This window comes from Mesorhizobium salmacidum (SeqCode), assembly GCF_037179605.1.
Taxonomy (GTDB): domain Bacteria; phylum Pseudomonadota; class Alphaproteobacteria; order Rhizobiales; family Rhizobiaceae; genus Mesorhizobium; species Mesorhizobium salmacidum.
This window is the reverse complement of record NZ_JAPYKS010000017.1, coordinates 1-53,534: the sequence shown is the minus strand read 5'-3', so window position 1 is coordinate 53,534 and position 53,534 is coordinate 1. Positions and strand designations below refer to the sequence as shown.

General features: G+C 63.2%; 63 protein-coding genes, 2 tRNA genes and 1 pseudogene (1 of these 66 running past the window's edge). 42 read left to right on the top strand and 24 right to left on the bottom strand.

The genetic code is table 11. From position 1 onward, the window contains the following. The 5 genes from O7A60_RS22020 to O7A60_RS22000 all read left to right on the top strand — a co-directional run. Positions 1-680 carry the 3' end of an ATP-dependent helicase gene (locus O7A60_RS22020; protein WP_337107986.1) on the top strand. It extends 1,414 nt beyond the left edge of the window, so only the last 680 of its 2,094 coding nucleotides appear in the window; the start codon falls outside the window, past its left edge; its stop codon occupies positions 678-680. A gap of 9 nt (positions 681-689) precedes the next feature. Next, on the top strand, positions 690-1,469 hold the full coding sequence (dapB, locus tag O7A60_RS22015) for a 4-hydroxy-tetrahydrodipicolinate reductase (RefSeq protein WP_337107985.1): 780 nt from the start codon (positions 690-692) through the stop codon (positions 1,467-1,469). A 175-nt stretch (positions 1,470-1,644) separates the two neighbouring features. Further along, on the top strand, positions 1,645-2,658 hold the full coding sequence (locus tag O7A60_RS22010) for an ABC transporter substrate-binding protein (protein WP_140714077.1): 1,014 nt from the start codon (positions 1,645-1,647) through the stop codon (positions 2,656-2,658). A 160-nt stretch (positions 2,659-2,818) separates the two neighbouring features. Next, positions 2,819-3,673: an ABC transporter ATP-binding protein gene (locus O7A60_RS22005; protein ID WP_337107984.1), complete on the top strand. Its 855-nt coding sequence runs from the start codon at positions 2,819-2,821 to the stop codon at positions 3,671-3,673. Between the two features lie 14 nt (positions 3,674-3,687). Continuing rightward, positions 3,688-4,566, top strand: coding sequence for an ABC transporter permease (locus tag O7A60_RS22000; RefSeq protein WP_015318444.1), 879 nt, complete (start codon positions 3,688-3,690; stop codon positions 4,564-4,566). A 45-nt stretch (positions 4,567-4,611) separates the two neighbouring features. On the opposite strand, the gene O7A60_RS21995 is transcribed toward O7A60_RS22000, so the two are convergent. Next, positions 4,612-5,964: a sensor histidine kinase gene (locus O7A60_RS21995; protein WP_337107983.1), complete on the bottom strand. Its 1,353-nt coding sequence runs from the start codon at positions 5,962-5,964 to the stop codon at positions 4,612-4,614. A 12-nt stretch (positions 5,965-5,976) separates the two neighbouring features. Then, positions 5,977-6,654, bottom strand: coding sequence for a response regulator (locus O7A60_RS21990; protein ID WP_140749266.1), 678 nt, complete (start codon positions 6,652-6,654; stop codon positions 5,977-5,979). Between the two features lie 487 nt (positions 6,655-7,141). On the opposite strand from O7A60_RS21990, the gene O7A60_RS21985 reads away from it, so the two are divergent. From O7A60_RS21985 to O7A60_RS21975, 3 genes are all read left to right on the top strand, one after another. Next, positions 7,142-7,342 carry a DUF680 domain-containing protein gene (locus tag O7A60_RS21985; RefSeq protein WP_015318441.1) on the top strand — a complete coding sequence of 67 codons (201 nt, stop codon included), beginning with the start codon at positions 7,142-7,144 and terminating at the stop codon, positions 7,340-7,342. Positions 7,343-7,387: 45 nt separating this feature from the next. After that, positions 7,388-7,615 (top strand): DUF680 domain-containing protein, encoded by a 228-nt coding sequence (locus O7A60_RS21980; RefSeq protein ID WP_140507466.1) that lies wholly within the window; start codon positions 7,388-7,390, stop codon positions 7,613-7,615. A 216-nt stretch (positions 7,616-7,831) separates the two neighbouring features. Beyond that, positions 7,832-8,074: a DUF680 domain-containing protein gene (locus tag O7A60_RS21975; RefSeq protein ID WP_337107982.1), complete on the top strand. Its 243-nt coding sequence runs from the start codon at positions 7,832-7,834 to the stop codon at positions 8,072-8,074. A 37-nt stretch (positions 8,075-8,111) separates the two neighbouring features. On the opposite strand, the gene O7A60_RS21970 is transcribed toward O7A60_RS21975, so the two are convergent. The 3 genes from O7A60_RS21970 to purM are packed head-to-tail and all read right to left on the bottom strand — an operon-like array spanning position 8,112 to position 10,456. After that, positions 8,112-8,621 carry a SixA phosphatase family protein gene (locus O7A60_RS21970; RefSeq protein ID WP_337107981.1) on the bottom strand — a complete coding sequence of 170 codons (510 nt, stop codon included), beginning with the start codon at positions 8,619-8,621 and terminating at the stop codon, positions 8,112-8,114. A gap of 15 nt (positions 8,622-8,636) precedes the next feature. Further along, positions 8,637-9,350, bottom strand: a complete 714-nt coding sequence (gene purN / locus O7A60_RS21965; protein WP_140772491.1) for a phosphoribosylglycinamide formyltransferase — start codon at positions 9,348-9,350, stop codon at positions 8,637-8,639. Further along, complete coding sequence (purM, locus tag O7A60_RS21960; protein WP_027144488.1) at positions 9,347-10,456, bottom strand: phosphoribosylformylglycinamidine cyclo-ligase; 1,110 nt, start codon at positions 10,454-10,456, stop codon at positions 9,347-9,349. Before purM ends, purN begins: the two co-directional genes overlap by 4 nt. 209 nt (positions 10,457-10,665) lie before the next feature. Between purM and O7A60_RS21955 the strand changes: the two genes are divergently transcribed. The 5 genes from O7A60_RS21955 to O7A60_RS21935 all read left to right on the top strand — a co-directional run bounded on the left by O7A60_RS21955 (position 10,666) and on the right by O7A60_RS21935 (position 14,146). Then, positions 10,666-11,220, top strand: a complete 555-nt coding sequence (locus O7A60_RS21955; RefSeq protein ID WP_337107980.1) for a CDP-alcohol phosphatidyltransferase family protein — start codon at positions 10,666-10,668, stop codon at positions 11,218-11,220. After that, entirely contained in the window at positions 11,195-12,475 is a 1,281-nt protein-coding gene (locus O7A60_RS21950; protein ID WP_337107979.1) for an AI-2E family transporter, read from the top strand. The genes O7A60_RS21955 and O7A60_RS21950 overlap by 26 nt, the downstream gene beginning before the upstream one ends. A gap of 1 nt (position 12,476) precedes the next feature. Continuing rightward, positions 12,477-13,181, top strand: a complete 705-nt coding sequence (gene hdaA / locus O7A60_RS21945; protein ID WP_337108067.1) for a DnaA regulatory inactivator HdaA — start codon at positions 12,477-12,479, stop codon at positions 13,179-13,181. 327 nt (positions 13,182-13,508) lie between these two features. Beyond that, positions 13,509-13,766 (top strand): type II toxin-antitoxin system Phd/YefM family antitoxin, encoded by a 258-nt coding sequence (locus tag O7A60_RS21940; RefSeq protein WP_337107978.1) that lies wholly within the window; start codon positions 13,509-13,511, stop codon positions 13,764-13,766. Continuing rightward, positions 13,763-14,146, top strand: a complete 384-nt coding sequence (locus O7A60_RS21935; RefSeq protein WP_140507454.1) for a type II toxin-antitoxin system VapC family toxin — start codon at positions 13,763-13,765, stop codon at positions 14,144-14,146. Before O7A60_RS21940 ends, O7A60_RS21935 begins: the two co-directional genes overlap by 4 nt. A 30-nt stretch (positions 14,147-14,176) precedes the next feature. Here the strand turns inward: O7A60_RS21935 and O7A60_RS21930 are convergent, their stop codons facing one another. Both O7A60_RS21930 and O7A60_RS21925 read right to left on the bottom strand, forming a co-directional pair. After that, entirely contained in the window at positions 14,177-14,458 is a 282-nt protein-coding gene (locus tag O7A60_RS21930) for a hypothetical protein (RefSeq protein WP_337107977.1), read from the bottom strand. A gap of 121 nt (positions 14,459-14,579) precedes the next feature. Next, positions 14,580-14,656 (bottom strand) — tRNA-Pro (locus O7A60_RS21925). 124 nt (positions 14,657-14,780) lie between these two features. Here O7A60_RS21925 and O7A60_RS21920 point away from each other — a divergent pair. The 7 genes from O7A60_RS21920 to O7A60_RS21890 all read left to right on the top strand — a co-directional run bounded on the left by O7A60_RS21920 (position 14,781) and on the right by O7A60_RS21890 (position 20,764). Further along, positions 14,781-15,086 (top strand): ETC complex I subunit, encoded by a 306-nt coding sequence (locus O7A60_RS21920; RefSeq protein WP_337107976.1) that lies wholly within the window; start codon positions 14,781-14,783, stop codon positions 15,084-15,086. Between the two features lie 47 nt (positions 15,087-15,133). Further along, positions 15,134-15,210: transfer RNA gene (locus O7A60_RS21915), tRNA-Arg, on the top strand. Between the two features lie 324 nt (positions 15,211-15,534). Further along, entirely contained in the window at positions 15,535-16,407 is an 873-nt protein-coding gene (locus tag O7A60_RS21910; protein WP_337107975.1) for a ferritin-like domain-containing protein, read from the top strand. A 593-nt stretch (positions 16,408-17,000) separates the two neighbouring features. Then, on the top strand, positions 17,001-17,222 hold the full coding sequence (locus O7A60_RS21905; RefSeq protein WP_027144483.1) for a hypothetical protein: 222 nt from the start codon (positions 17,001-17,003) through the stop codon (positions 17,220-17,222). A gap of 200 nt (positions 17,223-17,422) precedes the next feature. Then, a complete protein-coding gene (locus O7A60_RS21900; RefSeq protein WP_027144482.1) occupies positions 17,423-18,211 on the top strand; it encodes a GGDEF domain-containing protein in 789 nt (262 codons plus the stop codon). 212 nt (positions 18,212-18,423) lie between these two features. After that, positions 18,424-19,386 (top strand): glycosyltransferase family 4 protein, encoded by a 963-nt coding sequence (locus tag O7A60_RS21895; RefSeq protein WP_337107974.1) that lies wholly within the window; start codon positions 18,424-18,426, stop codon positions 19,384-19,386. A 151-nt stretch (positions 19,387-19,537) separates the two neighbouring features. After that, complete coding sequence (locus O7A60_RS21890) at positions 19,538-20,764, top strand: anion transporter (protein ID WP_337108066.1); 1,227 nt, start codon at positions 19,538-19,540, stop codon at positions 20,762-20,764. 23 nt (positions 20,765-20,787) lie between these two features. On the opposite strand, the gene O7A60_RS21885 is transcribed toward O7A60_RS21890, so the two are convergent. The 5 genes from O7A60_RS21885 to O7A60_RS21865 form a co-directional block, all read right to left on the bottom strand. Further along, positions 20,788-21,111, bottom strand: coding sequence for a cupredoxin domain-containing protein (locus O7A60_RS21885; RefSeq protein ID WP_337107973.1), 324 nt, complete (start codon positions 21,109-21,111; stop codon positions 20,788-20,790). Next, complete coding sequence (locus O7A60_RS21880; protein WP_337107972.1) at positions 21,108-21,632, bottom strand: DUF4142 domain-containing protein; 525 nt, start codon at positions 21,630-21,632, stop codon at positions 21,108-21,110. Before O7A60_RS21880 ends, O7A60_RS21885 begins: the two co-directional genes overlap by 4 nt. Before the next feature lie 105 nt (positions 21,633-21,737). After that, entirely contained in the window at positions 21,738-22,424 is a 687-nt protein-coding gene (locus O7A60_RS21875; protein WP_337107971.1) for an RNA polymerase sigma factor, read from the bottom strand. Positions 22,425-22,550: 126 nt separating this feature from the next. After that, positions 22,551-23,630 (bottom strand): HPP family protein, encoded by a 1,080-nt coding sequence (locus O7A60_RS21870; RefSeq protein WP_337107970.1) that lies wholly within the window; start codon positions 23,628-23,630, stop codon positions 22,551-22,553. A gap of 207 nt (positions 23,631-23,837) precedes the next feature. Further along, on the bottom strand, positions 23,838-25,025 hold the full coding sequence (locus O7A60_RS21865) for a cystathionine beta-lyase (protein WP_337107969.1): 1,188 nt from the start codon (positions 25,023-25,025) through the stop codon (positions 23,838-23,840). Between the two features lie 348 nt (positions 25,026-25,373). On the opposite strand from O7A60_RS21865, the gene O7A60_RS21860 reads away from it, so the two are divergent. The 7 genes from O7A60_RS21860 to O7A60_RS21830 all read left to right on the top strand — a co-directional run bounded on the left by O7A60_RS21860 (position 25,374) and on the right by O7A60_RS21830 (position 32,369). After that, positions 25,374-26,009, top strand: coding sequence for a DUF1326 domain-containing protein (locus O7A60_RS21860; protein WP_337107968.1), 636 nt, complete (start codon positions 25,374-25,376; stop codon positions 26,007-26,009). 9 nt (positions 26,010-26,018) lie between these two features. Beyond that, complete coding sequence (locus O7A60_RS21855) at positions 26,019-26,879, top strand: DUF2182 domain-containing protein (protein ID WP_337107967.1); 861 nt, start codon at positions 26,019-26,021, stop codon at positions 26,877-26,879. A 436-nt stretch (positions 26,880-27,315) separates the two neighbouring features. Beyond that, the gene (locus O7A60_RS21850; RefSeq protein WP_027144474.1) at positions 27,316-28,344 is read left to right on the top strand and encodes an amino acid ABC transporter substrate-binding protein; all 1,029 of its coding nucleotides are present in this window, start codon (positions 27,316-27,318) and stop codon (positions 28,342-28,344) included. Positions 28,345-28,406: 62 nt separating this feature from the next. Next, a complete protein-coding gene (locus tag O7A60_RS21845; RefSeq protein ID WP_140507432.1) occupies positions 28,407-29,594 on the top strand; it encodes an amino acid ABC transporter permease in 1,188 nt (395 codons plus the stop codon). A 4-nt stretch (positions 29,595-29,598) separates the two neighbouring features. Further along, complete coding sequence (locus O7A60_RS21840) at positions 29,599-30,756, top strand: amino acid ABC transporter permease (RefSeq protein WP_337107966.1); 1,158 nt, start codon at positions 29,599-29,601, stop codon at positions 30,754-30,756. 79 nt (positions 30,757-30,835) lie between these two features. After that, on the top strand, positions 30,836-31,585 hold the full coding sequence (locus O7A60_RS21835; protein ID WP_031213892.1) for an amino acid ABC transporter ATP-binding protein: 750 nt from the start codon (positions 30,836-30,838) through the stop codon (positions 31,583-31,585). A gap of 118 nt (positions 31,586-31,703) precedes the next feature. Continuing rightward, entirely contained in the window at positions 31,704-32,369 is a 666-nt protein-coding gene (locus tag O7A60_RS21830; RefSeq protein ID WP_337107965.1) for a TIGR02117 family protein, read from the top strand. 18 nt (positions 32,370-32,387) lie between these two features. Here O7A60_RS21830 and O7A60_RS21825 read toward each other — a convergent pair whose 3' ends face one another. Both O7A60_RS21825 and O7A60_RS21820 read right to left on the bottom strand, forming a co-directional pair. After that, positions 32,388-33,629: an FAD-dependent monooxygenase gene (locus O7A60_RS21825; protein ID WP_337107964.1), complete on the bottom strand. Its 1,242-nt coding sequence runs from the start codon at positions 33,627-33,629 to the stop codon at positions 32,388-32,390. 10 nt (positions 33,630-33,639) lie between these two features. Beyond that, complete coding sequence (locus tag O7A60_RS21820; RefSeq protein ID WP_015318409.1) at positions 33,640-33,885, bottom strand: zinc-finger domain-containing protein; 246 nt, start codon at positions 33,883-33,885, stop codon at positions 33,640-33,642. Between the two features lie 168 nt (positions 33,886-34,053). Between O7A60_RS21820 and O7A60_RS21815 the strand changes: the two genes are divergently transcribed. Beyond that, entirely contained in the window at positions 34,054-36,246 is a 2,193-nt protein-coding gene (locus O7A60_RS21815; protein ID WP_337107963.1) for an RNA degradosome polyphosphate kinase, read from the top strand. After that, the gene (ppx, locus tag O7A60_RS21810; RefSeq protein WP_337107962.1) at positions 36,246-37,781 is read left to right on the top strand and encodes an exopolyphosphatase; all 1,536 of its coding nucleotides are present in this window, start codon (positions 36,246-36,248) and stop codon (positions 37,779-37,781) included. The genes O7A60_RS21815 and ppx overlap by 1 nt, the downstream gene beginning before the upstream one ends. Here the strand turns inward: ppx and O7A60_RS21805 are convergent, their stop codons facing one another. The 4 genes from O7A60_RS21805 to O7A60_RS21790 all read right to left on the bottom strand — a co-directional run bounded on the left by O7A60_RS21805 (position 37,782) and on the right by O7A60_RS21790 (position 41,009). Then, a complete protein-coding gene (locus tag O7A60_RS21805; RefSeq protein WP_337107961.1) occupies positions 37,782-38,204 on the bottom strand; it encodes a DoxX family protein in 423 nt (140 codons plus the stop codon). Between the two features lie 122 nt (positions 38,205-38,326). Further along, a complete protein-coding gene (locus tag O7A60_RS21800) occupies positions 38,327-38,743 on the bottom strand; it encodes a DoxX family protein (protein WP_140507418.1) in 417 nt (138 codons plus the stop codon). Positions 38,744-38,980: 237 nt separating this feature from the next. Further along, positions 38,981-40,378, bottom strand: a complete 1,398-nt coding sequence (fumC, locus tag O7A60_RS21795) for a class II fumarate hydratase (RefSeq protein ID WP_337107960.1) — start codon at positions 40,376-40,378, stop codon at positions 38,981-38,983. Positions 40,379-40,529: 151 nt separating this feature from the next. Then, positions 40,530-41,009, bottom strand: coding sequence for a cupin domain-containing protein (locus O7A60_RS21790; protein WP_337107959.1), 480 nt, complete (start codon positions 41,007-41,009; stop codon positions 40,530-40,532). A 91-nt stretch (positions 41,010-41,100) separates the two neighbouring features. On the opposite strand from O7A60_RS21790, the gene O7A60_RS21785 reads away from it, so the two are divergent. Next, positions 41,101-42,090 (top strand): LysR family transcriptional regulator, encoded by a 990-nt coding sequence (locus tag O7A60_RS21785; protein WP_337107958.1) that lies wholly within the window; start codon positions 41,101-41,103, stop codon positions 42,088-42,090. 38 nt (positions 42,091-42,128) lie between these two features. On the opposite strand, the gene betI is transcribed toward O7A60_RS21785, so the two are convergent. After that, complete coding sequence (gene betI / locus O7A60_RS21780) at positions 42,129-42,767, bottom strand: choline-binding transcriptional repressor BetI (RefSeq protein ID WP_337107957.1); 639 nt, start codon at positions 42,765-42,767, stop codon at positions 42,129-42,131. A gap of 81 nt (positions 42,768-42,848) precedes the next feature. Between betI and choX the strand changes: the two genes are divergently transcribed. Together choX and O7A60_RS21770 are read left to right on the top strand one after the other, a co-directional pair. Beyond that, entirely contained in the window at positions 42,849-43,787 is a 939-nt protein-coding gene (gene choX, locus O7A60_RS21775; RefSeq protein ID WP_337107956.1) for a choline ABC transporter substrate-binding protein, read from the top strand. Beyond that, positions 43,784-44,617, top strand: coding sequence for an alpha/beta fold hydrolase (locus tag O7A60_RS21770; protein WP_337107955.1), 834 nt, complete (start codon positions 43,784-43,786; stop codon positions 44,615-44,617). The genes choX and O7A60_RS21770 overlap by 4 nt, the downstream gene beginning before the upstream one ends. Here O7A60_RS21770 and O7A60_RS21765 read toward each other — a convergent pair whose 3' ends face one another. Further along, positions 44,618-45,373 carry an NIPSNAP family protein gene (locus tag O7A60_RS21765; RefSeq protein ID WP_337107954.1) on the bottom strand — a complete coding sequence of 252 codons (756 nt, stop codon included), beginning with the start codon at positions 45,371-45,373 and terminating at the stop codon, positions 44,618-44,620. Positions 45,374-45,521: 148 nt separating this feature from the next. On the opposite strand from O7A60_RS21765, the gene O7A60_RS21760 reads away from it, so the two are divergent. Together O7A60_RS21760 and O7A60_RS21755 are read left to right on the top strand one after the other, a co-directional pair. Next, positions 45,522-46,154: a TetR/AcrR family transcriptional regulator gene (locus O7A60_RS21760; RefSeq protein ID WP_337107953.1), complete on the top strand. Its 633-nt coding sequence runs from the start codon at positions 45,522-45,524 to the stop codon at positions 46,152-46,154. Positions 46,155-46,287: 133 nt separating this feature from the next. After that, the gene (locus O7A60_RS21755) at positions 46,288-47,421 is read left to right on the top strand and encodes a metallophosphoesterase (protein ID WP_337107952.1); all 1,134 of its coding nucleotides are present in this window, start codon (positions 46,288-46,290) and stop codon (positions 47,419-47,421) included. Positions 47,422-47,454: 33 nt separating this feature from the next. Here the strand turns inward: O7A60_RS21755 and O7A60_RS21750 are convergent, their stop codons facing one another. Continuing rightward, complete coding sequence (locus tag O7A60_RS21750; protein ID WP_140714142.1) at positions 47,455-47,634, bottom strand: CsbD family protein; 180 nt, start codon at positions 47,632-47,634, stop codon at positions 47,455-47,457. A gap of 165 nt (positions 47,635-47,799) precedes the next feature. On the opposite strand from O7A60_RS21750, the gene O7A60_RS21745 reads away from it, so the two are divergent. The 7 genes from O7A60_RS21745 to O7A60_RS21715 all read left to right on the top strand — a co-directional run bounded on the left by O7A60_RS21745 (position 47,800) and on the right by O7A60_RS21715 (position 51,167). After that, positions 47,800-48,468, top strand: coding sequence for a glutathione S-transferase family protein (locus O7A60_RS21745; RefSeq protein ID WP_337107951.1), 669 nt, complete (start codon positions 47,800-47,802; stop codon positions 48,466-48,468). Between the two features lie 264 nt (positions 48,469-48,732). After that, the gene (locus tag O7A60_RS21740) at positions 48,733-48,942 is read left to right on the top strand and encodes a cold-shock protein (RefSeq protein WP_010915421.1); all 210 of its coding nucleotides are present in this window, start codon (positions 48,733-48,735) and stop codon (positions 48,940-48,942) included. A gap of 342 nt (positions 48,943-49,284) precedes the next feature. Further along, complete coding sequence (locus tag O7A60_RS21735) at positions 49,285-49,512, top strand: hypothetical protein (RefSeq protein ID WP_337107950.1); 228 nt, start codon at positions 49,285-49,287, stop codon at positions 49,510-49,512. Continuing rightward, positions 49,512-49,919, top strand: a complete 408-nt coding sequence (locus O7A60_RS21730; protein ID WP_140507394.1) for a hypothetical protein — start codon at positions 49,512-49,514, stop codon at positions 49,917-49,919. Before O7A60_RS21735 ends, O7A60_RS21730 begins: the two co-directional genes overlap by 1 nt. A gap of 1 nt (position 49,920) precedes the next feature. Then, positions 49,921-50,079, top strand: a complete 159-nt coding sequence (locus O7A60_RS21725) for a hypothetical protein (protein ID WP_140507392.1) — start codon at positions 49,921-49,923, stop codon at positions 50,077-50,079. A gap of 52 nt (positions 50,080-50,131) precedes the next feature. Beyond that, positions 50,132-50,467 carry a YkgJ family cysteine cluster protein gene (locus tag O7A60_RS21720; protein WP_337108065.1) on the top strand — a complete coding sequence of 112 codons (336 nt, stop codon included), beginning with the start codon at positions 50,132-50,134 and terminating at the stop codon, positions 50,465-50,467. A gap of 88 nt (positions 50,468-50,555) precedes the next feature. Further along, positions 50,556-51,167, top strand: a complete 612-nt coding sequence (locus O7A60_RS21715; RefSeq protein ID WP_337107949.1) for a LysE family translocator — start codon at positions 50,556-50,558, stop codon at positions 51,165-51,167. A gap of 105 nt (positions 51,168-51,272) precedes the next feature. Here O7A60_RS21715 and O7A60_RS21710 read toward each other — a convergent pair whose 3' ends face one another. Together O7A60_RS21710 and O7A60_RS21705 are read right to left on the bottom strand one after the other, a co-directional pair. Beyond that, complete coding sequence (locus tag O7A60_RS21710) at positions 51,273-51,659, bottom strand: nuclear transport factor 2 family protein (RefSeq protein WP_140714152.1); 387 nt, start codon at positions 51,657-51,659, stop codon at positions 51,273-51,275. Between the two features lie 20 nt (positions 51,660-51,679). Further along, positions 51,680-52,113, bottom strand: a pseudogene (locus O7A60_RS21705) (OsmC family protein). A 173-nt stretch (positions 52,114-52,286) separates the two neighbouring features. On the opposite strand from O7A60_RS21705, the gene O7A60_RS21700 reads away from it, so the two are divergent. Continuing rightward, the gene (locus tag O7A60_RS21700) at positions 52,287-52,895 is read left to right on the top strand and encodes a TetR/AcrR family transcriptional regulator (RefSeq protein ID WP_337107948.1); all 609 of its coding nucleotides are present in this window, start codon (positions 52,287-52,289) and stop codon (positions 52,893-52,895) included. A gap of 177 nt (positions 52,896-53,072) precedes the next feature. Here the strand turns inward: O7A60_RS21700 and O7A60_RS21695 are convergent. Further along, a partial coding sequence (locus O7A60_RS21695) for a TCP-1/cpn60 chaperonin family protein (RefSeq protein WP_337107947.1) occupies positions 53,073-53,534 on the bottom strand: 462 nt, incomplete at its 5' end.

Sequence of the window (53,534 nt, the reverse complement as noted above, 5' to 3'; positions counted from 1 at the left end):
CCGGCTGGCGTCCGCCGCAGCGCGCCGCCGACGATTGGCCGGGTTTTGTCTCGCTTTATTCTGGCTTGCGAGCTGGCGCCAAATGGCCAGCCGACCTCGAACAGATCAGGCTGTGGTACGAACCGCATCTGGAACGCATCCACGAGGATGCGATCACGCGCCGCGCCGACCTGCTGCAGCTCGAGCAGATCGGCTCGGGCTATGCCTCGCGCGAACGCTTCCTGACCGAGCTGACGCTCGATCCGCCGGACGCGACCAGCGATCAGGCCGGGCCGCCGCATCGCGACGAGGACTATCTGATCCTGTCCACCATCCACTCGGCCAAGGGCCAGGAATGGAAGAACGTCTTCGTGCTCAACACGGTCGATGGCTGCATTCCGGCCGATCTCGGCGTCGGCACCAAGGAGGACATCGAGGAAGAGCGCCGGCTGCTCTACGTGGCGATGACACGAGCCAAGGACAGCCTTAACCTGGTCATGCCGCAGCGCTTCTTTCCGCACGGCCAGGCGGCGCGCGGCGACCGCCATCTCTATGCCTCGCGCACCCGTTTCATCCCGGCCTCCATTCTTGCCGCCTTCCAGCAGCTTTCGTGGCCGGCCGCGCAAGCGGCGCAGGGCAGGGCACCCCGGCCGGAGGTGCGCGTCGACATCGGCGCCCGCATGCGCGGGATGTGGAAATAGCAGGAGCCGATGGCGCAGCCGCCGATCAGGATCGCCATATCAGGCGCGCTCGGCCGCATGGGACGCCAGATGGCGAATGCGGTGCGGGCCGATGCGCGCCTGGCGCTTGCCGCCCGCTTTCACCGCCCGGGCAGTGTCGGTGATGGGCTGGTGAGCCGCGGCGAGGCGCTTGCCGTGGCCGATGTGGTCATCGACTTCACCACGCCGGCCGCCTCCGCCGACCTGGCCAGCTTCTGTGCGGAGCGCGGTGGACCAGCGCTGGTACTTGGCTCGACGGGTTTCGATGCCGCCGAACTGGCCACCATCGCCGCCGCCGCGAAAACCGTCGCCATTGTGCGGTCCGGAAGCTTCTCGCTCGGGCTCAACATGTTGGTCGGATTAGTCGGGCGGGCAGCGCGGGCACTTGGCCCGCAAGACTGGGATGCCGAGATTTTCGAGGCGCATCATCGCCACAAGGTCGACGCGCCGTCGGGCACGGCGCTGATGCTGGGGCAAGCCGTTGCCGGCGGACGCGGCGTCGAACTGGACGCGGTCGCCAGGCGCGTCCGCGATGGCGTCACCGGCGCGAGGCCGGCGGGCGAGATCGGCTTCGCGGTGGCGCGCGGCGGCGGCATCATCGGTGAGCACAGCGTCAGCTTCTGCGCCGAGGGCGAAACCGTCACCGTGTCGCATGCGGCTGGCGACCGCATCATGTTCGCGCGTGGCGCCATCGCCGCGGCACTCTGGGTGGCAGGCCGCGCTCCCGGCGAGTACGACATGCGCGACGTGTTGGGTTTTGGCGCATCGTAACCGGCAAATCCTGGCTGTTTTCATTTCCCGGTTGCTAAAATGGCTGAAAGCCAGCTGAAAGCTTGGGCATGCAATTGATTCATTGCGGCGTTCGCCGCGTGACCGGTGCGGGAGTGGCCGGCAGGAGGAATGCGGCGTAGCCTGGATGGCGCGTCGCCCAGGTGGAGGAAGTTACATGACCGGTTTGATCTCGAAGTGCATCTTGCGTTCGGCGGCGCTGACGCTCGCCATTGTCGGCACGGGCGCGACCGCGGCGTCCGCCGCGGACAAGATCACCATCATAGTCGGCGGCATGGAAAAGCAGATTTACCTGCCTGCCGTGCTCACCCAGCAGCTCGGCTACTTCAAGGATGAGGGGCTCGACGTCGAACTGATCAACTCGCGAGCCGGCGTCGAGGCCGAGAATGAATTGCTGGCCGGCGCCGTGCAGGGCGTTGTCGGCTTTTACGACCACACTGTCGATCTGCAGTCAAAGGGAAAATACATCCAGTCGATCGTCCAGTTCAGCCAGGCCCCTGGCGAGGTCGAACTGGTCTCCGCCAAGCACCCGGAGATCAAGTCGCCGGCCGACTTCAAGGGCGCCACGCTGGGCGTCACCGGGCTTGGGTCGTCGACCGATTTCCTGACCCAGTATCTTGCCGTCCGCAGCGGCCTGAAGCCGGGTGATTACACGCTGCTGCCGGTCGGCGCAGGCAATACCTTCATCGCCGCCGTCAAGCAGGACCAAATTCAGGCCGGCATGACCACGGAGCCGACCATCGCGAAATTGCTCAAGACCGGCGAGGCCAAAGTCCTGGTCGACATGCGCACGCCCGAAAAGACCAAGGAAGCGCTGGGCGGCGACTATCCTGCGGCATCCTTCTACGTCCAGTCTTCCTGGGTCGAAGGCCACAAGGACGAAGCACAGAAGCTCGCCAATGCCTTCGTCAAGACGATGAAGTTCATCGCCGGCCATTCGGCCGAGGAGATCGCCGACAAGATGCCGAAGGACTATTACGCCGGCAACAAGGATCTCTATATCCAGGGGCTCGCCGGCGGCAAGGCGATGTTCACGCCCGACGGACGCATGCCGGCCGATGGCCCGGAGACGGTGCTGAAAGTTCTGTCGACCTTCTCCAAGAGCCTGCAGGGCAAGCAGATCGACCTGTCGAAAACCTTCACGACGGAATTCGTCGACGCCGCCAAGTAGGCAGGCAGGCGAGGCGGGTTACCCGGTTCGCTCTTAAGGAACAACAAGTTGCGCCGCTGGCCTGAATCGATTTGGCAGCGGCGCGCCTACCGATGTCGAGAGATGGCGACCACAAGTTTTGGCCGCAGGCATTCTCGCATCATCGCCACAGGAGTATGCCATGCAAGTGCAAACGATGGCGGCTGAGAAGTTGTCTCAGGCCGCGCCGCCGGCCGATGCCGCGATCGCCATCGATGATGTGACGCTACGCTTCGTCACGCCCGACGGCCATATGATGACGGCGATCCGCGACTTCACCATGACGGTGGCGCGTGGCGAATTCGCCTGCGTCGTCGGGCCGACCGGCTGCGGCAAGTCGACGACGCTCAACCTCGTCACCGGCCTGCTGCGGCCGACCACAGGTCATGTCCGCGTCATGGGCAAACCGGTCACCGATATCAGCCGCGACATCGGTTTCGTCTTCCAGGCCGATGCGCTTTTTCCCTGGCGAAGCGTCATCGACAATGTCGCCGCCGGTCCGCTTTATCGCGGGATCCCCAAGGCGCAGGCCTATGATCGGGCCCGCGACTGGATCGCCCGCGTCGGCCTCGGCCGCTTCGAAAAACATTATCCGCACCAGCTTTCGGGCGGCATGCGCAAGCGCGTCGCCCTTGCCCAGACCTTCATCAACCAGCCGAAGATTCTGCTTATGGACGAGCCGTTCAGTGCGCTCGACATGCAGACGCGCACGGCCATGCAGGACGAATTGCTCGGCCTGTGGTCGGAACAGAAATCCTCCGTCGTCTTCGTCACCCACGATCTGGAGGAGGCAGTGGCGCTGGCCGACAAGGTTTATGTGCTCACCGCCGGGCCGGGAACGGTCAAGAGCGCCTACCGCATCGACCTGCCGCGTCCGCGTGTCATGGCCGACATCCGTTACGACCCGAAATTCGTCGAGATCGCCAAGGTGATCTGGAACGACCTGCGCGAAGAAGTGCAGCTCGGCCAGAGCCGCACCTTGCAGAGCGGGCATTGAGAGGAGACACCAACATGACCGCTATCTCTCCCACCGCTTCCCATGCCGCCGTCCGCGATGCCTCCATTGCCGTTGCCGAGGCTCGGGCGAGGGCCCGGCTGCGCCGCCGCCATGCTTTGGTCATCGGCCTGCGCCTGGCTATTCTCGTTGCGTTCCTTGGCCTGTGGGAACTCGGCGCCGACTATAACATCATCGACCCGTTCTTCTTCGCCAGCCCCTCGGGCATCTGGGAACAGATCTGGTCCTGGATCACCGAGGGCACCTCGCAGGGACCGCTCTGGCTGCAGATCTATGTGACGCTGGAGGAAACCTTCCTCGGCTTCGCCATCGGCGCACTGGGCGGCATCGCCGCCGGCATCATTCTCGGCCGCAACCGGCTGCTGGCCGATGTCTTTTCGATCTACATCAAGATCGCCAATTCCGTGCCGCGCGTCGTGCTCGGCTCTGTCTTCATCATCGCGCTCGGCCTCGGCATGGCCTCGAAAGTGGCGCTCGCCGTGGTGATGGTGTTCTTCGTCGTTTTCGCCAACGCCTTCCAGGGGGTTCGCGAGGCCGACAGGGCGATGATCGCCAACGCCCAGATCCTCGGTGCCTCGCCGTTCCAGATCACCCGCACCGTCATTATCCCGTCGGCGATGAGCTGGATCCTGGCCAGCCTGCATGTCAGCTTCGGCTTTGCCCTGGTCGGCGCCGTGGTCGGCGAATTCCTCGGCGCCAAGCAAGGCATGGGCCTGCTGATCTCGACCGCGCAGGGCGCCTTCAACGCCAATGGCGTCTTCGCCGCCATGATCATCCTGGCGGTTATGGCGCTGGTGGTGGAATTCATCATCACCCGCTTCGAGAACTATGTCGTCAAGTGGCGGCCGGCGCCGTTCAACGAGCAGGGCACCTGATTTTGTTCCGAGGAGAGTCCGAGCCCGCGCTGGGCGCGGGTCGGGTCATGCCAGGGGCAACCTGACCTCGACCACCAGACCGCCGGCCGCGCCATCCCCGAGGGTGACGCGGCCGCCGGCATTCTCGACAACCTCGCGCACGATGGCGAGGCCCAGGCCGCTGCCTTCCTCGGTCGAACCGGCGATGCGATAAAAGCGCTCGAACACGTGATCCCGCTCTTCGGCCGGGATGCCGGGCCCGTCATCGGCTACCGTCAACACGGCTTCGCTATCGATGGCGGCCAGCTTCACCGTCACGCTGCCGCCTGCCGTCGAGTAACGCAGCGCGTTGTCGACAAGATTGACGATCATCTCGCGCAGCATGGTGCCGTCGCCAATGACTGCAACCGGCCCTGTTTCCTCCAGCCCGAGATCGATCTTGCGGGCGATCGCCGCGGGCGCCTGCGTTTCCAGTACATGGCGGGCGGCTTCTGTCAGGTCGATGCGATCGGCGCGTGGCCGCCGGCTGCCAGGCTCGGCACGCGACAGGGTGAGCAATTGTTCGGCCAGCCGCGCCAGCTTGCCGGAGCTGGCCTGCAGCGCCACCAGCGCTTCCTGGCGCGCATCGGTGGCGGTTTCGCGTAGCGCATAGCTTGCCTGCGTCGATAGCAGCGCCAGCGGCGTGCGCAATTGATGTGCGGCATTGGCGATGAAACGGCGCTGCGCTCCCATCTGCGCGCGCACCCGTTCCATGTAGGCGTTGAGCGCCTCTATCAGAGGCCGGATTTCGCTCTGCGCGCCCGGCACGTCAACCGGATCGAGGTCGCTTCGGCTTGGCGAACGCACCGCGTCGCGCAGGCTTATCAATGGCGCCAGGCCGCGGCGCAGGCCAAGCAGCACGAACACGCCGGCGATCGCCACGAGCGCCAGCTGCTGGACGAAGGCACTGAACCACAGCCGCTTCACCATCGCATCATGCCCGGAGAGCGTTATGCCCACGGTGACCGTTATGGGGGAATCGCCGCCGGCGCCGATCACCGCGTGGCTGAGCGTCAAGAGCCGCAACATATGGTCGCGATAGCTCGCCTCGACGCTCGCATGCCGCGGCGCTTGCGGCAAATCGGGGTAACCGGTCAGCAACCGTCCTCCGGCGGTCTCGACGCGATAGTAGACGCTGTCGCGATCGCCGGTATCGAACATCTCGATCGCCGCCGGCGGGATGGTGGCATCGAGTACGCCATCGGCCATGGCGACCTGCTCGGCGATGGCGCGGGCCGAGCCGACCAGCATGCGGTCGGTGACCAGATCGGCGGTCGCCAGAGCGTTGCGCTGGCTGGTCCACAGATTGATGGTCGCAAGCCCGGCCAGGGGGAGCACGACCCAGGCCAGCAATTGCAGGCGCAGGCTGTTAGTCTTCATGGCGCCAAATCATCATGGCGCCAGATCATCGTGGCGCAAGAGATAGCCCAGGCCACGCAAAGTGGTGATCTGGACCCGCGAGCCTTCAAGCTTCTTGCGCACACGGTGCACATAGATCTCGATGGCGCTTGGATCGGCGTCGGTCTCGAAGTCATAGATCGCCGCGGACAAGGCGGCCTTGCTCACGGTGCGTCCCGCCTTGATCATCAACTGCTCGAGCACGGCATGTTCGCGCGGCGTCAATGCCAGCGTCTCGCCGCCGAGCGAAAACAGCCTGGTGTTGGTGTCGAAGACGAGGTCGCCGCAGGCAACGACCGGTGCCGTCCGGTCATTGGCGCGGCGCAGTTGGACGCGGATGCGTGCTTCGAGCTCCTCGATCTGGAAGGGCTTCGGCAGATAGTCGTCGGCGCCTTCGTTGAGGCCTTTGACCCGGCCATCGAGGCTGGCATTGGCAGTCAGTACGATCACCGGCACCCGGTTGCCGCGTGTTCGCAGCATGCGCAGCACTTCCAGTCCACCCATGCGAGGCAGCGCAAGATCGAGAATGACAAGCGCGTGGTTGCCGGCGGCGAGCGCATGCTCGACATCCTCGCCGTCATGGACGATGTCGACGACATAATTGGCCTGGCGCAAGGTCTTGCCTAGCCAGTCCGCCAGTTCGCGATTGTCCTCCACAAGCAGCAATCGCATGTCTATTGCCGTTCCAGCATCCGCCCACTTTCGATCTCAACGGCCGCCTCGGGCTCGATTGGCGGGCCCATTCGGCAATCGGACCCGAAATGATCGATAGTCTCGATCGCAACGCAAGGCAAATGCGGCTTGGCTGCGGTCGGGATCCGATTTTTGCAGGCTCAGACACCCTGTTTTGAAGATTAAATCGAACCGAACGGTTCGGTTCTGGTTGACGGATTGTATCGCAAACGGTGAACAATGTCCTCCGATCTGCTCTGGCATGCGCCCGAGATGAAACGCTAACCATGTGAAAACATGTGATAAATCAGACTAAAAATGCTGCGGTGCAATATGCATTGTCCATAATGTAGTGAAATACTGCAAAACCGATGCGACTAGAAATCCCAAAAGGCCTTTCCCATCTGGAGGTGGTCCGAGCGACGCGAAATCCTCCCAAGGGCACGCCACTAGACGGACAGAACAAAGAAATTCTGGAGTAAATAAAATGACCAAGATCGCTCTTACCGCCGCCGCCATCCTCGTTGCCACGGGCACTGCTTTTGCCGGCAGCGACAATTATGGCTCGGCCAACGCCAACCAGCCTGCCGCCACTGTCGACCATTCGGTCACCGCTTCGACCTCGAAGTCGACGGCAGCGTCGGTCCAGGCTCCCCAGGGCGCTGACCGCAACCTCTTCGGCCGCTAATCACGACTGCCAATCCATCCACCTTTGAATTCAGGAGTACTTGAAATGACCAAGATCGCACTCACCGCCGCCGCCATCCTCGTTGCCACGGGCACCGCTTTTGCCGGCAGCGACAACTACGGCTCCAACAACGCCAACCAGCCGGTTGCCAGCCAGTCGACCTCCAATGTCGACACCTTCCGTACCGGTTCGATCCTGAAGGCGGACAAGGCGCAGGCTGACGTCAATGCCAAGGTGCCTGCTCAGTCGGGCCAAGGCATCTGGGGCCGCTGATCCCTTCAAGCATCGCGTGACGACAAAGAGCGGTGGGCCTGGCCCGCCGCTCTTGTTTTTTTGGATGAGCCCTCGGCATTGGCCGTGTATCAGCCGATCTTCGCAGTCGGCAAAAAACATTTCACGGTCAGGAATAAAACCAGGCTGCTTCTGGTCTTGTCCTCAGCGGAACCGTCCTCCCAAGACGCCGCCCAACGGATGAACCTGGAGATTGAAATGAACAGACTTGCTCTCGCTGCCGCCGCTATGCTCGTCGCAACCGGAGGTGCACTCGCCGGCAGCGACCATTATGGCTCGGACAATGCCAACCAGCCGGTCGCCCCGGTCGCCGGCGTGGACCACGCCGCCACCGGCGCCGTCGACGACAACACGAATATGACCAGGCACAAGGCTGCCGACGCCAAGATCAAGCCCGGCATCGACTGGCCGGAGCCCGGCCAGGGCATATGGGGCAACTGATATCAGGGGTGCGGCAGGTCTGATCTGCCGCACCCGTCTAGCTCAGATCCTTCGGCCGCAGACAGTGCGTCAGCCGGGCGGCCGACAGGCCAGACCAATCGTGTTCAAAGACGAAGCGCGCGAGGGCTGCTGTCGGAAACTTTTGCTCGAGCCTCTTGCGCGCTTTCGCCTCCGATCCCGGTCCGGCAAGCTGTTTTGCCAGATCCTCCAGGCCCGGATTGTGGCCGAGAACCAGCAGGCAGCCGCTCGACGGGTCTGCTTTGCGCACCTGGCTCAGAATATCCGCCGCTGGAGCATCGTAAAGCGCCTCGGCAAACGCTACCCGAGGCTGCGCGGGCAGTTCCGCCGCCACCAGCCGCCACGTATCGCGGGTGCGCAGCGCCGGTGACACCAATGCAAGGTCCGGCAGCCAGTCGCGCGCGGCAAGCTCGCGACCGATCAATCGGGCTGCCTTCAACCCATGTTCCGCGAGCGGCCGGTCGAAATCATCGAGATCAGGATCATCCCAGCTCGATTTGGCATGGCGTAGGAGGAGTAGCTGTTTCATCGCCGTGTCCTCGGCTTAAGGCGTGATCCGCGCCAGCTGCTCGAGATCGGCTTCCTCGCGCAGCGGGTCGGGTGCCATCACCACCGAGGTGCCGTTGTCGGCATCGTCGGCAAAGTGGGCGAGCACGGCGCGGCCCTCCTCCATGCGCGCCTTGCCTTCGGCCACCAGTCCAAGCGCCAGCGGATAGAGCCGATGCTCGGCCTTCAGCACCCGGGCAGCCAGCGTATCGGTATTGTCGCCGACCATCACCGGCACCGCAGCCTGGGCGATAATGGGGCCGTCATCCATCTCGGATGTCACGAAATGCACCGTGCAGCCATGGATGCGGATACCGGCGGCCAGCGCGCGGGCATGGGTATCGAGCCCTTTGAAGGCCGGCAGCAGGGCAGGGTGGATGTTGATCATGCGGCCCTGCCATTTCTGGACAAAGCCGGGGGTCAGGATGCGCATATAGCCCGCCAGCGCCACGATGTCGGCATTGAAGGCCGCGAGTGCCGCGTCGATCGCCGCGTCATGCGCCTGCTTGCTGCCGTGGTCGGCGCGCGAAATGACCTGTGTGGCGATGCCGCGTGCCCTGGCGATGACGAGGCCGGCGGCGTCCGCCTTATCGGAGATGACGCCTGCGATCTCGGCCGGGAAGGACGGGTCGCTGGCCGCCGCGATCAGCGCGGTCATGTTGGAGCCGCGCCCCGAAATCAAAACGACTGTGCGTTTCCTCCGCGCGCTCATAGGCCGATCGAGCCCCGATAGATGACGCCGGCGTCGCGGCGCGGCACGATGCGGCCGATCGGCGTCACCGTCTCGCCGGCTTCCTGCAGGACGGCCGCAACCTGCGCCGCCTGACCCGAAGCGACAGCCAAAATCATGCCGATGCCGCAGTTGAAGGTGCGCATCATCTCTTCCGGCGCCACGCCGCCGGTCTTGGCCAGCCAGGAGAACACCGGCGGCACGTCGATGGCTTCGAGGTCGAGCTCGGCCGAGAAATCCTTGGGCAGCACGCGCGGGATGTTTTCCGGGAAGCCGCCGCCGGTGATGTGCGCCAGCGCCTTGATGCCGTGCGTGTTGCGGATCGCCTTGAGGAGCGATTTCACGTAGATGCGGGTCGGCTCGAGCAGCGCCTCGGCCAGCGTCGCCTCGTCGTTGAACGGTGCCGGATCGCTCCACGCCAGGCCGCTCGCGGCAACGATGCGGCGCACCAGGGAAAACCCGTTGGAATGGAGGCCGGAGGAGGCAAGGCCGAGCAGCACGTCGCCTTCGACGATGTCGTCGGTGGGCAAAAGCTGCCCGCGTTCGGCCGCGCCCACCGCAAAGCCGGCAAGGTCATAGTCCTTGCCGTGATACATGCCGGGCATTTCGGCGGTCTCGCCGCCGATCAGCGCGCAGCCGGCCTGGCGGCAACCCTGCGCGATGCCGCCGACGATCGCGGCACCCTGTTCGGGATCGAGTTTGCCGGTGGCGAAATAGTCGAGGAAGAACAGCGGCTCCGCGCCCTGCACGACGATGTCGTTGACGCACATGGCGACGAGGTCGATGCCGATCGTGTCGTGCTTGCCGGCATCAATGGCGATCTTGAGCTTGGTGCCGACGCCGTCATTGGCGGCGACCAGCACCGGATCTGTGAAACCGGCGGCCTTGAGATCGAACAGGCCGCCGAAGCCGCCGATCTCGCCATCCGCGCCTGGCCGGCGCGTCGCGCGCACCAGCGGCTTGATCTTTTCCACCATGAGATTGCCGGCATCGATGTCGACGCCGGCCTCGGCATAGGTGAGCCCGTTTCTGCGCTTGGCCGTTTTGTTCTGGCCCGTTTTATGCTGGCCGGTTTCGCGCTTGCTCATCGCAATGTTCCTGCTCGTTTGCGGGCTCTTCGCATGAACGGTTTCGGTCCGCAAGGATAACGGCCGAACCGGGCGCCGTTTGGTCGACAAAAGCGTGGATAGCCGGGGCATCGCGCACTGCGTCTGCCGCTGGCCCAGCCTGCTTCTCCCTTGCCTCGGCCCTCCATCTCCCTCATCTATCTCGAGGCATAATACGGCGGGACAATGCGTTGACCATCCCCAACCTGATCACCATCCTGCGCTTTGTGCTGGTGCCTGCCGTGGTGCTGGCCATGTTGCAGGCACGTTGGGAATGGGCTTTTGCCGGCTTCGTCGTTGCCGGCCTTTCCGACGGTGTCGACGGTTTCATCGCGCGCCGCTTCAACCAGCAGTCCAGGTTCGGCGCCTATCTCGATCCGATCGCCGACAAGCTGCTTTTGGTTTCGGTGTTCGTCGTCATGGGCTTCATCGGGCAATTGCCGCTGTGGCTGGTCGTCACCATGGTGTCGCGCGACGCGCTGATCGTGTGCGCGGTCCTGTTGTCCACGGTGATCGGCCATCCCGTCGAGATAAAGCCGTTTCTGGTGTCGAAGGCCAATACCGCCATACAGATCGCGCTGGCGGCGGTTGTGCTGGGGGAACTCGCCTTTGCCGGGCACCTCGACCCTCTGCGGCCCACCCTCATATTGCTGTCCGGGGTCTTGACCGTGGCTTCGGCCGCGGCCTATCTCGTGGCTTGGCTGAGGCATATGAGCGGCTATGGCGAAGGCGGTAAATCAGGCTGACAAGCCCATCGACGGCAAGGCTGCCCGCAAGCCGGCCGCCCGCAAAGCGGTGGCGCGGGGCAAGACCGTGGACGACCAGACGGTCGTCGTCGTGCCGGCCGGCGAGACGGCGGCGGAGGCCGAGGCGTCGGCCACGTTCCGCCGCCAGATCTTCTTCTGGCTGGCGGGTGCCGCGATCCTGGCGCTTTTTCTTTATGTCTTCAGCGCCATCCTGCTGCCCTTCGTCGCCGGCATGGTGCTTGCCTATTTCCTTGATCCGGTCGCCGACCGGCTGCAACGGCTCGGCCTCAGCCGCTTCATGGCGACCGTGGTCATCCTCATCACCTTCCTCATCGTGCTGGTGCTGGCCTTCGTCATCCTCATTCCGGTGCTGGCGACGCAGATGGCCGATTTCGCCGGCAAGCTGCCGGAGTACCTGACGCGGCTGCAGAGCCTGATCACCTCCTTTGATCCGAAGTGGCTGGAACAGAAATTCGGCGTCAACGCCAATGGCCTGCGCGACGGGTTGAACTCGCTGCTGACCTCCGGTTTCGGCCTGCTCACCACGGTTTTCACTTCGATCTGGAGTTCGGGCGTGGCGCTGGTCTCGGTGGTCAGCCTGTTCGTGGTGACGCCCGTGGTTGCCTTCTACATGCTGCTCGACTGGGATCGCATGGTGGCGGTCATCGACAGTTGGGTGCCGCGCGACAACGTGGCGACGGTCCGCGCCATCGCACGCGACATCAACACCGCCACCGCCGGCTTCGTGCGTGGCCAGGGCACGCTCTGCCTGGTGCTGGCCGCCATGTATGCCACCGGCCTGACGCTGACGGGGCTGAACTTCGCCATCCTCATAGGCCTGTTCGCCGGGCTGATCTCCTTCATCCCCTATGTCGGCTCATTGACCGGGCTGGTGCTGGCCGTCGGCGTTGCCTTCGTCCAGTTCTGGCCGGACTGGACGATGATTGTCGCCGTTGCCGTGGTCTTCTTTATCGGCCAGTTCGTCGAAGGCAACATCCTGCAGCCCAGGCTGGTTGGCAAAAGTGTCGGCTTGCATCCGGTGTGGCTCATGTTCGCGTTGTTCGCCTTCGGCGCGCTGTTCGGTTTTGTCGGCCTGTTGATTGCCGTTCCTGCATCCGCGGCGGTTGCCGTTCTGGTGCGGTTTGCCATCGCCCGCTATCTGGAATCGCCGCTCTACAAGGGCCACGCGACAGCACCCGCGCCGCCGTTGCCGGCCGATCGCGGTGGCGGCCATCGCACGCAACCGCGTCGTTGACGTGACTGCCCAGCGAACCGATCCGCCGCGCCAACTGCCGCTCGATCTCGGCCACGGCACCGGTTATTCGCGCGACGAGCTGGTCGTCTCCGGCACCAATAACCAGGCGGCCGCACTGGTCGACCGCTGGCCGGATTGGCCAGCACCAGTGGTGGTGCTGGCAGGTCCCGCTGGTTCGGGCAAAACGCATCTGGCCTCGATCTGGCGTGCTCGCGCCAACGCGGTGGCCATCGACACTAGGCGCATGGGTGACAGCATCGCCAATCTCGGTGCGCGGTCGGCGCTGATCGACGATGTCGATAGCGGCGCGGTCGATGAGCAAGGCCTGTTCCATTTGATCAATACCGTGCGCGGTGCTGGCTCGACACTGCTTCTGACGGCGCGGCGCTTTCCGTCGGCCTGGGGCGTCAAGCTGCCCGATCTTGCCTCGCGGCTGAAGGCGGCGGCGACCGTCGAGATCCACGAGCCTGACGATCTCTTGCTCGCCGGCGTCATCACCAAGCTGTTCGCCGACCGGCAGGTCGAGGTCGAGCCGCATGTCGTGCAGTATCTGGTGCGGCGCATCGAGCGTTCGCTGGCAACTGCGATGCGTGTGGTGGAGCGCCTGGATCGCACCGCGCTGGAGCGCAAGATGCCGATCACAAGGGCACTGGCCGCCGAGACCGTGAGCGCCATGGACGAGGGGCAGGGTGAGTTCGAGATTTGATGGCTTCAGGGCTCCAGCGATTCTCCGTCTCCACCTCGGTCCCGTTTTGGCACACAAGATTGGCACCGGTCTTGCAGCGCGAGGTTGCCGGCTAACCCCGGTCCTGATTGCGTTCCAAATCAGGTTGTAGGCTCGCCGGGATGAGGCGGTTGGGGTTCTCGCCCGGCGAGCTTGCCTTTAAGACTGTATCGAGCGGGTGCCGCCGCAGCGGACATTCACCCAACAACACTGACCAGTCGCATCGTCGAAACTCTTGAAATGGACCATTCGATGGTCTATTTTTCCGTCGAAGATTTGGACCACAGAATGGTCCGTGCGGAGTGATCGATGCAGGTATCCGTCACCGACGCCAAGGGACAGCTGACCGAACTGGTGCGCCGCGCGGAGGCGGGCGACGAGGTTATTCTGACCCGCCACGGCCATGCGGCCGTGCGGCTGGTTCCCATCAAGGCAATGCCCGAAAAGGGAGCTCGCCGGGCGCTTCTGGAAGCCGCGCGCACTGCCGGGGCGGCCAAGGCGACGGCGGGGCCATCCGCCGCCCGTAGCCAGGATTTCCTTTATGGCGAAGACGGCATGCCCGAGTGATCGCGGTCGATACCTCTGCACTTATGGCGATCGTACTTGATGAGCCTCGGGCCGCCGCTTGCATCGCCGCGATCGAAGCCGAAGATGACCTCCTGATTTCCGCCGGCACCGTCGCCGAGGCGCTGATCGTAGCCGCCCATCGTGGCATCGCTGCCGAGCTATCCAGCCTGATTGATGGGCTTGGCTTCGAGGTTGTTGCGGTGACGCCGGCGTCAGCCAGGCGAATCGCGGAGGCTTATGCGCAATGGGGGAAGGGCATCCACCCGGCCGCGCTCAATTTCGGCGATTGCTTCTCCTATGAAGTGGCGAAGGAGCACGCTTGCCGGCTGTTGTATGTCGGAGCCGATTTTTCGAAAACCGATATCGAGGGTGTGCTCTGAACGTGGCACCGTCAGCCGGTGAGCTTGCGGTCACAGCCATAGTCTGACGAAATGCCGGACCACCACATAGACGGCGGAATGCGTGGCGATGTAACAGGCCGCGACCAGCACGAACATCCCGATGCTGGCGGGCCAGGAATGGGAGGCGGCTATGCCCGGGGCCAGCCTGGCCTGTCTGCGGCTCTCGCGATTGTTCCACATCGCCAGGGCCGCGCAGGCGATCGCCCACGTCACCATGAACGGAACCGTCACGCCCGCATAGGCAAAATAGGCCGGCCCGAACAGCGACACCCAAGCATCGATCCCAAGCACCGCAAATCCCCCGTTTGCCGCAGCTTAAGCCGGCAATGGCGAGGGAAGCGAGCCGGAAATGGTGAAACGCGAATAAGGGCAAAACCCTTCGGTGCCATCGGCATCGCATTTTAGAGAGAAATGGTCGGAGTGGAGAGATTCGAACTCCCGACCCTCTGGTCCCAAACCAGATGCGCTACCAGGCTGCGCTACACTCCGAACGGTCTGTTGCCTATTCATTTCGGTGTTACATGGCAAGTGCAAAAACCTTGCCGCCGGTGCCAATGCGCAGTAATGACGGCCTACGGGCGGCGACGCTGCCTCGCACAACAAAGAGGTGGCCATGTCCGCGCGCATTTTCAGCCCAGCCAAAACCGCGATGCAGTCCGGCAAGGCCAAGACCGGCCATTGGGTGCTGGAATTCGATCCCGAGATGCGCAAGAAGATCGACCCGCTGATGGGCTACACCACCTCGGGAGACATGAGAAGCCAGATCAAGCTCACCTTCGACACGCGCGAAGAAGCGGTTGCCTACGCCGAAAAGGAAGGGCTTGCCTTCCGCGTCGAGGAGCCGAAAGAGACCAAGCGCCGCCAGATTTCCTATGCGGAGAATTTCCGCTATGACCGCAGGACGCCCTGGACGCATTGACCGGCGGCCAACGCCAAGTATTTCAGCCGGCCCATTGGCCGGCCAACGGTCCCGTAGCTCAGCTGGATAGAGCACCGGCCTTCTAAGCCGATGGTCACAGGTTCGAATCCTGTCGGGATCGCCACAATTTCAGTTACTTAGTGCCGCTGTGGGTGAAAAGTTCCAACTCGGACGCGTAGCCGCTGTTGTGGAACGTCCAGCGCGTGTCGGTCAGGGTGGCGCAGCGCGCCGCGCCTCCATGATGCGGTCTCGATCGCTGGCGGGCGGGCCGGGTCGGGCGCCATGCTCCCATCGCTTGAGGCACGCCGGCCGATGCGCACTGGTCTCGGATCGAGCCGGACCATTTTGAAACCCGCACGCAGGAACATTCCTCCTATCGCGGAGTTGGGGCAGTTGGCCCGCGATCGGGTGCCAACAGGTGATGCCGGCGGGCTTTTGGGAGAAAGCTATGATACGTGCCATCCCCTCACTCCACCTTTCTCGTCGGCAGGCATTGCAATTTGGGCTGGGAGCCAGCCTCGCCGCGACGACGGGCGTGGCGCCAGTTTCTCGCGCCTATGCCCAGGAGAAAATGCAGGACGAAGACATTTTCCGTTTTGCGCTCAACTTGGAATACATGGAGGCCGAATACTACCTGCGCGGCACCACCGGAAAAGGCATTGACGCCGCCGATGCCGGTTCGAAACCCGGCGAGGTCGTTGGCGGAAAGAAGGTGTCGTTCGACACCCCAGCCATCGGCGAATTCATGCAGGAAGTTGCTGAAAACGAACTCGCGCACGTTCGGTTCTACCGCAAGACGCTGGGAAAGAACGCCGTCGACAGACCGGCCATCGATTTCGATGCAGGATTCAAGGCTGTCGCGGAGGCAGCTGGCCTTGGACCGGACTTCGATCCCTTCGGCAACGAAACCAACTTCGTTCTCGGCGGCATGTTGTTCGAGGATGTTGGCGTCACCGCCTATGCCGGTGCGGCGACGGTTCTGAAGAACAAGGAATTCCTCGCCGCCGCTGCTGGCATATTGGCGGTCGAGGCTTACCATATGGGAATGGCGCGTTCCACCTTATACCGGAAGGGAGAGAAGGCCTGGAAGGCCGCCAACGCTGTCTCCGATGCACGAGACAAGATCGACGGGCCGGAAGACAAGGACCAGGGCATCCAGGTGAATGGCAGAGCCAACATCGTACCCTCGACTCCCGACGCGATCGCGTTCACCAGAACACCGCAGGAAGTGCTACGGATTGTGTATCTCACCGACAAGGACGGCGTCAGCAAGGGCGGCTTCTATCCGGAAGGAATGAACGGTACGCTGAAGAGCACCTGAGCCGTTCACGAGGGATCAGATCGCGCAGGCGAGCTCAGGAGCGGCACTCGGGGCGCGCCTTCCTCATGGCGCCGCCGCTCAACCGCCGTCTGACGATGTGAACACTGCGGCCACAACGTCACAGTCATTCTCCTGATCGCCAATTCTATACCGAACGGTTATGCGAAGGCCAAGGGCGTCTAGCTTCGTCGCATAGTTCCAAGTTTCTTATTCTGCTCCACATGCTGCAGAGTGTCGCAAGTTGGAACACTCCTGAGAAAGGTTCATGTTCTTTCGATCTTCCAAGCCGAGGGTCGCCGGGTCGAATTCTGTCGGTATTGCTACTATTTCAATGGCTTACGCCGCATGACCTCACGCCGCCATTTGACCTTCACCCTTGCCTGTCGGTGCTGCCACGCCGTGTGATGGAAGCTGGAACAGAAGTTCCGGGCCAGCCGGGCTCTGGAATTATTTCGTGATCTGGCCGTGTTGGAACCTTGGCCAAAACTGCGCGTTCGGGGGCTTGTATTCGTGGAGCCTCATAAAGGGCAATGTGCGGGCAAGCGAATGGGTGGGGCAAAACAAGCATGGGTTGGGGGAGGAGAAACCAGGTTATGTCGAAACGTGAGATTGGAACGTCCCCTGCCTTGGGGCGGCGTATCGCCGACCTCAGGGCCCGAATGCAGAATGCCGAAATTTCCGGCCATGAGATGAAAATCTTTCACAAGGTCGCGGCCATCATGGGAGCTGGCGGCGATTCCTTGCAGCTGGATGCCGACGACCTGATCGCGGCATCCTTCGTCGCCGAGGCGGTTGGGCCGGCGTCCACCCGCTGACTTCGGAATTGCTCCCGCTCCGAAATGCGGAGAGTAAATTTGCTTCCACGACCGGGACACGGCCGCTATTGGGCGATCGTGCCCCGCTCCCGGCCATCTGATCTCGTCTCCCCGTCATCCGATGTCGAATTGAAAGGAAAGTCTTATCATTTTGTTTGCGTTGGCACGTCATAGTAGGGACGGCTAACGGAGTGGAAGGGATGAAGCTGGACCTGTCGCCGACCAGCTGGGGCAGGGTGATCGCCGTCACCGGCGCCGGCACGGCATTCTTTATCGCCGTGGCGTTTTTCGTCGATTCGTTCAATTTCCCCTATCTTTCGCCCGAATCTGTCTGGCGCGCGAAGCTGACCGACCTACTGCTGCCCTTGGTGCTGGGTGGCTCGTTTCTGTTTTTCCTGATGTGGAAGATCCGCCAGCTGGCGATAGCCCAGCGCGACCTCAGCGTCATCGCCGCGACGGACAGCCTGACGGCGGTGCTGAACCGCGGCGCCTTCTCGATGCTGGTCGAAGCCTATCTCGAGCAGACCCGCAAGCAGGAAGAGACCCGTTCCGGCGCGCTGCTGATCATCGATGCCGACCACTTCAAGTCGATCAACGACCGTCTCGGCCATGATTGCGGCGACCAGGCGCTCAAACTGATCGCGCAGGCGATCAAGGGCCAGCTGCGTGGCGGCGATATCGTCGGCCGGATCGGCGGCGAGGAGTTCGGCGTATTCCTGCCCGGTGTCGACCCCTCGCAATCCTGGCTGGTTGCCGAAGGCATTCGCCGACGGATACGCGAAATGGACTTTTCCCCAGGCGGCCGCTCCTGCCCGCTTTCCGTCAGCATCGGCGGCACCAGCTTCAGCGGGCCGACCACCTACGAGGCAATATTCTCCGCCGCCGACAGACGGCTTTATGCCGCCAAGTCGAACGGGCGCGATCAGGTCAGCTTCGATCCGGCGGAAGCCTCCCTGGTGTCTCTGCCCAGCATCGCTACCGTCCACTGACGGCGGCCTCGCAGCGAGCTCGCACCGGCCGCTTCCTTGACGCTTGCTTGTCTGTGTGCTTCCTCCGGGCAAGCAATGTAGGAAGTATCGCCGGAAATAGTCCTGCCTCTTAAGTCCCTCGATCGTGCGGTTCATGGGTACGGCACGACCCTTGGGGTGCAGGCAATGAATGGCGAAACGCGCCGGGATAGAACCCAGTAAGCACCGCGATCATGATCCATTTATTCAACGGCTTTCAGAACCCGTTTGGCGGCAGTGAGCGCGAAACCCTGGAGTTGTATCGGCTGTTGAGCGCCGGCTCGCAGGTGCGCCTCTGGGCAACCTCGTCGCGCCTATCCGAAGACCTGATGCGGGAATTTCCGATACGCCGCGTCTCACCGGCAACACGCAATGTGCCGGATGGCGGCACCTATGTCTTTCTTGGCGCGCATTGGCGCAACAAGATGTGGCCTTATCTGATCCCGCGGCCGCACCGGCTGATCTATGTCTTCAACACCTTTCATCCCAAGATCATCGCTCTGACGACACGCAGGCCGCGCCTGCTGGGTTGGCCCGCTGCCGAACTGGTGCTGATCTCCGACTTTCAGAGGCGCATGCTGGAGGTCGAAGGCGTCGTCCATGCCTCGCCGATCGAGATCGAGCGCTTCTCGCCACTGCCGGCAAGGCCAAACGGTCCGTTCACCGTGGGGCGGCTGAGCCGCGACACGGCGGACAAGCATCACGCCGACGATGTGGCGCTCTATGAGGCGTTGCTTGGCGATGGCATCGCGGTGCGGATTCAGGGCGGCATGCCACTCAAGGACAGGCTTGCGCCGCATCCGCAACTCGAACTCCTGCCGCAGGGTGAATTTGTCGCAGAACAGTTCCTGCCGACGCTCGACGTGTTCTATTATCGCACCGGCTCCCATGTGGAGACGTTCGGCCGTGTGGTGTTCGAGGCGATGGCCTGCGGTTTGCCCGTGGTCTGCCATGCGAAAGGCGGCTACGCCGACCACATCAGGCATGGCGAAAACGGCTTCCTGTTTGAAACGACGCAACAGGCGGCGCGGATCCTGGCGGATCTCAAAGCCGACCCGGGCCTGCGGGCGACGGTCGGCCGCAAGGCGCGGCAGACAGTCGAGCAGCTGTTTTCACCCCAGGCGTTGCAACAGCGGCTGGATTTCTACCGACGCTAGCGGCACCCGCGCCATCGGCCTCCAGATATTCTCCGCCAATAGTCCACGTAGCCGTTTGGCATCAATCCCGACATCGCGCTAAAGCTGGGATCACATGAATCGCGGGCGGCCGGCATCGGTGCGCGGACAGATCGAGCAGGGCTTCTTACCGATGACATTGACGGGCGCCGCGGCACTGCTGATCCTGGTCCTAACCTATGCCGGAGTCGCCATCGGCCGAATACCTGGCCTAAGGCTTGACCGGGCAGGCATTGCGCTGCTTGGGGGCGCGGCGATGATCGCCATCGGCGCGCTCAGCATGGAAGACGCCTATCGCGCCATCAATTTCGACACCATCACGCTTCTGCTCGGCATGATGATCGTGGTGGCGCATCTGAAGGTGTCGGGCGCCTTTCGCGGCCTCGGCGCAATCGCCATCGAGCACGCGCATGCGCCGTTCATGCTCCTGGTGATGGTGACGCTCCTGACCGGCGTGCTGTCGGCCTTCCTGGTCAACGACGCCATCTGCCTGGTCATGGCGCCGATCGTCGTTCACGTCACCCGCGTCATCAACCGCAATCCGATCCCCTATCTGATCGCCACCGCCACCGCTTCGAACTGCGGCAGCGTCGCCACCATCACCGGCAATCCGCAGAACATGGTCATCGGCGCGCTATCTGGCATTTCCTATCCGGCCTTTTCGGCGGCGCTTGCGCCGGTGGCCTTGTTCGGCCTTGTCGCCGTCATCGTCATTGTGCGCATCGTCTATCGCACCGAATTCACCCGCAACGGCGAACTGACGCCACACATCTCGCGCGGCCGCATGCATCGCGGCCAGGTGCTCAAGGCGGTGGTCGTCTGCATCGGATTGGCGATCGCCTTCTTCGCCGGTGTTCCCGTAGCCAAGGCGGCGCTCATTGGCGGCGCCATTCTGCTGCTCACCCGCGCCATCAAGCCATCGCGCATCTACCGCGAGATCGACGGACCGCTGCTGTTCATGTTCGCGGGTCTGTTCGTGGTGGTTGCGGGCGCGGAAAAGACGCTGCTGACATCAGACATGATCGCCTCGGCCAAGAACATCGGGCTCGACGATGTCTGGAGGCTGTCGGGTTTCACCGCGGTGTTGTCCAACATCATGAGCAATGTTCCGGCCGTGCTGGCGCTCAGGCCATTTATACCCGGTCTTGAGAACCCCGAGCGCGCCTGGCTGGTGGTGGCCATGAGTTCGACGCTCGCCGGCAACTTCACCTTGCTCGGCTCGGTCGCCAACCTGATCGTCGCCGAACAGTCCAAGTCGGCAGGCACACCGTTGTCTTTCGGTGCCTTCTTCAAGGTCGGCCTGCCGCTGACGCTGATCACGCTCGCGTTCGGCACTGCCTGGCTGGCGATGATGTCCTGAACCGGTCCTGCGGCTGGACCGGTTCAGGGCGCCACATCGAGATGGCCCCTCATGTTGGGATGGAAGCGGCAGAAATAATCCACCGCCCCCGCTGTCTTGAGGATCACTTGTCCCTTGGACTTCGGCGGGATCATCACGTCCCAGCCACCCCTCACGGTAGCCGTGTGGGCGACCACGTCCTTGTTCACCCATTCGATCGTGTCGCCGACTTTGGCCTGGAGGCTTGCCGGCGAATAGACGAGCCTGTCGATCGTCACCTGGATGGTTGCGGCCGTTGCCGGCGCCGCCGCAAAGGTCAGCGCCAGCATTGCCAGCCACGCCAGATGATCCAAGGCGCGCGCTTTCATTTCAACATGCCGGCGACGTGTTCGGCATGCTGCTCATGGCCCTGGAAGATCTTGAGGCCGGTCTCGAGCAGGCTCTTCAGCTCGGCATTGCTGGCCGAGGGAATGAGCAGGGTTTCGAGCGCGCCATCGACCTGCTTGTGATAGGCGACCTCGTTTTCGATATAGGCCTTGTCGAAGGCCGCGCCTTTCAGCTTGGCGAGCTTGGCGCGTTCCTCTTTCGCGGCCTTCGTCAGCGTCTGGCTGGTGGCATTGTCCTCGGGCTTCACCTTGAGCTTCTTGACGAGGTCGAGCGCCTGCTTGTTCACCGCTTCGTGGTCGCGCTCCATGTCCCTGGCGAAATCGACGACCTCCTTGTTCTTCGATGTCTTGATCGCCTGCTTGGCCGCCTCGATGTCGAGGACGCCTGCCGTATAGGCGATATGGGCGATCTGCGGGTCGGTCGGCTTGTCGGCGGCTTGCGAGACCGGGGCAGCGCCGACGAGAAGCAGGGCGGCAAGGGCAACGGTATATCGGGTGAACATGGCATCCTCCTTGGCCCGGCCGCGAAGAGGCGCCGGGTTCAAATCTTCAGTTGACGCTCATTGGATGCGGGGCGGAGAGAAACGTTCCCGGAAATCAGGACCGCATCATTCGAAGCCCAGCCGTTCCATCACCGCCCGGGTCAGTCGCTCGCAGCGCCGCCCGGCGAACGGGAAGGCATCGAGCAGCACAGGGCCGATTTCATCGTCCAGCGCCTTGCGTAGCAGGAGACGGGCACGGTGCAGCCTCGTCTTGACGGTCTCCGGCCGGACGCCAAGCAAATCGGCGGTTTCTTCCATGCTCAGGCCCTCGATGATGCGGGCGACGAAGACCATGCGGTAAATGTCGGGCAAGTTGTCGGTCGCTCGTTCGACAAGTGCGAGAATCTGCCGCTGCGCCATCGCGCGCTCCGGATCATCGTTGGAATTGAGAGGAAACCGGATGATTTGCGCTTCCGGATTGTCAGGCATATCCACTGTGCGACGCTTCTTGCGCAGGCGGCCAAGCGCTTCGTTGATGACGATGCGCGACAGCCAGGTGGCGAGCGTGGATTCGCCGCGAAACGCCGCCAGGCTGGCGAAGGCGCTGACATAGGCCTCCTGGACGACATCCTCGGCTTCGGCGTCGTTGCGCAGAATGCCGCGCGCGATGCGGTAGAGCCTCTGGTTGTGTATTTTCATGATGGCGCGAAAAGCATTCGGCTCGCGCGCCTGCGCCTTGTGGACGAGCAGCATGTCGCCGGAAAGGCTTTCGGCAACCATGGGTGCCGTGGCGGGCGTTGCGAGCTTGCTCATCGCGACCGGATCTCCCCGAACAGGCGCCTCTTCGAACAGGCGCCTCTTCGAACATGCACTTGACTGCACGTTGGATGCGCCTGCCGGCAAAAGGTTCCCGGATCAGCGGGATCCGGGCTCGCTATGCTAGGCCGCCGCCAATCCTTTGTCTGCTGTCTGCACGCGTGCGGCGGCCGCCAGCAGGTCGGTCTGCGTGATCAGGCCGAGAATGCGCCGCTCGCCGTCGACGATCACCACGGCATGGCTGCGGCCGTCGGTCAGCGCCGGAAGCAGGCTCATCGCCGGCGTCTCGGGCGAGGCGGTGCCGGCTTTTGCCATCACGCTCTTCACCGTGTCGACGGCTTTCGTCAGCTCGCGTAGGCCGACGGCGCCAACCAGCCTTGCTTCGGCATCAACCACCGGCAAGGTGCGGATATTGTGATCGAGCAGTTGCCGGCGTGCCTCGTCGGCGGTGGCCTGTTCGGGCACCGAAACCACGTCGCGCGACATGATGTCCTTGCACAGCAGCGTCCGGTGCGACCGCACCATGGCCTGCAATTCGACCTGTCGCAGCAGCCGTTCGAGGTCGTCGCGGTCGATATCGAAGGTCTCGTCGAGCGCCGTCAGCGCCGCGTCGATGTCCTCGGGCCGGAAACTGGCGCGCTGCTGAGCCGGGGGATCGGCGGTACCGTGGCTGTTGGCGGCCGGTGCCACGACATGCGGGTAGTTGCGCCGCGCCAGCTTGTGGAAAAGGTAACCCAGCGCCACCAGGATGGTCGAATTCAGGGCCACCGGCACGAACGGGAACAGGAAGCCCGCGCTGATGACGGCCGGTCCACCGAGCACCGCCGTCAGCGCGGCGGCGCCGCCTGGCGGATGCAGGCAGCGCGTGAACGACATCGCGGCGATGGCCAATGCCACCGCGAGGCCCGAGGCCATCACCGGATCATGGATGAAATGCGCGACGGTCACGCCGACCAGCGCCGATATGGAGTTGCCGCCGATGATCGACCAGGGCTGCGCCAACGGGCTCGCGGGCACAGCGAACAGAAGCACGGCGGATGCGCCCATCGGCGCCACCAGCAGGGCCACATGCGGGCCGCCGCCCATCGCCAGCCCGCTGATCACGCCGGTCAGAGCGATGCCGATCGTGGCGCCGATACACGCCAGGATGCGTTCACGCAGCGTCGCGCCGGCGAGGATGGGGACAAAAAGACGAAAGGCCATCGAGAAACTTTGCGAGGAATGGATCTGTCGAGGATGCGTGCGGCACGCAATGCGGCCGAATTCGCCGATTTGAAAGTCAAACAAATCCGTAAAATCACGGCGCAGGAGAATAATATTGCGCGCCGGCTTTCGCCGGAGTGCTGGCTGCGGCTCCCGCTTTGTCATCAGCGCCAAGGGCTTGCGACCCTTTGCCGGGTCTGTCTGACGTCAGCCCGAGCGCGCCGCCGCCGTAAGTCCGCGCAGGATGTCGGCTTTCAAGTCGTCGACATCCTCGAGGCCGATCTGCAGGCGGATCAACGGACCTTCGTAAGGGCCTTTCGCAACGACGCGGTCGCCAAGCCAGACCGGCACAGCGAGGCTCTCATAGCCGCCCCAGGAGTAGCCGAGACCGAAGATCTGCAGCGCGTCCAGGAAAGCGTGCTGCTCCTTCTGGCCACCGCCGGCAAGCACGATGGAAAAGATGCCGCTCGAACCGCAGAAGTCGCGTTTCCATAGGGCGTGGTCCGGATGGCTGGGCAGGGCAGGGTGGAGCACGCGCGCCACGCCCTTCTGGCCTTCGAGCCACGACGCGATGGCGAGTGCGCTGCGCTGATGATGCTCGAGGCGCACGCCCATTGTGCGCAGGCCGCGCAGCACCTGATAGACATCGTCGGGGCCCGCACAGCAGCCAAGCGTGCAAAAGCTCTCGTAGAGCTGCTTCCAACAGGCCTCAGTGGCCGAGACCGTGCCGAGCAGCACGTCCGAATGTCCGGCCGGATATTTGGTCGCCGCGTGGATCGAGATGTCGACGCCATGGTCGAGCGGCCGGAAATAGAGTGGCGTCGCCCAGGTGTTGTCCATCATCACGATGGCGCCGGCCGCATGCGCCGCCTTGGTGATCGCCGGGATATCCTGCACCTCGAACGTATTGGAGGCCGGCGATTCGGTGAACACCACTTTGGTGTTCGGCTTGATCAACGCCGCGATGCCGGCGCCGACATTGGGAGCATAATACTCTACCTCGACGCCTAACCGCTTCAGCATCGTGTCGGCGAAGTTTCTCGTGGGGTGATAGACGGAATCGACGATCAGCAGATGGTCGCCCGCCGATACGAAGGCGAGTAGCGGAATGGTCACCGCCGCCAGGCCCGATGGCACCACGATGGTGCCGGCGGACCCTTCCAGCGCATCGATCGCCAGTGCAAGGGCATCGGTCGTCGGTGTGCCGCGCGTGCCGTAAGTGTATTTCTGGCTGCGTGCGGCCATCGCGGCGGCATTGGGGTACAGCACGGTCGAGGCATGCACCACCGGCGGATTGACGAAGCCGAAATAGTCGTGCGGGTTGTTGCCCGAATGGGCAAGCCGCGTGTTGATGCCCACCTTGCCGGAACCCTGCTCGCTGCCGTCTTTCGCCATTCTTGGTCGCCTTGTTTGATAAGGCGCTAGCCATAGTGCGGCGTCGTGGGCCGTGCAACAGCCCACTGTCCGCCAGGAATGGACTTCGAATATGCCAATTCCCGGGTCCGGAAGACAGCAAGGGCCTGCTCCTGAATCGGACCGGCCACACGTGCGACCGTGCCTTGTCGGAAGCTTCGTCGTCAGCTGGTGAACCTATTGTAGCCGGCCGTGAAAAGTATATGCTAAACTGCTAATATTAATCGCCGGATGCTTCGATCAGATGCTGCCGGATGGTTCTTGCCGGTAACTTCCTGGTCCCGATCCGGATATCGCGCTCATCGAGAGTGCGGCAAGGGGAGGAATGCCATGCCTGACACCAAATGGACAATGAAGGCGCGCGAATTCATCAACTGCAATTGCGCCTATGGCTGCCCGTGCCAGTTCAACGCCATGCCGACATATGGATTCTGCCAGGCCGTCGCCGGCATGGAGATCGAGACCGGCCATCACGGCGACACCAAGCTCGACGGGTTGCGGTTCGTCGGCATTTTCAGCTGGCCCGGCGCGATCCACCAGGGCAGGGGCGAGGCCGCGGTGGTTATCGACGAGCGGGCCAGCGAGGCCCAGCGTAATGCCCTGCTTCGAATACTGGGCGGTCAGGACACCGAACCGGGCGCGACGATATTCCAGGTCTTCTCGACCACGCTGGAGAAATTCCACGATCCGATCTTCGCCGCGATAGATTTCAAGGTCGACGTCGACGCTCGAACCGGGCGGCTGCATGTCGACGGCGTAACCGACGGCCATGGTGAACCGATCAAGAACCCGGTCACCGGCGCCGAGCACCGGGCGCGCATCGACCTGCCGCGCGGCTTCGAATACGCGATTGCCGAGGTCGGGCGCGGCTGGACCAAGGCAACGGGCCCGATCAAGTTCGAGGTGGCCGACACGCACAGCCATTTCGCCAATCTGCATCTCACGCAGAGCGGCATCGTGCATTGACCTGATGTAATGGGCGAGACGGCTCTCGAGGCAGTGCTGCGGCGCGACCGCGCGGTCGTGGCGGCCGCGCTCGTCGTGATTGCCGTTCTCGCCTGGGCCTATGTTGTTTGGCTCTCCACCGACATGGTCATGTCTGGTGCTCGCGTATCGGACAGTGCGGCCGGCGGCATGGCCGGGATGGACATGTCGAACCTGGACATGGGGAGCATGGATATGGGTGCCGCCTTGGCGCCGGGTTTCCGGGCTTGGGCTTCGGCTGATTTCGTTTTCATCTTCACGATGTGGGCTGTGATGATGGTCGGCATGATGACGCCGTCGGTCGCGCCGATGTTGCTGCTCTATGCCGGCGTCGGCCGCAAGGCGCTGGCGGATGGCCGGCCTGTCGCTTCGACGGCATGGTTTTTTACCGGTTATCTCATCGTCTGGGTCGTCTTCAGCATCGTGGCCACCGGTGCGCAATGGCTGCTCGCCCGTTTCGCCTTGCTCAACCCCGCGATGGCGACCGGCAGTGCGGTCGTAGGTGGCCTCGTCCTCATCGCCGCCGGCCTTTATCAATGGACGCCGATCAAGGGCGTCTGCCTGCGCCAATGCCAGGCGCCGATAGCGTTCCTGGCGAGCCATGGCGGGTTCCGCACCACCGCGCCCGGCGCGCTTCGGCTCGGCATGGATCACGGCGCCTATTGTCTCGGCTGCTGCTGGGCGCTGATGGCCCTGCTGTTTGTCGGCGGTGTCATGAACCTCTTGTGGATCGCCGGCATCGCCTTCCTTGTTCTCCTGGAGAAGGTGGTCCCAACTGGGCAATTGATCCCGCGGGTCTCCGGTGCATTGATGGTTGCGGTCGGCGTCTTTCTCATCTTTCCGGCGCTTTGAGAGTGTGCGCCAACTTTGTCCACAAGCAATATTGACCGGCAATCATGGGGTATCGTCGGCCGAAGGGTATCACGTAACCTCAATGCATTTCGTGCTGAGGGCAGTAACGCTAAGGTATAGCCCGGAACGGATTTTACAGCACCGGCTCACATCCGCGTCAAATGAGCTTTGCCGAGCAAATTTGCGCTTCTGACTAAATCGCGGGCGCATCTGTCTGCAATTCAGGCATTTCAGGCAATCGATTTTCAAACCCGTTGCAATTCGGTCATTTTCCTTGACCTCACGGGAATTATCGCCTTCGATGCTGTTCGTGAATGGGAGGCGGCGCGTCGGTTTGCGATGCGGGGTTTCGGGAATGGGCCGGGATAGGAGCTGCGTTCACAAGGGAAAAAAGATCAGGGTTTTGCCTGAAAAAACAGAAAAGGGTCTGTGGGTTATGAAACACATTGCTATCGGCATTCTTGGCGTCGCCACGCTCGGACTGATGGCGTCGGCGGCGTCGGCAGGCACGCTCGACACCGTCAAGGCGAAGGGCTTCATCCAGTGCGGCGTCTCGACCGGTCTGGCCGGCTTCTCCGCGCCGGACGACAAGGGCGACTGGCAAGGCATCGACGCCGATTTCTGCCGCGCGGTTGCCGCCGCCGTCTTCGGTGACGGCACCAAGGTCAAGTTCACGCCGCTCAGCGCCAAGGAGCGCTTTACCGCGCTGCAGTCCGGTGAGGTCGACATCCTGTCGCGCAACACCACCTGGACGATCAACCGCGACACCGCGCTCGGCCTGAATTTCATCGGCACGACCTACTATGACGGCCAGGGCTTCATGATCAACGCCAAGAAGCTGCCGGGCGTCAATTCGGCGCTGCAGCTTTCGGGCGCCGCCGTCTGTGTGCAGAGCGGCACGACCACCGAGCTCAACCTCGCCGACTATTTCAAGGCGAACAAGATGGAGTACAATCCGGTCGTCTTCGAGAAACTGGAAGAGGTCAACGCCGCCTATGATGCCGGCCGCTGCGACGTCTACACCACCGACCAATCGGGCCTTTACGGCATTCGCTTGACGCTCGGCTCGCCGGCCGATCACGTCGTGCTGCCCGAGATCATCTCGAAAGAGCCGCTCGGACCTGCCGTTCGCCAGGGCGACGACCAGTGGTACCACATCGTCAAGTGGACCTATTTCGCTCTGCTCGATGCCGAGGAACTCGGCATCACCAAGGCCAATGTCGACGAGATGAAGAACTCCGCCAGCCCGGAGATCAAGCGTGTGCTCGGCCAGGAAGCCGATACCAAGATCGGCACCGATCTCGGCGTCTCCAACGACTGGGTCGTCAACATCGTCAAGGCTGTCGGCAATTACGGCGAAATGTTCGACCGCAATGTCGGCTCGGGCAGCCCGCTCAAGATCGCCCGCGGCATCAATGCGCTGTGGACCAAGGGCGGCCTGCAATACGCGCCGCCGATCCGCTGATCGAAATGTGATCCGGAAGGCAGGCACCTGCCTTCCGGTTTCTCTTTCACAGGGGACGTGACATGGCATCGCAGGAAATCCTACGCGAGGAGCCGAGCCGCGGCTCCTTCGTCAATGATCCGAGAATACGCAGTCTCTTCTTCCAGACGCTGGTCGTCGTCTTGTTGTTCGGCTCCATCTGGTGGATCGTGCAGAACGTCATCGACAATCTGCATCGCCTGCACATCGCCTCCGGCTTCGGCTTCCTCAAGGGGCGCGCCGGATTCGACATATCGGACACGCCGATCGCCTATACGTCGGACTCGACCTATGGCCGCGCCATCATCGTCGGCCTGATCAACACCATCATCGTTGCCGCGGCCGGCATCATCACCGCCACCATCATCGGCTTCATCATCGGCATCGGCCGCCTGTCGCAGAACTGGCTGATCCAGAAGATCTGCACGGTCTATGTCGAGATTTTCCGCAACATCCCGCCGCTGCTGGTCATCTTCTTCTGGTATTCCGGCGTGCTCGCCGTACTGCCGCCGCCGCGCGACTCCTATCATCTGCCTTTCGGCTCCTTCCTCAACCAGCGCGGCTTCTATTTTCCCCGCCCGGTCTGGGGCGACGGCTCCTGGCTGATCCTGGTCGCCCTTGTGGTGGGCATCGCCATGTCCTGGTTCGTCGCCCGCAAGGCGCGTCAGCGGCAGATGGCGACAGGCCAGCAATTTCCTGTGTTCTGGACGTCCGCCGCGCTGATCGTCGGCCTGCCGCTGCTCGCTTACGTGCTGAGCGGCTTTCCGCTGAGCTTTGATTTGCCGAAACAGTCAACCTTCAACCTGACCGGCGGCTTCCAGGTCAAGCCGGAGTTCCTGTCGCTCTATCTGGCGCTGTCCTGCTACACGGCGGCCTTCATCGCCGAAATCGTGCGCGCCGGCATCAGGGGCGTCAGCAAGGGCCAGACCGAGGCGGCGGCGGCACTTGGCCTGCGATCCGGGTCGATCTTGCGGCTGGTCGTGGTGCCGCAGGCCATGCGCATCGTGATCCCACCGCTGACCAGCCAGTATCTCAACCTGACCAAGAACTCCTCGCTGGCGATCGCCATCGGTTATCCCGACCTGACGGCGACAGCCGGCACGGTTCTGAACCAGACCGGGCAGGCGGTCGAAGGCGTGCTGATCATGATGATCGCCTATCTCATACTCAGCCTTGTGACCTCGGCTGTCATGAACGTGGTCAACGCCAGAATGGCGCTGGTGGAGAGGTAGAGCCATGCAGGAACATGACATGTCCTGGGTGCGTACCGAGATGGCGCTGGCGCAGCCCGCGCCGGCGAGCGTCAGCGGCCCCATCGCCTGGGTGCGCAGGAACCTGATCGGTTCGGTCGGCGACACCATCCTCACCATCCTCGGCATCGTCATCGTCGCCTGGATTCTGCCGCAGGTCATCAACTGGGCGTTCATCAACGCACAGTGGACCGGGCCGGACCGAACGGTCTGCGCGACCGTTGCGCAAGGCGGCATTCAGCCCGACGGCTGGAGCGGAGCCTGCTGGGCTTTCGTCAACGCCAAGTTCGGCCAGTTCATGTTCGGCACCTATCCGGTCGAGGAGCGCTGGCGGCCGATCCTGGTCGCCATCCTGTTCGTGGTATTGCTGGTGCCGATGCTGATGCCGCGTGTGCCGCGCAAGGGGCTGAACGCGATCCTGCTCTTCCTGGTGCTGCCGATCGTTTCCTTCTTCCTTCTGGTCGGCGGCATATTCGGCCTGCCGCATGTCGAAACCTCGCGCTGGGGCGGGCTGCTGATCACGCTGAGCCTGTCCTTCGTCGGCATCGCCGTTTCGTTGCCGCTGGGGACCGTGCTGGCGCTCGGGCGGCGCTCGAAGATGCCGATCGTCAAGATGCTGTGCGTTATCTTCATCGAAGCCGTGCGCGGCATACCGCTGATCACCGTTCTATTTTTCGTCAGCGTCATGCTGCCGCTGTTCTTGCCGGCCGGCGTCACTTTCGACAAGTATCTGAGGGCGCTGATCGGTGTATCGCTGTTTGCGGCGGCCTATATGGCCGAAGTGGTGCGCGGCGGCCTGCAGGCGATCCCCAAGGGCCAGTATGAAGGCGCCGATTCGCTCGGCCTCGGCTACTGGCAGAAGATGGGGTTGATCGTGTTGCCGCAGGCGCTGAAGCTGGTCATCCCCGGCATCGTCAATACCTTCATCGGTATGTTCAAGGACACCAGCCTGGTCCTCATCATCTCGATGTTCGACCTGCTCGGCATCGTCAAGCAGAACTTCTCGGATGCCAATTGGGCAACGGCGCAGACCGCGAAATCCGGCCTCGTCTTCGCGGCCTTCGTCTTTTGGCTGTTCTGCTTCGGCATGTCGCGCTATTCAATGTACACGGAACGCCGGCTCGACACCGGCTACAAACGCTAAACAAAAGAACAAGGGGACCCCAGCCATGGCCACCGAAAACGCCGTCAGCGCGGAAGAGATCAAGGTCAACGCCGCCAAGATGCAGATTTCCACCACCGATGTCGCCATCGACATCATCGCCATGCACAAATGGTATGGCGAGTTCCATGTGCTGAAGGACATCAATCTGAAGGTGATGCGCGGCGAGCGCATCGTCATCTGCGGACCGTCCGGGTCTGGCAAATCGACCATGATCCGCTGCATCAACCGGCTGGAGGAGCACCAGAAGGGCAAGATCATCGTCGACGGCAAGGAACTCACCAACGATCTGAAGAAGATCGACGAGGTGCGCCGCGAGGTCGGCATGGTGTTCCAGCACTTCAACCTGTTCCCGCATCTGACCATCCTGGAGAACTGCACGCTGGCGCCGATCTGGGTGCGCAAGACACCGAAGAAGCAGGCCGAGGAAATCGCCATGCATTTCCTCAAGCGGGTCAAGATTCCCGAGCAGGCCAACAAATATCCGGGCCAGCTTTCCGGCGGCCAGCAGCAGCGCGTGGCGATCGCCCGCTCGCTGTGCATGAACCCGCGCATCATGCTGTTCGACGAGCCGACCTCGGCACTCGACCCCGAAATGATCAAGGAAGTGCTGGAGACCATGGTTGGACTGGCCGAAGAAGGCATGACCATGCTCTGCGTCACCCACGAGATGGGCTTTGCGCGGAAAGTCGCCAACCGGGTGATCTTCATGGATCAGGGCCAGATCGTTGAGCAGAACACGCCGGCCGAGTTCTTCGACCATCCGCGCCACGAACGCACGAAACTATTCCTGTCGCAGATCCTGCACTGAGCGGACTGACGCCGATTCGAAAAAGCCCGGCCGCGCCATTGCCGGGCTTTTTTGCGTCTGGCTCGTCAGGTAACGATCTTCTCCATTGAGCCGCGAACGGAATCGCGAAGCCGCACCGATGAGAAAACTCCTGCGTTTCCTGGCCCTGCTGGTTGCAGCAGTGGTGCTCGCCGTGGCGCTCGGCACGCTGGTGCCGCGGCCGCTCTGGCCGGCGGCCGCCGCGGGTGAGGGCACGCGGCGCATATTGGTGCTGAAGAACGCGATCCACACCGACATCGCCATTCCGGTGGACGACGAGATGCGCCGGCGCTTCCGTTTCCTGACCGATGCCGGCCTGCCTTCGGGCGCACCTGAAGTGCGCTATATCGTCTTCGGCTGGGGTGGGCGGGCCTTTTACCTGGAAACGCCGACATGGTCGCAAGTGAAGGCGCTGCCCGTATTCAAGGCGCTGACGCTCGACGCTTCGGTGATGCATGTCGACGTCGCTGGCGATATCACCGAGGCGCACCCCGATGTCGCCGGCTTCGACGTGGACAAGGACCGTTTCGCCGCATTGTTAGACTTCATCGAAGCGAGTTTTCAGCAGGGACCGAGCGGCCCGATCGTCATCGACAATGCCGCCTACTCCAATTTCGACCGCTTTTATGAGGCCAATGGCCGTTTCAACGCGCTGATCGGCTGCAATACCTGGACGGCGGCGGCACTGCGCACCGCCGGCCTGCGCACCGGCTGGTGGAACCCGCTGCCGGCATCGCTTGGGTTGTCGATGCGGCTGTATAATTAGCTTTGCCGCAGGCTCCTTTCAGCGACGGATGATCTGCTGCTGTTCCCACCCGTAAAGCCAGTCCAAATCCGCCGCGAGCTTCTCTCCCGGCCGCGTCGCCAGGACCAGATTGCGCGCCAATGCCACCGGTCCCCGGGCGTGCCAGGCGAGGCGGTTGAGCGCGCCGCGTTTCAGCACCTTTTCGATGCGCGGTCGTCTCAGCTTCTCCCACATGGTGAGGCTTTGCGACAGGTCGCCGGGGAAGTCGGCAATGATATCAGCAAGCATCGCGGCATCCTCGATCGCCATGGCAGCACCTTGCGCCGCGAACGGGGTCATCGCATGTGCGGCGTCGCCGATCAGCGCGATGCCGGCTGGCATCGTCCAGGGCTGCTTCCGTTCGACTGTATGGAGTGGCCAGGTCAGCCATGGGCCAGCCAAATCCATCAGTCTTGCAAGGCCTGCGGCTGTGCCGCGCATGGCGCCGGCGAGGATGCCGGGATCGGTGTGTCCGGACCAGCCCTCGGCAATGCGCTCGCCTTTGGTGAAAGCGACAAGGTTGAACGCGTCCCCCTTGCTCACGGAATAGGCCACCAAATGAAAGCCGGGGTGCAGGAAGGTGGTGACGGAGTCGGGGGCGCCGATCGCGGCAAAGGCTCGCCCGGCTTCACTGTCCGCGCTCACCGTCGCGCGCCAGGCCAGTTCGCCGGAGAATTGGCTGTTCGCGAGGCCGGCTCCGCCGCCTGGGCCGGCAAGCCTCCGCACCGACGACCAGACGCCGTCGGCGCCAACCAAAAGGAAACCCGCCGCCTGGACGGGCTTGCCGTCCATCTCGGCGGTCACGGTGATGCCGTGCGTGCCGGCGGCGATGTTGCCGACGCGCGCGCCGGTGGTGAGCTGGATGCCGGGCATTTGCGCGACGCGCGCCATCAGGGCGTCTTGCAGATCCGCCCGGTGCGCCACGAGATAGGGCGCCCCCCAGCGTTCCTCGCCGGCGCCGCCAAGCGGCACGCGTGCCAGTTGGCGCAGGCTCGCGGCGTCCTTCAGCACCACGGCTTCCGGCTTGACGGCATTGGCGAGAAGCGTGTCGAGGACGCCAAGCCGGCGCAGAATGCGCGTCGCGTTTGGCGAGAGCTGGATGCCGGCGCCGGCCGCTTCGAGGCGCTTGGCCTGTTCGAACACCCTCACGGGGTAGCCGCGTTCGGCGAAGGCGATCGCCGCCGTCAGCCCGGCTATGCCAGCCCCGGCAATCACGACCTGCCGGGACCGCGTCTCGCTCATGATCGGGAGGTCAGGCGGCCTGGTCGATGTAGAGGCAGCCCGCCGGCAGCGTTTCCGTCGCCTTCAGCTTCGGCGAATAGCGGTAGAGGGTCGAGCAGTAGGGGCAGACTTTCTCATTGTCGTCGCCCATGTCCAGAAACACGTGCGGATGATCGAAAGGCGGGTTGGCGCCCGTGCACATGAATTCCTTGACCCCGATGTCGATTGCCGGATGGCCCGCATCGTTCTGGAAATGGGGAATGGAACCGCCTGCCATCGTCGTCTCCTTAACGCAGTCTCTTCTGCATCTGGATCATATCAAACCTCTTTGCAAGTTCGATGAAATCAAACTGTCGCAAAAGCCTGTCAGAGAACTGTCGCAAAAGCCTGCCACAGGATAAGTTAAGCCGGTTAACCGGCCGAGGCGGGCGGAAGAGCAGGAATCATGAACGAACTGAAGCCGGTACAGAGCGAATTCAACAACATCACGGCAGCGAGCCCGGAAGGCAATCCGGACCGTTTCGTCAACCGCGAGTTCTCCTGGTTGCAGTTCAATCGCCGCGTTCTCGAAGAATCGCTGAACACCCATCACCCGCTGCTGGAGCGCGTCCGCTTCCTGTCGATATCGGCCGCCAATCTCGACGAGTTCTTCATGGTGCGTGTCGCCGGCCTTGCCGGCCAGGTGCGCGAGGGCATCGTGCTGAAGAGCCCGGACGGACGCACCCCAGAACAGCAGCTCGAACAGTTGCTGCGTGAGGTCGAGCGGCTGCAGGAGGACCAGCAGAAGAGCCTTTCGGCACTTACGGTGCTGCTCAACAAGGAAGGCATCGAGAGCATCACCCGTGATGCGCTGACCAAGGACGAAAGGGTCTGGCTGGAAGAGCATTTCCAGGACCAGGTGTTTCCGGTGCTTACGCCGCTGTCGATCGACCCGGCGCATCCGTTCCCGTTCATTCCCAATCTGGGCTTCTCGATGGCGCTGCAGCTTCGCCACCGCAAGAATGGCGAGGAGATGAGCGCGCTGCTGCGCCTGCCGGTGGCGCTGAAGCGCTTTATCCGCCTGCCGGACCGCAAGAACCATGTCCGCTTCATTCCGCTGGAAGAGGCGGTCGGCCTTTACATCGGAAAGCTGTTCCCAGGCTACGAGGTCAAGGGCTCCGGCACGTTCCGCATCATCCGCGACAGCGACATCGAGGTCGAGGAAGAATCGGAAGACCTGGTGCGGTTGTTCGAAACGGCGCTGAAGCGTCGCCGCCGCGGCTCGGTCATTCGCATCGAATTCGACATGTTGATGCCGGGAGAATTGCGCGATTTCGTCGCCGGCGAGCTTGGCGTCTCATCGAGCCGCATCAGCGTACTCACGGGCCCGCTGGCGCTCAGCCAGATATCCGAGATCGTCTCCGTTCCCCGCGACGACCTGAAATTCACGCCCTACAATCCGCGCTTTCCCGAGCGCATCCGCGAGCATGGTGGCGACTGTTTTGCCGCCATCCGCGAGAAGGACATCGTTGTCCATCACCCCTACGAGTCGTTCGACGTGGTGGTGCAGTTCCTGCGCCAGGCAATGGCTGACCCCGAAGTGGTGGCAATCAAGCAGACGCTCTATCGCACCTCCAATGACAGCCCGATCGTGCGTGCGCTTGTCGACGCGGCCGAGGCCGGCAAGTCGGTGACGGCGCTGGTCGAGCTCAAGGCCCGTTTCGACGAGGAGGCCAACATCCGCTGGGCGCGCGATCTCGAACGCGCCGGCGTGCAGGTCGTGTTCGGTTTCCTCGAACTCAAGACCCACGCCAAGATGTCGCTGGTGGTGCGGCGCGAGGACGGCAAGCTGCGCAACTACGTCCATCTCGGCACCGGCAACTACCATCCGGTGACCGCGCGCATCTACACCGACCTTTCCTTCTTCACCACCGATCCGACGATCGCCCGCGACGTCGCCCAGCTGTTCAATTTCATCACCGGGTATGCCGAGCCGACCGCCGAAATGCGGCTGGCGATCTCGCCGTTCACGCTGAGGAGCCGCATCCTCAAGCACATTTCAGACGAGGTCACCCATGCGTTGGAGGGACGGCCGGCGCGCATCTGGATGAAGATGAACGCGCTCGTCGATCCCATCATCATCGATGCGCTCTACGACGCCAGCCGCGTCGGTGTGGAAATCGACCTTGTCGTGCGCGGCATATGCTGTCTGCGGCCGCAGGTGCCGGGCCTGTCGGAGAACATCAGGGTCAAGTCGATCGTCGGCCGGTTCCTCGAGCACAGCCGCATCTATTGCTTCGGCAACGGCCATGGCCTTCCCTCGGACGAGGCGATTGTCTACATCTCCTCGGCGGACCTGATGCCGCGCAATCTCGACCGCCGCGTCGAGACCATGGTGCCGATCACCAATCCAACTGTGCATGAACAGATTCTGGGCCAGATCATGCTCGGCAACATCATGGACAATCAGCAAAGTTTCGACGTATTGGCTGATGGAACCTCCCGGCGCGTGGTGCTGGAGGAGGGCGAGGAACCGTTCAACGCGCAGGAATATTTCATGACCAATCCGAGCCTGTCGGGACGGGGTGACGCGCTGAAATCGCATGCGCCCAGGCGTATCGCGCAGTTCAAGCGCCGCAAGAAGAACGCCGCCGGCTGATGCTGTCCAATTCCCAGGGCCGGCTGCAGGACCGCCGACCGCTGTCCATCATCGACATCGGATCCAATTCGGTCCGTCTTGTCGTCTATGAGGGGCTGGCGCGTTCGCCGACCACGCTGTTCAACGAAAAGATGCTGGCGGGCCTCGGCCGTGGCATCGTGTCGACGGGGAAGCTCGACCCCGAGGGGGTGGCGCGCTCGATGGAGGAGTTTCGCCGTTTCCGCGCGCTCTCCGACCAGGCCGGTGCCGAACACATGTACGTGCTGGCGACCGCCGCCGCCCGCGAGGCGATCAACGGTCCCGATTTCATCCATCGCGCCGAGGATGTGCTCAAGACCGAGATCCGCGTGCTCTCCGGCCGCCAGGAAGCGCATTACTCCGCGCTTGGCGTCATCTCCGGCTTCCATCCGGCCAACGGCATTGCCGGCGACCTTGGCGGCGGCAGCCTGGAGCTCATCGACATCGACGGCGAGGCGATCGGCGACGGCATCACGCTGCCGCTTGGCGGCCTGCGCCTGCAGGACATGGCGAAGAACTCGCTCGTCCAGGCGCAGAAGATCGCGCGCCAGGAATTGGCCCGGGCCAAGCTCTTGAAGGGTGGGCAGGGCAGGACTTTCTACGCTGTCGGCGGCACCTGGCGAAATCTTGCCAGGCTGCACATGGAGATGACCAACTATCCGCTCGGCGTCATGCACCACTACGAAATATCGGCCGAAAGTGCTCAAACCTTCCTCAAGCAGGTAGCCAGGGGCGAGGTCGAAAAGGTGAGGGGTATCGAGGGCGTCTCCAAGAACCGCCGCTCGCTGCTGCCATACGGCGCTCTCGTGCTGCAGGAAATCATGACGGCGATGCAGCCGTCCAGGATCGTCGTTTCGGCGCAAGGCGTGCGCGAAGGTTTTCTCTATTCGCTGCTCGACGCGGTCGAGCAGAAGGCCGATCCGCTGATCTCGGCCGCCGAGGAGCTTGCGCTTTTGCGCTCGCGTTCGGTCCATCACGCGCATGATCTGGTCGAATGGACAGGCAAGGCCTTCAAGGCGTTCGGCATCGACGAGACGGAAGACGAAGCGCGCTATCGCCACGCCGCCTGCCTGCTCGCCGATATCGGCTGGCGCGCTCATCCGGAATATCGCGGCAAGCAGTCGCTCAACATCATCGCGCATGCGTCCTTCATCGGTGTCGATCATCCCGGCCGCGCCTATCTGGCGCTGACCAACGCCTACCGTCATGACGGCGTCTTCAATGAATTGGTGGCGCCCGAAATCAAGGCGCTGGCGCCGCCGCGCCTGTTGGAGCGCGCCCGCGTGCTGGCGGCGATGATGCGCGTCGTCTACCTGCTGACGGCCGCGATGCCTGGCATCATGCCGAGGCTGAAATGGGCAAGCCGCCCCAACGGCGCGCTGGCGCTGGTGCTGCCGGCTTCGCTTTCCGATCTCTACGGCGAGCGCCCGGCCGGCCGGCTGGCGCAGCTGGCGCGCATCACCAGCCGCCGCCTGGAACTGGCGATCGAGGGCGGGCAGAGCGTGTCGGTCAAATAGTCAAGTCACGCCGGCGCCGATGCCGAATTCCCGCCCATCAAACGACCATGCGCCAGCGCCGGCCATGGCAAGCGCCAGGAAGCCGCCCGCGATGGCGATGTCCTTCATCAGCATCTGCTGATGCATGAAAGCGAGCGTCGCATCGCCGGCGCCTTGGCCGTAATGGCCGATGAAGCCCGCCACGATGCAGAAGGCGGCCAGCAGCAGCGCCACGATCCGTGTCTGGAAGCCAACGAGGATCAGCAGCCCCGCGATCAGTTCGAACAGGCCGGTGGCCCAGGCGGCGAGCGCGGGCAGCGGCAGGCCAAGGCCGGAGAAATAGCTGGTGGTCCCAGCAGTGTTGGCGAGCGCCTGGAAGCCGGACGGCACGAACAGCACGGCAAACAGCAGCCGCGAAACCATAAGCAATGCATTGCGACCCATGGCACCCTCCCTTGCCGGCACGGTCACCGGCGACCATCGCAGTCTACGCCTATGATCACACAACGAAAAAGCGGCGCGGAAAATTCCGCGCCGCTTGTTTCGGGCCCTTGGGAGGGGAAGCCTTAGCCGCGCCTGGCGTCGATCGAATACGCGCCTGCACCCGAGGAGGCCAGCAGCAGGAAGCCGCCGGTGATGGCGACGTTCTTGAGAAACTGGATCATCTGCATCTGGTCGGCCCAGCCGGTGTGGGCGACCAGACCGGTTGCGATTGTGAAGATCGCGAGCACCCAGGCGGCGATCCTGGTCTGGAAACCGACGAGGACGGCAAGGCCGCCAAGCAGCTCGATCAGACCGACGATGACGGCTGTCGCCGTCGGTGCCGGCAGGCCGAGGCCACCGAAATAGGCGGCCGTGCCGGAAATGGCGGATAGTTTGCCGAATCCGGAAAGCAGGAAAATGACTGCGAGCAGGATACGGCCGAGCAGGATGGTGACAGAACTGTTGGACGCGGTGCCGGCGGCGGAAGTGTTGATGGACATGGTGGCTCTCCGATTGGTTTGAATGGCCACTCAGATAGACGATGCCGACTGTTCACCAAAGTCAGCCATGCGGTGACACATTGTTCACAGGATATACATTTTCGTGATCGGGCAGGGGGCGCGAAATTCGTGTCGGACGATGCGGTGGCGGGAGTAAATTCTCCCGCCGAAAAATGTCACTCGTGGTCCGACGCAATTCCGGACGGAAAACCGCTTTGCACTTTTCCTGGAATCGCTTCACCCAGGATGGGTCATGTCCTCCGGCCGCACCAGGCGGTCATAGTCGGCCTCGCTGACCAGTCCGGTTTCCAGTGCTTCCTCGCGCAATGTCGTGCCGTTCTTGTGCGCGGTCTTGGCGATCTTGGCGGCGTTGTCATAGCCGATGGTGGGAGCAAGCGCCGTCACCAGCATCAGTGAACGGTCGAGGGCCGCCTTGATGTTGTCCTCTCGCGCCTCGATGCCGATTATGCAATTGTCGGTGAAGGAGACCGATGCGTCGGCCAGCAACTGCACCGACTGGAGGAAGTTGTAGGCCATCAGCGGATTGTAGACGTTGAGCTCGAAATGGCCCTGGCTGCCGGCGAAGGTCAGCGCCGCATTGTTGCCGAAGACCTGCACGCAAACTTGCGTCATCGCCTCGCACTGCGTCGGATTGACCTTGCCCGGCATGATCGAGGACCCGGGCTCGTTTTCCGGCAGCGACAATTCGCCGAGGCCCGAGCGCGGGCCGGAGCCGAGAAAGCGGATGTCGTTGGCGATCTTGAACAGTGCCGCCGCCGCCGCGTTGATGGCGCCGTGCGAGAACACCATGGAATCGTGCGCGGCCAGCGCTTCGAACTTGTTCGGCGCGGTGACGAAGGCGATGCCTGATATGGCGGCGATACGATCGGCCACCCGCTCGGCGAAACCGACCGGCGCATTGAGGCCGGTGCCGACGGCAGTGCCGCCTTGCGCCAATTCCTGCAGGCCGGGCAGCGTCAATTCGATGCGTTTGATCGACGATGCGACCTGCGCCGCGTAGCCGGAGAATTCCTGGCCCAGCGTCAGTGGCGTGGCATCCTGCGTATGGGTGCGGCCGATCTTGATGATGTGATTGAAGTCCCGGCTCTTGGCGGCGAGCGCCTTATGCAGGTGCTTCAGCGCCGGCAAGAGGTCGTGCACGATCCGCTCGGCGCAGGCGATGTGCATGGCCGTCGGATAGGTATCGTTCGACGACTGGCTCATATTGACGTGGTCGTTGGGGTGCACCGGCTTTTTCGAGCCCATGACGCCGCCCAGCATTTCGATCGCGCGATTCGAGATCACTTCGTTGGCGTTCATGTTGGACTGCGTGCCCGAACCGGTCTGCCAGACCACCAGCGGGAAGTGGTCGTTGAGCTTGCCGTCGATGACCTCTTGCGCGGCCTCGATGATTGCCTTGCCGATGGCCGGATCGAGCCGCTTGAGCTCCATATTGGCTTCCGCCGCCGCCCGCTTGACGATACCCAGCGCGCGCACGATCGAAGCCGGCTGCTTTTCCCAGCCGATCTTGAAATTGCCCAGCGAACGCTGCGCCTGGGCGCCCCAATACCGGCCGGCGGCAACCTCGATGGGGCCGAACGTATCGGTTTCGGTTCTGGTTTTTTCAGCGCTCACTGGGTCTCTCCTGTCGAAGCCGGCAACGGCGTATCGCGTTGCACAACGGGCTTCAAGCGGAGAATGTGTGCGACTGAGATGCAAATCGGTTGAAGATGCTTCCGATCTCCCCGCTGGAAGCCTTGGAGGAGAGATCGGCAGTTTCGCGTTCTCAACTCAAGGGCGGACCGACAATGTCGATGCCATTTTCCGCGCAGATCCGCACCAGAGCCTCGATCATCTGCGGCGTCGGCTCCGACAGCGGCGGCAATTGCGGCTGTTGGGCGGGACGGCTGGTCTGACGCAGCATCGTCTCGAAATCGGAGCCGCGCGTGATGGTCAAGGTGCGCGCGCCGTCCTGGGATTCGACCCTGTATGTGTGCGGCAGGCCTTTCGGCGCGATGATGATTTCGCCAGGACCGGCGATCTGGTCGTGGCCGTCGATCAGAAAGCGCAGCTGTCCCTCCAGGACATGAAACACCTCGTCCTCGTGCCGATGCACATGCAGGGGTGGAGAATCGCCATGGGGCATGCGGTGCTCGACGACACAGATGCCGTCCTCGCCCTCCGCCGAGGAGAGCCGAATGGCAACCAGTGTGTTGTTGAACCAGAAGAGTTCCTTGCCTGCGATCGTGCTGTTGATCATTGTCATGACGGCTCTCCCTTGTGCTTGCGGTGCCGACCGAGCGGCGTCTGCGGCTACCTGACCAAGGATTGGCGGGCGATGGAAATCGAATGATCGTATGGGGCGGATTGATGCCATGAATTTGAATGCGCTCGACCTCAATCTCGTCAGGGTGCTCGATGCGCTTTTGCGTGAACGAAGCGTGACGCGCGCCGGCGAGCAGATCGGGCTGAGCCAGCCCGCCGTGAGCGCGGCGCTCAATCGCCTGCGTCATGTCCTCAACGACCAGCTGTTTGTGCGGCGCGGCAACGACATGGTGCCGACCCCGCGCGCCGAAAGCCTGACGGAGCCGGTGCGCGCGGCACTGCGCGAGATCGAACGCGTTTTCCAGACTGGCAAGGACTTCGATCCTGCCGGGTTGGAGCGAACCTTCACCTTCATGGGCGCGGATTTCTTCTCCATGCTGCTGATGCCGCCGCTGGCGGCGCGCATCGCGGCGATGGCGCCCGGCGTGTCGTTTCGCTTTCTGGACAGCGCGCGCGGCGACGTTTCGAGGTTGCTCCAGGACGATGAAATCGACGCTGCCCTCGAACGCCCGCTGGAGGTTCCCGACTGGGTCTCCAGCACGCCACTGTTCGATTCGCCATTCGCAATCATTGCCGCGAGGGACAATACCGCGATCAAGCAAGCTGGGATCGCGGACGGCGAGCCTTTGCCGATAGAGCTTTTCTGCGAATTGCCGCATGTTCTTCGCTCAATCGACGGTTCGATGTCAGGCTCTACCGACGCGGCGCTGGACAAGATCGGGCTGAAGCGCCGGGTGAGCCTCGCCTTGCCACATTTTCAGGCAGTCGCACTGGCGGTAGCCAGCGGAAACCACCTTGCCGCCGTTCCCAGGCAGTTCGCGGTAGCAGCGGTCAAGAGCTTGCCGGTCGTGATCTACCAACCGCCGTTCGCGATTGCGGTGCCGGAAGTCAGGATGTACTGGCACGCCCGCCATGACGATGAGCCGCCGCACCGCTGGATTCGCAATCAGATCCTGGAAGCTGTCGAGGCGCTCGGCTTCAGGGATCTCGACGGCGATGAAACGACCGGTTCCCGGACCTAGGCTTCATCCAGCCGTGTATCCGCCATCCACCGCAAAAATCACCCGTGGGTGGTCGAGCGCTTTTGGGTTGCCAGCCGCGCGGCGACATAGCCCTTGACCTGCCGGATCGCCTGTTCGCGCGAGACGCTGCCCGGCTGCAGGCCAAGGCGAAGCCAAAATCCGTCGATCAAGGCCGTGACGCCAAGCGCGATGTCGTCGGCCTCGCCGGGTGAGGCGAGGCCGCGCAGGCCAGATAACAGGTTCGAGCGCATGCGCCCGTGGATCACCTTCTGGATGCGCGCCAGCTTTTCATCGCGCGGCACCTCGGCGCAGAGCGAAAGCCAGGCATGGCAAAGAGGCGGCAGGAAGAGATGCTCCTCGAAATTGCCCTCGATCACCGCATCCAGGCGTTCCATCGACGTCCGTGCCTGGCGAAGCCTTGAGACCACCGCATTGCACAGGACCGCGTTGGCCTCGCGCATCGCGTGCTCGAACAATTCCTGCTTGTTACGGAAATAGTGCAGCACGATGCCTTTGGAGGCGCCGGCATGGGCAGCGACCTTTTCCAGCGTGGCCCCCGCAATGCCTTCGCGCTCCAGAACCGCGAAGGCCGCCTGCCGCAATTCCTTGCGGCGTATGTCGCCAAGCCGCTTCAGTTTCACGAGATTGTTCCATGCATCACGAATCCACGTTGACATTTTCGTCCCGCGAGATCAATCATTGACCAGTGGGACAATAAAAAGACCGATTGGTCAATTTGAGCAATGAGGAGAACGGAAATGTTGCGCATCCTTGCAGGTGGTGCCTGTCTTGCCGCGCTGGTGTTGGCCTCGCAGGCGGCCCAGGCGGCGGACCCCGAGCAATGCCGGGCGGTCCGCATGGCCGAGCCCGGCTGGAACGATCTCGCTTTCACCACGGGGGTGGGCAACGTGCTCCTGCAAGCGCTCGGCTATCAGCCACAGAGCGAGGTGCTCGGCATCAACGTCATCTACGAAGGCATGAAGAACCGGGATCTCGACCTGTTCCTGGGTTACTGGGACCCGGCGATGGTTACTTATTACGAGCCCTACAAGAAGGACGGCTCGATCGAGAATGTGCGTGTCAATCTCGTCGGCGCCAAATACACCTTCGCCGTGCCGACCTATGTCTGGGAGGCAGGGGTCAAGGACGTCTCCGACCTGCACAAGTTCGCCGACAAGTTCGGCAAGAAGATGTATGGCATCGAGCCCGGCTCCAACCAGCTGATGATGGATGCCATCGCCGATCCGGCCTTCGGCCTCGATGGCTGGCACGTGGTCGAGTCCAGTGAAGCCGGCATGCTGTCGGAGGTCGGTTACGAGATCAAGGAGAAGCAGTTCATCGTCTTCCAGGGCTGGGCGCCACATCCGATGAACACCATGTATGACTTCAAGTACCTGACCGGCGGCGACAAGTTCTTCGGCCCGAATTTCGGCGCCGCGACGGTGACGACGCAGGTCCGCAAGGGCTACCTGCAGGAATGTCCGAACGTGGCGCAGTTCCTCAGGAACCTAGCCTTCGACATCGACTTCGAGAATGTCGGCATGGGCTACCTCATCAACGACGGCATGAAGCCGGAGGACGGGGCGCTGAAGGCGATCACGCTGAACAAGAACCGCCTCGATGCCTGGCTCGCCGGTGTCACGACTTTCGATGGCAAACCTGGTCTTGCCGCCGTCAAGGAAAAGCTCGGCCTGTGAGACCGCCGGACGCCTTGCCCATTGCCGGAGTGGAACAGGACGCCTGGGCTGGCCGCAAGCGATGGATCAATGCCGGCGATCTTGACATCGCCTATGTCGAGATCGCCGGCGCCGGGCCGCCGCTGTTGCTGGTTCATGGTTTCACGGACACCAGCCGCAGCTTTTCGCTGCTGGCGCCGCATCTGGCCGGACGCCGGCTGATCATGCCCGATCTGCGCGGCCATGGTGCCTCGCAGGCGGGCGACGGCTGCCGCGTCGCGGATTTCGCCGAGGATATTGCAGGGTTGATCCGGCACCTGCGGTTGGACCAGCCTGTCGTCGTCGGTCATTCCCTGGGCGGCATGGTGGCGATTGCATTGGCCGCGCGGCAGCCGGACCTCATCGGTGGCCTGGTCGTGCTGGCCAGCACGCTGAAGCCCGGTTTCACGCCGGACCATCCGCTGCCGGTCGGCATTCAGGATTTGCGCGACCCGCTATCGCCGGTCGACCCGTTCTACGACTGGTGGCATGCCTGCCGGTCCTCGGTGCCGCGGCCGTTTCTCGCTGGCCTGGCGAAGGAAGCTTCCGCCATGCCGGTGGCCCGCTGGCGCGCCATTCTGGAGGAAGTCCGCATCACGGACCTGATAGCCGAGGCGCGGACCGTGCGGGCCAGGGCGCTGATCATCGCCGGCGCCTGCGACCCGCTTTTCGGCGAAGCGCACCAGCAGGCTTTGGCCGAGGCGCTGACCGGATCCCGTCTCGTCTGGGCGCCAAATTGCGGTCACAATCCGCATTGGGAGGATCCGGCCTTTGTGGCCTCCGCGATCTCGGGGATGTTGTCCGGCCGCTGATCACCTCAACAGCGATCGGGCCGTGGGCACCAGCCGCAACGTCTCGGCCGGCTTCGTGCTGACGGCTTGCATGCTCTGGCCGAGCGCCCGCCACGCCGGCGAAACGGCGAGGCGATGGCTGGCATCGGCGTTGTGGAAGCCGGTAACGGCGACGAAGACGTTTTCTCCGGCGCGGACGGGAAGTCGAGGGAACGTGTTTGCGGCCGGCTCCGTCAGGAAGGCGCCGAGCAGACGCGCGCCGTTCTGGGCAAGCCGCGCAACCATCTCCGCCCGGAAACGCCCGGCGAAGTCGGCGCCCGGCAGCAAATGATGAATCGAAATCTCAACCAGGCCAGGCCACCAATTCCGATCGCTTGTGCTTTTGGCCGCCGTTGGCCGGCGGGGTCCTGACAGATCGAAGCCGGCGCCCGGCCAGGCCGGCCGCAGCAGCAACACATCGTCGGAATCGATCATCGTCGCATTGGCGGCATCACGGTGCGCCGCCCATACAGGGCCGTCATAGAATGCGCCGAGAGCATCCTTTCGGGTATCCATGCTCTCGAAGCCGCGCATCCAGACGAACATGTCGGGGCGGTCGAGGTCGCGGAATTGGCCGATAATCGTCATCCCCGCATCTTCCTGGCTTTCGATGAACTCCGTGTCGAAGATCTCGATCAACGTTTCGCGCCGGCCGGGTTTCAATGTGTACTGGCGCAATTCGACGATCGGCGAGGCGAGTGCAGCGGGCTTTGGCATGGCATTCGGGGTCGGGTTCATCCGGCGTTCTCCAAAACAGGTTGATCATCCTGTTTATAAACAGACCGGTTGCCCTGTTTTGTCAACATGCTATCCTTCGGCAATGTCAGCAGAGATAAACATCCGGCCAAGGCGAGCCCGAGGCAAACGCTTCAACGACCCCGAAGGCATGCGCAGGAAAGTGCTCGATGTCGCGGAAGTCGCGTTTCAGGCACGCGGCTACCATGCTTCCAGCCTGGGCGACCTCATGACGGCGGCAGGCGTCAGCGGTGGCGCGCTGCATCATCATTTCCCGACCAAGAAGGCATTGGCGCTGGCGGTCATCGACGAGCGCGTGGCGGCGGCGGTCGAGGAGACGTGGATAGCGCCGGTGCGGCGGGCGGCTTCGGCGCGCGAGGGCGTGCGTCAGGTGTTCGAAGCCGTGGCAGCCGAACTGGAACGGCAAGGTTTCGTACGCGGCTGCCCGCTGAATAACCTGGCGCATGAACTCTCGCTTGCCGATCCCGAATTCCGGATTGCCCTTGCCGGTATTTTTGCGGCATGGCGCCAGGCGATCGCCGACAAGATCAGGGCCGACCAGCAGGAGGGCAGGGAGCAAGGCACGGATCCCGAGCATTTTGCGCTGGTTGCCGTCGCCACCTATTCCGGCGCCATGTCGCTGGCCAAGACAGAGCAGCACGCCGGCCCGTTGCGCGATTGCCTTGCGGCGTTCGAGCGGAGCGCCGCCCACGCGGCATCATCGCAGGGCGATCCGGGGGCGAGGCGACGTCGCAGAGTGCTGCGGCGGTTCGGCAGCACTTGAGGGCAAGCTACAGCCGAGCTTGCCGCCGATGCCGCGACGAGCGTGGAAAGCCGGTTGCTACTCGGCCAATGGCTTGATCGTCTCGTAACCGCTGAACTTTACTGCCGCCCGCTCTCCATGCTGAAATTCCCCGATGATGAATCGCCCTTCGTCCCTATTGCTGTCGCGGCGTGGTTTTCTGGTGCAGGCCGCCGGTCTTGCCGCGGCCAGTGCGCTTTCACGCCCGGCGCTCGGTCAGACCGGGCAGCGCATCCCGCCCGTCGACGCCACCTTCCTGTTCGTCGCCGATGTCCATGCCTGCCGCATGGCGAGCGGTTTGAGCCCCAATTGCCAGCAGGAAGGCAAGACGGACGCGGCGCTGTTGCGCAACGTCGCGGCGTTGAACGCCATCGGTGATAAGAAGTGGCCGGTCGAGATCAACGGCGTCGCCACGGGCTTGCGGTCGGCCGGCAGCCGCATCGGCACGCCGCTCGGACTTGCCGTCGGCGGTGACATCACCGACGATGGCGGCGGCCAGATCACCGAGCCCAGCGAAGGCACCCAACTCCTGCAGTTCAGCCAGCGCTATCAGCAAGGCATGGGGCCCGACCGCGTGCATGTTCCGGTTTATGTCGGCCTCGGCAATCATGACCTCGATCAGAACGGTCCGCCACATCATGTCGACTGGTACCGGCGCGAAATGCGCGATTATGTCGAGGTCAATCACCGCGCCGGCGTGTTCTTCAAGCCGCCGGTGCCGGCCACCAGCTACGACGTCGACACCGACTGCTATTCATGGGACTGGGGTGGCCTGCATCTGGTGCAGAGCCATCGTTTCGCCGGCGACACCGGCCACGGCGCCGACAACAGCCTGCCTTGGCTCAAGCAGGATCTGGCGACCTATGCGGCGGACGGCCGCCCGGTCATCCTGTTCCAGCACTATGGCTGGGACAGTTTTTCGATGGAGCGGTGGGATACCGTCAAGAGAGTATTCGACGACGGCGGCAAGGGAGCGCCGCATTGGTGGAGCGATGCGGACCGCCAGGCATTGCTGGCGGCCCTGAAGGGCTACAACGTCGTTGCCGTCTTCCATGGTCATCAGCACGAGGTGCCGATGATCTATCAACGCGACGGCCTCGATCTCTTCAAGCCGAAAGCGGCCTACATGGGCGGCCTCGCTCTGGCACGTGTCACCGACGACGGCCTGGACGTCGTGTTGGGGCAAGCCAGCGACGATCATGGCGACGTGATTTTCACCAACGCCTTCAGCAAATCGCTGAAGACGTGAAAAGGGCCGCTCGATATGGCCCTTCCACAGCGATCAAACAGATTTCTTGACCTTGTCCTTCACGTCGCCATAGGCCTTCTGTACCTTGCCTGTGGCCTTGTCGGCCACGCCTTCGGCCTGCGTCCGCCTGTCGCTGGTCGCCTTGCCGGCGGCTTGCTTGACCGAGCCTTTCACCTGCTTGGCCACGCCGGCGACCTGATCCTTGTTCACCATTTCCGCATCTCCCGGATCTTGTTCGCTTGAGCAAACGAGCCGGCACGGATTCGGTTCCAGCAACCGCTCCCTGTGTCGGCAAACAGTGCCTTTCGGCGGCTGGGCCGGCAGGCTAGGGTGCCGGCCGGCGCAGTCCGCAAGGAGCAACACCGCCAAGGGGGACAGATGTCGGAATTCACGCTCTATATCGGCAACAAATGCTTTTCGTCCTGGTCGCTCAGGCCCTGGGTGGCGATGCGGTACCTGGAGATACCGTTCGAAGAAGGATTCGTGCGGCTGCGCACGCCCGAGACCTTTGCCAATCTGGCGAAAGTTTCGCCGACCGGTCAGGTGCCCGTCCTGGTTCACAAGCCCTTGAATCACGATGGCAGGATCGTCTGGGAAACCCTTGCCATCCTCGAATATCTCGCCGACCTCTTTCCTGGGAAAAAGCTCTGGCCGGCCGATATCGGCGCCCGGGCGCTGGCGCGTTCGGCGGCGACCGAAATGCATTCCGGTTTTCGCGAAGTCCGCTATGGCTGGCCGATGAACTTGCGCCGGCCAAAGGGCCACAAGCCGCTCGATGCCGAGGGCGAGGCCCAACGTGCCCGCATCGAGGCGCTGTGGCGCGAGTGCCGTGAGAAACACGGCAAGGGCGGCCCGTTTCTGTTCGGTCATTTCACCGCGGCCGATGCCATGTATGCGCCTGTCGTCACCCGTTTCGACACTTATGGCGGGGAGCTGGCGCCCGACACCAGGGCCTATGTGGACGCGGTTCTGGCAACACCAGCCATGCGCCAATGGTATGCGGAAGCCGCCAGGGAGACATGGCCGGAGCCGGGCCCCGACGAATAGGGCTGTCCGTGAAGCGGTCTTACCCAGGGATCGAGACGGGCCGCGCGATGTGCTTTCACCCGGCGGATTTCGGGCCGATAGCGCAATATTTGACAGGCGGCTGAAACACGGGTAGAAGAAATCTGTCGATATTTGTTTGACTGACTTTTGTTATCCGCGCTTTCGAGCGCGTCTTTGACGAACTTCCCACATCAAAAATCGAGACAAACGACGTTGTGCATCCGCACGGCGGCGAACGAATATTTGCCATGGAAAGGGTTCGTCATGAGCACCGGCACAGTTAAGTGGTTCAACGCCACCAAGGGTTTTGGTTTTATTCAGCCTGACGACGGCTCCGCCGACGTTTTTGTCCACATCTCGGCCGTGGAACGCGCCGGCATGCGCGACATCGTCGAGGGCCAGAAGCTCGGCTACGAGATGGTCCGCGACAACAAGTCGGGCAAGATGTCCGCCGACCAGTTGAAGGCGGCCTGAAGAAAGAATTCAGCCATTCCGGTGACCACGGATGTACTGGCACCGGTGAATGGCGAATTCGGGCGCATGGCCATGGGACCTGAGTTTCCAAGGTTTGTGCTGCCCATCAGGAGCTAGCCTTGTGCATCCAGTTGGATGCGCGGCGCTCCCAGGGAAGGTCAGGCGGTGCCTGGCCTTTTTCATTTTACGCTTGTTGCCGCTGAAAATGCGCTGCGCATTGGGCTGAACGTGCTAAGGGACGCTCCAGCAATTTGAATCCGCTGCCGCATTGCTTTGTGCATGGTCCCGACCGAAGACCCGGTCTCGCCCTATCGGCACCAGGCTCCTGACAGGAGAAAGATTTTGACCGCTCATTCGAAGACAGCCGTCGATACCGCCGTGTCGCTGTTCAGCAAGACGCAAACCCAGTCGATGTCGCTCAACCGCATCAATTCCGAGCGCGATGCCGTCAGCCAGGCGCGGGAAGCCAAGACCGCGCGCTTGCGCGAGTTGCGGCTGGAGAAAGAGGCCGACGAGATGGCGGCCGCCGCAGCACTCGCGTCGCTGCCGAAACGAGCCGGAAAACGCTGATGGCCACCAAGCGCGTACCGTCAACGCCGATCGCCGCCGATGCGACCATCGCCGACATGGTCGAAACCCTCGACAAGCCGGTCGAATATGTCCGTCGCGTGCTGGAGAAACTCGAACGCTGCAAGCGCGCCCATGGCGATGCCCAGGTGCGCATCGGCGTGCGCGGCCGTGCCGAGTGCCCGAACTACCTCATCGAATATGTCCGCGAAGACGCCAAGACCCATGAGCGGGTGACCTATCAGGATGCCGCCTATAGCGGCAGCACGCATCGTGAGCTGGCGGCTCATCACATCGCGGAAGCCAGGAACTGGTCGCCCGAGGAAATGAACATCACGGCGGTTTCGGCGCTGATCGGCCGCCTGCGCAATCCGCGCGCACCATCATCGCGTTTCGCCGACGAGGACTGACATGGCCATAAAATTCTCCGCCAAGGACCAGCCGGCAGCGCCGGCTTCCGCCGCAAAGCCGGCCAAGCCGGTTGCCGCGCCAAAGGCGGCCGAGGCAGCGACCGATCTGTTCAAGTCGCCAGCGGACGCACCGAAGGGCAAGACCGGCAAGAAGAAGTAGCGCCTTGCCTGGGGACGCCGATCGCAATCTTGCTGCTTTGAAGCCGGTTGCCGTGGTAGCCGCGACCACCCTGGCTTCGTGTCAAGTAGGCATCGCTCCTGTCTTCGATTGCCAGAGCTGCGGCGCCTGCTGTTCCTATTCGGCCGAATGGCCGCGCTTTTCGACCGAGGATGACGCGCAGCTCGACCGCATCCCGGAAAAATACGTGGCGGCCGACCTGTCGGGCATGCGCTGTGACGGCGTGCGCTGTTCGGCCCTGTCCGGCGAAGTCGGCAAGTCCACCGCTTGCACCATCTACGAAATGCGACCGGATGTCTGCCGCGCCTGCATGCCCGGCGATGACGAGTGCCTGATGGCGCGCCGGGCGCTCGGATTTTCCACCGTTTAGCGCGCCTCCTGGCGGCGAATGCCGTGGCTTGTGCGCACCCCGCTTGCTGGCTAGGCTGCGTCAGGGCAGGGCGCTGGAGGAGATCATCGTGAGCATCGAATTTCTATTGACGTCGCTGATCGTCGTGGCTTCGCCCGGCACCGGCGTTCTCTACACGCTGAGCGCCGGACTTTCGCGCGGTGCGCGGGCCTCGATCATTGCCGCCTTCGGCTGCACGCTCGGCATCATCCCACATATGGCCGCTGCCATCACCGGTCTGGCGGCGCTGCTGCACACCAGTGCGGTTGCTTTCGAGACGCTGAAATATCTCGGCGTCGCCTATCTGCTCTACATGGCCTGGAATACGCTGAAGGAGAAGGGCGGCCTGAGCGTCGAGGACAATGTCGCGCCACGCTCGGCCAGCAAGGTGATCGCCACCGGCATCCTCGTCAATGTGCTCAATCCGAAACTGTCGATCTTCTTCTTCGCCTTCCTGCCGCAATTCGTCAGCACCACCGAGGCCAACGCGCTGTCGAAGATGCTGGAGCTCAGCTCGGTCTTCATGCTTTTGACCTTCGTGGTCTTCGTCGGCTACGGCATCTTCGCGGCGTCGATCCGCAGCCATGTCGTGTCGCGGCCGATGGTGCTGACCTGGATGCGCCGGACGTTTGCCGGCGCCTTCGTCATGCTCGGCGCCAAGTTGGCACTGGCGGACAGGTGATCGCGCGGCTTACAGCATGTCGCGGCGAATAGGGTTCGCCCGACCTGCTGTAAGCTTCTCATTTTATGCACGTCCCGGGACCGAGGACACTTCCGGCGACATGCATTAGCCCTTGACGTAACCCATGGCCTCGACGATCCGCCCGCCCGCGACGCGCATCAGGTTGACGCCGCGCAGCGAATTGCCGTCGGCCATCCAGTAGCGCCAGCGGATCGTGGCGCGGTCGCCGGCCACGAAAGTCTCTTCGAGGTCGAAGCGCGTACCGGGTGCGGTGGCGATCGCCGACCACAGCTCGACACAGGCTGCCTTGCCGGCGCGGCGCGCGCCGTCCGGCGCCGGCGTGGTGTTCTCGATCACGCAGTCCTGCGCCACCAGCTCGTCGAGAGCCGAGGGGTCGTGACGCTGGAACACGTCGTTATAGCGCCGCATGATTTCAGCCGTTTCGCCGGATCGGTTGGCCGCGGCGATGTCGATGATCGATTCCTGGGTCATCGAATTTTCTCCTTCCGTTCTTAGTGAGTTATGAGGTTCGCTTTCAGGGTGATCGCGGCGACGCCGGCCAGCGCCCGCGAGACGAGGCATCCCGCCTTGGCCGACTGCGCCAGCCGCTCGAAGTCGGCGGCGGCGAGACCGGCGACGTTCGCCTCCGTCTCAAGCTCGATGCGGGTAATCGTCGGCCCGGCCTCGGTGGCGCCCAGATGCACCTTTGCGATCGTGTGGATATCGCTTGCGATTGACCTTCGCTGCCGAGAATGGCGGTGAGCGCCATCGAGAAGCAGCCGGCGTGGGCGGCCGCGATCAGTTCCTCCGGATTGGTGCCGGGGCCGTTCTCGAAGCGGGACGGGAACGAGTAGGCGCCCTCGAACACGCCGCTGCCCAGCCTTAGCCGGCCGGATCCTTCCTTGAGCGTGCCGTGCCATTCGGCCGATGCGTCGCGAATTGTCATTGCTGTTTCTCCTCCGCCTGATGAATGAGGGCTCACGCGCCGGGACCACTTCCTCGCTGTCCAGCCAACAGCGAAGTGGTCTTGTTAAATATATAGACCGATTTACATATTATGTAGACCGATTGTCATGTTCAATGCAAGTCCTATAATGCGAAGTCCTGACAGAGGCTGACATGGCGACAGACACACGCAAACGTATGATCGAGGCGACGGCACTGCTTTTGCGGCGGCGCGGCTATCACGGCACTTCGCTCAACGACATTCTGAGTGCCAGCGCCGCGCCGCGTGGCTCGCTCTATTTCCATTTCCCAGGTGGCAAGGACCAACTGGTCGTCGAGGTGACGCGCGCCAGCGTGGCCGACGTGACCGAGCGGCTGGGTGCCCAACTGGCGTCGGAAAGCGATCCGGCGGTCGCCGTCCACCACATTTACCAGTCCGTCGCCCGCATGCTGGAGGACAACGAGTTTTCGCTCGGCTGCCCGATCGCGCCCGTCGTGCTGGATGCGCCGAACGAAGTGCCCGACCTCGAAGAGATCTGCCGCTCGGCTTTCGAGCAGTGGATAGGCTTGCTGCGGGATGCCTTCATCAGGGCAGGGATCCCGGAGCGTCGCGCGCAGGCGCTGGCGCTGCTGGTCGAATCTTCGCTGGAAGGCCTGATGGTGATTGCCCGCGCCACCCGCGACCGTACCCCGCTGCTGGCAGTGGCTAACGAGGTCGGGGCCCTGATCGAGCAAGCGGTGCTCGCCGGCAAGGTGGCGCGGCGTGCGGAGACTGCTGTCTGACGCTGGGTCCAACCGACCGCGGTGGAGCACCAGCCTCAACATGCAAAGAAAAGGGCGACCTCTCGGCCGCCCTTTCGAAAAATTTGCGAAGTTGGCTGGATTAGAAGTCCATGCCGCCACTCAAGCCCGCTTGCGGGCTTGAGCAATGTTAGCTCATGGGCGTGCTTTATGGACTTCTTAGAAGTCCATGCCGCCCATGCCGCCCATGCCGCCGCCGCCCATGCCGCCAGGCATGCCGCCGCCAGCCGAGTCCTTCTTAGGAGCTTCGGCGATCATGGCTTCGGTGGTGACGAGCAGGCCGGCGACCGATGCCGCGTCCTGGAGGGCCGTGCGCACGACCTTGACCGGATCGACGATACCCATGACGATCATGTCGCCATATTCGCCGGTCTGGGCGTTGTAGCCGAAGGTCGCGCCCTTGTTCTCGAGGATCTTGCCGGCGACGATCGATGCTTCCGCACCGGCGTTGGCCGCGATCTGGCGGGCCGGAGCCTGCAGTGCACGACGAACGATGTTGATGCCGGCGGCCTGGTCGGCGTTGACGCCGGTCACCTTGATGTTGGCCGAAGCGCGCAGCAGGGCAACGCCACCGCCGGCAACGATGCCTTCTTCCACGGCCGCGCGGGTCGCGTTGAGGGC

What these genes read in the sequence shown, in the direction of transcription:
- dapB (WP_337107985.1), top strand. Translation starts at nt 690, where the DNA reads ATGGCGCAGCCGCCGATCAGGATCGCCATATCAGGCGCGCTCGGCCGC.
- O7A60_RS22010 (WP_140714077.1), top strand. Translation starts at nt 1,645, where the DNA reads ATGACCGGTTTGATCTCGAAGTGCATCTTGCGTTCGGCGGCGCTGACG.
- O7A60_RS22005 (WP_337107984.1), top strand. Translation starts at nt 2,819, where the DNA reads ATGCAAGTGCAAACGATGGCGGCTGAGAAGTTGTCTCAGGCCGCGCCG.
- O7A60_RS22000 (WP_015318444.1), top strand. Translation starts at nt 3,688, where the DNA reads ATGACCGCTATCTCTCCCACCGCTTCCCATGCCGCCGTCCGCGATGCC.
- O7A60_RS21995 (WP_337107983.1), bottom strand. Translation starts at nt 5,964, where the DNA reads ATGAAGACTAACAGCCTGCGCCTGCAATTGCTGGCCTGGGTCGTGCTC.
- O7A60_RS21990 (WP_140749266.1), bottom strand. Translation starts at nt 6,654, where the DNA reads ATGCGATTGCTGCTTGTGGAGGACAATCGCGAACTGGCGGACTGGCTA.
- O7A60_RS21985 (WP_015318441.1), top strand. Translation starts at nt 7,142, where the DNA reads ATGACCAAGATCGCTCTTACCGCCGCCGCCATCCTCGTTGCCACGGGC.
- O7A60_RS21980 (WP_140507466.1), top strand. Translation starts at nt 7,388, where the DNA reads ATGACCAAGATCGCACTCACCGCCGCCGCCATCCTCGTTGCCACGGGC.
- O7A60_RS21975 (WP_337107982.1), top strand. Translation starts at nt 7,832, where the DNA reads ATGAACAGACTTGCTCTCGCTGCCGCCGCTATGCTCGTCGCAACCGGA.
- O7A60_RS21970 (WP_337107981.1), bottom strand. Translation starts at nt 8,621, where the DNA reads ATGAAACAGCTACTCCTCCTACGCCATGCCAAATCGAGCTGGGATGAT.
- purN (WP_140772491.1), bottom strand. Translation starts at nt 9,350, where the DNA reads ATGAGCGCGCGGAGGAAACGCACAGTCGTTTTGATTTCGGGGCGCGGC.
- purM (WP_027144488.1), bottom strand. Translation starts at nt 10,456, where the DNA reads ATGAGCAAGCGCGAAACCGGCCAGCATAAAACGGGCCAGAACAAAACG.
- O7A60_RS21950 (WP_337107979.1), top strand. Translation starts at nt 11,195, where the DNA reads ATGGCGAAGGCGGTAAATCAGGCTGACAAGCCCATCGACGGCAAGGCT.
- O7A60_RS21940 (WP_337107978.1), top strand. Translation starts at nt 13,509, where the DNA reads ATGCAGGTATCCGTCACCGACGCCAAGGGACAGCTGACCGAACTGGTG.
- O7A60_RS21920 (WP_337107976.1), top strand. Translation starts at nt 14,781, where the DNA reads ATGTCCGCGCGCATTTTCAGCCCAGCCAAAACCGCGATGCAGTCCGGC.
- O7A60_RS21910 (WP_337107975.1), top strand. Translation starts at nt 15,535, where the DNA reads ATGATACGTGCCATCCCCTCACTCCACCTTTCTCGTCGGCAGGCATTG.
- O7A60_RS21905 (WP_027144483.1), top strand. Translation starts at nt 17,001, where the DNA reads ATGTCGAAACGTGAGATTGGAACGTCCCCTGCCTTGGGGCGGCGTATC.
- O7A60_RS21900 (WP_027144482.1), top strand. Translation starts at nt 17,423, where the DNA reads ATGAAGCTGGACCTGTCGCCGACCAGCTGGGGCAGGGTGATCGCCGTC.
- O7A60_RS21895 (WP_337107974.1), top strand. Translation starts at nt 18,424, where the DNA reads ATGATCCATTTATTCAACGGCTTTCAGAACCCGTTTGGCGGCAGTGAG.
- O7A60_RS21890 (WP_337108066.1), top strand. Translation starts at nt 19,538, where the DNA reads ATGACATTGACGGGCGCCGCGGCACTGCTGATCCTGGTCCTAACCTAT.
- O7A60_RS21885 (WP_337107973.1), bottom strand. Translation starts at nt 21,111, where the DNA reads ATGAAAGCGCGCGCCTTGGATCATCTGGCGTGGCTGGCAATGCTGGCG.
- O7A60_RS21880 (WP_337107972.1), bottom strand. Translation starts at nt 21,632, where the DNA reads ATGTTCACCCGATATACCGTTGCCCTTGCCGCCCTGCTTCTCGTCGGC.
- O7A60_RS21875 (WP_337107971.1), bottom strand. Translation starts at nt 22,424, where the DNA reads ATGAGCAAGCTCGCAACGCCCGCCACGGCACCCATGGTTGCCGAAAGC.
- O7A60_RS21870 (WP_337107970.1), bottom strand. Translation starts at nt 23,630, where the DNA reads ATGGCCTTTCGTCTTTTTGTCCCCATCCTCGCCGGCGCGACGCTGCGT.
- O7A60_RS21865 (WP_337107969.1), bottom strand. Translation starts at nt 25,025, where the DNA reads ATGGCGAAAGACGGCAGCGAGCAGGGTTCCGGCAAGGTGGGCATCAAC.
- O7A60_RS21860 (WP_337107968.1), top strand. Translation starts at nt 25,374, where the DNA reads ATGCCTGACACCAAATGGACAATGAAGGCGCGCGAATTCATCAACTGC.
- O7A60_RS21855 (WP_337107967.1), top strand. Translation starts at nt 26,019, where the DNA reads ATGGGCGAGACGGCTCTCGAGGCAGTGCTGCGGCGCGACCGCGCGGTC.
- O7A60_RS21850 (WP_027144474.1), top strand. Translation starts at nt 27,316, where the DNA reads ATGAAACACATTGCTATCGGCATTCTTGGCGTCGCCACGCTCGGACTG.
- O7A60_RS21845 (WP_140507432.1), top strand. Translation starts at nt 28,407, where the DNA reads ATGGCATCGCAGGAAATCCTACGCGAGGAGCCGAGCCGCGGCTCCTTC.
- O7A60_RS21840 (WP_337107966.1), top strand. Translation starts at nt 29,599, where the DNA reads ATGCAGGAACATGACATGTCCTGGGTGCGTACCGAGATGGCGCTGGCG.
- O7A60_RS21835 (WP_031213892.1), top strand. Translation starts at nt 30,836, where the DNA reads ATGCAGATTTCCACCACCGATGTCGCCATCGACATCATCGCCATGCAC.
- O7A60_RS21830 (WP_337107965.1), top strand. Translation starts at nt 31,704, where the DNA reads ATGAGAAAACTCCTGCGTTTCCTGGCCCTGCTGGTTGCAGCAGTGGTG.
- O7A60_RS21825 (WP_337107964.1), bottom strand. Translation starts at nt 33,629, where the DNA reads ATGAGCGAGACGCGGTCCCGGCAGGTCGTGATTGCCGGGGCTGGCATA.
- O7A60_RS21820 (WP_015318409.1), bottom strand. Translation starts at nt 33,885, where the DNA reads ATGGCAGGCGGTTCCATTCCCCATTTCCAGAACGATGCGGGCCATCCG.
- O7A60_RS21815 (WP_337107963.1), top strand. Translation starts at nt 34,054, where the DNA reads ATGAACGAACTGAAGCCGGTACAGAGCGAATTCAACAACATCACGGCA.
- ppx (WP_337107962.1), top strand. Translation starts at nt 36,246, where the DNA reads ATGCTGTCCAATTCCCAGGGCCGGCTGCAGGACCGCCGACCGCTGTCC.
- O7A60_RS21805 (WP_337107961.1), bottom strand. Translation starts at nt 38,204, where the DNA reads ATGGGTCGCAATGCATTGCTTATGGTTTCGCGGCTGCTGTTTGCCGTG.
- O7A60_RS21800 (WP_140507418.1), bottom strand. Translation starts at nt 38,743, where the DNA reads ATGTCCATCAACACTTCCGCCGCCGGCACCGCGTCCAACAGTTCTGTC.
- O7A60_RS21790 (WP_337107959.1), bottom strand. Translation starts at nt 41,009, where the DNA reads ATGACAATGATCAACAGCACGATCGCAGGCAAGGAACTCTTCTGGTTC.
- O7A60_RS21785 (WP_337107958.1), top strand. Translation starts at nt 41,101, where the DNA reads ATGGGGCGGATTGATGCCATGAATTTGAATGCGCTCGACCTCAATCTC.
- betI (WP_337107957.1), bottom strand. Translation starts at nt 42,767, where the DNA reads ATGTCAACGTGGATTCGTGATGCATGGAACAATCTCGTGAAACTGAAG.
- choX (WP_337107956.1), top strand. Translation starts at nt 42,849, where the DNA reads ATGTTGCGCATCCTTGCAGGTGGTGCCTGTCTTGCCGCGCTGGTGTTG.
- O7A60_RS21765 (WP_337107954.1), bottom strand. Translation starts at nt 45,373, where the DNA reads ATGAACCCGACCCCGAATGCCATGCCAAAGCCCGCTGCACTCGCCTCG.
- O7A60_RS21760 (WP_337107953.1), top strand. Translation starts at nt 45,522, where the DNA reads ATGCGCAGGAAAGTGCTCGATGTCGCGGAAGTCGCGTTTCAGGCACGC.
- O7A60_RS21755 (WP_337107952.1), top strand. Translation starts at nt 46,288, where the DNA reads ATGATGAATCGCCCTTCGTCCCTATTGCTGTCGCGGCGTGGTTTTCTG.
- O7A60_RS21750 (WP_140714142.1), bottom strand. Translation starts at nt 47,634, where the DNA reads ATGGTGAACAAGGATCAGGTCGCCGGCGTGGCCAAGCAGGTGAAAGGC.
- O7A60_RS21745 (WP_337107951.1), top strand. Translation starts at nt 47,800, where the DNA reads ATGTCGGAATTCACGCTCTATATCGGCAACAAATGCTTTTCGTCCTGG.
- O7A60_RS21740 (WP_010915421.1), top strand. Translation starts at nt 48,733, where the DNA reads ATGAGCACCGGCACAGTTAAGTGGTTCAACGCCACCAAGGGTTTTGGT.
- O7A60_RS21730 (WP_140507394.1), top strand. Translation starts at nt 49,512, where the DNA reads ATGGCCACCAAGCGCGTACCGTCAACGCCGATCGCCGCCGATGCGACC.
- O7A60_RS21725 (WP_140507392.1), top strand. Translation starts at nt 49,921, where the DNA reads ATGGCCATAAAATTCTCCGCCAAGGACCAGCCGGCAGCGCCGGCTTCC.
- O7A60_RS21710 (WP_140714152.1), bottom strand. Translation starts at nt 51,659, where the DNA reads ATGACCCAGGAATCGATCATCGACATCGCCGCGGCCAACCGATCCGGC.
- O7A60_RS21700 (WP_337107948.1), top strand. Translation starts at nt 52,287, where the DNA reads ATGGCGACAGACACACGCAAACGTATGATCGAGGCGACGGCACTGCTT.